Genomic DNA, 43,158 nt, shown 5'->3' on the forward strand with positions numbered 1-43,158 from the left:
GCTATTTCGGAGAAAAAATATTTGATAGGCTAGTAATAGCTAGTATTACAGCTAATGGACATTAAGCGGATATACAAATATTCAATGTAAAAATTGAAAGTACTGAAAAAAAAGATAAAAAATAATTGACTTATGTTGTTTACCTTACTTTTTTTTCTACTTTTACAACATAACAAATTCATAATGTTTACAAACGTTTATTACTGGAATAACTATTTCTTTTTCTTCGGGCAGTTGAAATCGGGACGGTGATTGTAATAAATACACTCAAAAATTCTTAAAGTCCTGATTTATCATCGGGACTTTTTTTTGTTTTAAAGAGGAGTTGTTTTAAAATGTGAATTGTTATTGTGTACATCAATTAAAATAAGATTTCTACGAAAGTGGAAGTGAAATAAAAGTCGAATGTGGGATGAGATTCCCGCCTTCGCGAGAATAAAATGAGTATAGCAATTCAAGGCGTAAAAGGATCATTTCATCATAAGGTGGCTCAAACATTTTTTGAGTCTAATGTGTCTGTACTAGAGTGTATGTCTTTTCCATTACTTGTAGATCAATTGGTATCAGGAAATGCTACAGCTGCTGTTATGGCTATAGAAAACTCTATAGCAGGAGCTATTTTACCTAATTATGCTCTAATAGATCAGTATAAGCTTACCATTGAAGGCGAGTTTTACTTAGATGTACAGCACAATCTGATGGCATTGTCAGGACAGGCAATAGAAGCTATTAAAGAAGTATGGTCACATCCTATGGCATTGATACAATGTCGTGCTTTTTTTGAAAAGTATCCATCTATAAAACTCGTAGAAGCTACAGATACTGCTGCTGTAGCACATCAAATTCAAAAAGAGCAACTCAAAGGAATTGCTGCTATTGCTAGTGAAACAGCATCTCAGATTTATAAGTTGGATATCATAGCACCTCAAATACAAACGATAAAGCATAATGAAACTCGTTTTTTCATTTTAAACACAAAAGAAAAACAAATCAATACAGATTGTAATAAGGCGTCTATTTGTTTTAGAACAGATCATAAAAGAGGAAGTTTAGCAACCATTCTTAATGTAATGAGTGATTGCAAGCTTAATCTTACCAAGATACAGTCTATGCCAGTTATCGAAATGCCATGGCAATATGCTTTTTTTGTAGATGTGACTTTTGAAGCTTATAGCGATTATGAAAAAGCAAAAAAGGTATTGGAAATTATGTCTACAGATTTTAAAGTATTGGGCGAATATAAAAATCAAAAAAGATGATACAGCCAGCAAATAGATTACTAGAGACCAAGGAGTATTACTTTTCGCGAAAGCTTAAAGAGGTACGTACATTAGAGGCTGCAGGTCATCCTATCATAAATATGGGAATTGGAAGTCCTGATGTGGCTGCACCAGATACTGTCGTAACGGCATTGAATACAGCTTTAGAAAATTCAAAAGTGCATCAATATCAGAGTTATACGGGAATCCCTGAGTTGAGAGAAGCTATGGCAGCTTTTTATAAAAGACATTATCAAGTGCAGGTAGATCCAACTACAGAGGTATTGCCATTAATGGGGTCTAAAGAAGGGATTATGCATATTAGTATGGCATTCTTAAATCCTGGTGATAAGGTGTTAATTCCTAACCCTGGGTATCCAACCTATAGCGCCGTGACAAAATTAGTTGAAGCAGTTCCTGTGTTTTATGATCTGGATGCAACACAACATTGGTTACCTGATTTAGATGCTATACAGAAACAAGACCTTAGTGAAGTGAAGATTATGTGGGTGAATTACCCACATATGCCTACAGGAGCAACTGCAAAAGATGGTTTTTTTGAAAAATTAATTGCTTTTGCAAAAACAAATAATATCCTTATCGTAAATGACAATCCGTATAGCTTTATTCTTAATGAGCATCCTAGCTCTATTCTCAATGTTGAAGGTGCAAAAGAGATTGCCTTAGAGCTTAATTCTTTAAGTAAGAGCTTTAATATGGCGGGTTGGCGTGTAGGAATGGTTATGGGGAGTCAGACACATATAAATCATATTCTGAAAGTGAAATCAAATATGGATAGTGGTATGTTTTATGGCATTCAGCAAGGTGCTATTGCTGCATTACAACTTGATGCCTCTTGGTTTGAGTCTATCAATACACTATATACAAAACGTCGAGATCTTGTCTATACACTTGTAGAAAAATTGGGGTGTACATATGAGAAAAATGGAGTGGGTCTTTTTGTGTGGGCAAAGCTTCCTGAAGGAATAGATGCTGAGGTTTTTATAGATGAAGTGCTTCTTGATAAACACATATTTATAACACCGGGAACAATATTTGGAAGTCAGGGAGAGGGGTATATACGTTTTAGTTTATGTGTTACAGAAGATCAAATTAGAAAAGCTATAGAACGATTTTAAGTACGCTTTCGCGAAATCGAACTTATGAGACCTGCCTGCTTGCAGACAGGTTTACGACCACAGGGAGAGAGAAACGATAAAGCAAATAAAGAAAAACAACAGTTGGAAAAAATTTACATCATAGGAATAGGGTTGATCGGAGGTTCTTTTGCAAGAGATCTTAGAAAAATATATCCAAAAGCTACATTTTTTGGAATAGATACAACACCGCTACATATTACGGAAGCAGTGCGAATAGGGTTAATTGATGAAGAAGCGACAATTTCGACGATAGAAGATGCAGATATGGTCGTGCTTTCTATTCCTGTAGATATTGCCTTAGAAGTGCTTCCCAAAGTGTTAGATCAAATAAATGATCAAACATTAGTCATAGACATGGGCTCTACTAAGGCGTCTATATGTGAAGTGGTGGCTACTCATGAAAGAAGAAGAAATTTTTTAGCCTGTCATCCTATTGCAGGTACTGAATTTTCAGGGCCAATGGCTGCTATAGAAGGGCTTTATAAGGGAAAGACAAATATTATTTGCGAGGTGGAAAAAACAAGTTTTAAACTCCAAGAAAAGGCTTTGCAATTATTTACGTCTATAGGGATGCGTATTCGATATATGGATCCTGTTTCTCATGATAAACATATTGCATATGTATCACATTTGTCACATATAAGTGCTTTTATGTTAGGGAAAACAGTGATTGATAAAGAAAAAAATGAACGAGATATTTTTGATATGGCGGGAAGTGGTTTTGCATCTACAGTAAGGCTGGCAAAAAGTAATCCTACTACCTGGACATCCATATTTAAACAGAATAAAGACAACATTTTGGAAACATTAGACGAGTATATGTATAATCTAGCACATTTTAAGAAATTGATGCAAGAAGATAATTTTACTGGAGTATTTGAAGAAATGGAGAATACCAATCATATTAAAGAAATATTAAAAGGAATTGAATAAGCCTGAAGAGGTATAAAATTAGAATACTATGGAGAATAAGAAAGAACTTAGAAATTGGTTAGACGCTTTTGGTTTAGATCATCCACTTGTAATTGCAGGACCATGTAGCGCCGAAACAGAAGAACAGTTATTAAAAATTGCGCATCAGCTTAAGGAGACAGATGCTACTGTATTGAGAGCTGGAATATGGAAACCTCGTACACGACCTGGTAACTTTGAAGGGGTTGGTGCATTAGGGCTAAAATGGTTGCAAAAAGCAAAACAAGAAACAGGAATGCTTACCACCACAGAAGTGGCAAATCCAAACCATGTCGAACTTGCTTTAAAACATGATGTAGATATATTATGGATTGGGGCACGTACTACAGTATCTCCTTTTATTGTACAAGATATTGCCGATGCACTTAAAGGAACTGATAAAACAGTATTGATTAAAAATCCTGTGAATCCAGATTTAGCTTTATGGTTAGGAGCTGTAGAACGTTTTCATACAGCAGATATTAAAAATTTAGGAGTGATACATAGAGGGTTTTCTACGTATGAAAAAACACGTTATAGAAATAATCCAGAATGGCAAATAGCCATTGATCTTCAAAATCGTTTTCCAGATCTTCCATTAATTTTAGATCCTTCTCATATTGCAGGACGTCGTGATATTATTCATGATCTGAGCCAGACTGCATTAGATCTGAACTATGATGGTTTAATGGTAGAGACACATTATGACCCTGATAATGCATGGAGTGATGCTGCACAACAAATTACTCCAGATACATTAATCCAAATGATGATTGATCTTAAAATTAGAAAAGTAGAAGGAAGTGAAGTAGAGTATAATAATAAAATTAATACACTACGTACACAGATAGATGTGGTAGATCATCAACTTATAGAGTCTTTAGGGAAGCGTATGAAAATTGCAGATCAGATAGGGCATCTTAAAAAAGATAATAATGTAGCCATATTACAGACAAAACGTTGGAACGAAATTTTAGGAAAGATGATTCTTGAAGGAGAGCAAAATAATCTAAGTGAAGAATTTATTCTAAGAGTATTTAAAGCAGTACATCAAGAATCTATTAATCACCAACAGAAAATTGCACTTTCAAAATAAGAGATCTTATGTGTAGGCACGCCCAAAAGGTTTAATACTTTGAGATTTATCTCAAGGTAGTTTTAAATAATTATAAGGCTATATAATGCCCAATGAATGTATGGAACATTCATTGGGCATTATTGTTTTATAGTAAAATTGATAAGAATAATAGGGATAATTAGAAAGGTGATTTTTGTAAGTATTTTCTTTTTTTTAAGAAAATAACAGTTTTTAAGTCGATAAAAAACACAAAAAGTATGATAAAGTGCGTAAATAATCCTAAATTAGTAGCTTAAATCTATAACGCTTAATATTTTTTATTTTCCCTAAATGATAAAAAAGAAAAAATGTGTGTTATTTATTGACGATGATAAAGCTACAAACTTCTTCAATGAACGTGTTGCTAATAACTATGGTTTTTTTAAAAAAATAATCACAGTTCAAAGTGGCATAGAAGGATTAGACTACCTTATGTCTTGTCATTCTAATAACAATCCAAAACCTGATTTAATTTTTCTGGATATAAATATGCCAGCGATGAATGGTTGGGAATTTTTGGATAGATTTAATGCACTCTCAGAAGAATATATTAGGGGAATAAAAATAGTAATACTAACAACATCTTCTGAACCCAGTGATATAGATAAGTTTAATAAGAATAATAGTTTACTTGATTATGTAAACAAGCCAATCAATCTAGATGTATTAACTAATGTTATGCAAAAAATTTTAAACGTCACATAATCTAATTTAGGTTTCGAATGAAAAATAGAATATATAAAATCCTACTAGTAGATGATAATAAGGCAACCAATTTCTTTAATAAACAAATTTTAAAGAAATATGGTTTTGAAGGAGAAATTGTTGTGAAAACAAATGGTTTAGAAGCTATAGAGGAAATAGAAAGCTCGGATATGGCTGATATTATATTTTTAGATATCAATATGCCTATTATGAATGGTCTTGAATTTTTAGAAGAAGTACAAGATATAGAGTCTTATAAACTATATACTCCATTGATAGTGATTATGATGGGAGTACCATTACATCCTGAAGATTTAGAAAAAGTAAAAAAAATAAATAATGTACAATTAATGCATAAAAAAATGTTGTCTAATGATGCTGTAACTAAAGTGCTTTCATACTTGCCAGAAGGTATTGCACTATAGTTTTATTTAATTAAATGATTTATTTTAAATAGAATGCTTAAGAAACTATCCCTAACTGTTTTTCTTTCCTTTCTTTTTGTAAGTATCGGATATGCTCAAAATACCGTGAAGGTTTTTGGTAATATATCTGATCAATTTGGAAACCTTCCAGGTGCTCGTGTTTTTATAGAAGGAGAAAACTCCTCTACATCAACAGATATAGATGGTAATTATACCATGCAAATGCTTCCTGGAGATTATATCATCACTGCTTCTTTTACGTTATATAAGACAGTTTCTAAAACAATTACTGTAGTTGAAGGCGTAGCACTAAAAGTTGATTTCTTGCTTGAAACGGGTTTCCCTGTAAATCAATCAGTAAGTATTGATTCTAAATCTATAAATTCATCTCTTTTTAATGCAAGTTCTCCTATAGAGGTAGTAACAGCTCAAGATATAGCAAATTCTTCGCAATATGATTTAAGTCAAGTACTGCAATATTTAGTGCCTTCATTTCATTCTGCAAGACAAACAATAGCTGATGGTACAGATCATGTAGATCCTGCTGCTTTACGAGGTTTAGGACCTGACCAGATCTTAGTTTTGATTAATGGAAAAAGGCGTCATAATAGTGCTTTGCTAAATGTAAATGGGACTGTTGGGAGAGGAACTGCAGGAATAGATTTTAATGCTATTCCCGTAACTGCAATAGATAAAATAGAGATATTAAGAGATGGCGGAACAGCTCAGTATGGATCTGACGCTATTGCAGGGGTCATAAATATTATTCTTAAAGAAGATATTAATGAAACTGTAGTGTTTGCAAAAAATAGAATAAATACAGAAGGCGACGGGTACATTTATGTGTTAGGTGCTAACTCAGGATTTAAAATTGGAAAAAAAGGATTTGCAAATCTTACGGGAGAGTATAGAAATAGTGAAGCGACAAATAGAGCTGGTAATTATACAGGAACTGTATATACAAATGATGTTGAATTAGATAATCAACTCATAGAAGAAAATGACTTTTTTGGACAAACAGGATTTTCTGATAGAAGAATTATTGAAGCAGGAAATGCAGCAACAGAGAATCTTTCTATTGCTCTCAATAGTGAAATTGAAGTTTCAGATAACACTACTTTCTATCTATATGGATTAAGAAATAGTAGGATAGGAAAATCTAGAGGTTTTTATCGTTTGCCAAAAGATCAATTACGAGTAGTGACAGAATTATACCCAAATGGTTTTTCTCCTCAGATAGTCACTAATATTATTGACAATTCGCTTTATGCTGGATTTAAAAAAGAACGTAATGGTTGGAATGTAGATTTTAGCCATGGAATAGGCGTAAATCGTATTGATTTTAATATTTTTAATTCAAATAATGCATCCCTTGGAGTAGATTCTCCGCGCAATTTTTTTGCAGGGACTTATAGGTATACACAACACGCTACAAACCTAGATATAAGCAAAGAAGTTAATTGGCTAAATGGAGTGACAATTTCTTTTGGAGGGGAGCTTAGAAGAGAAAATTATACGATTTTAGCAGGTGAAGAGGCTTCTTATATAAATGGTGGAGCAACTTATATTAACAATGAGGGAGAAGAAGTGCCACGTATAGCAGGATCTCAGGTATTTCCAGGTATATCTCCTGATAATGCCATTAGTCGCTCTAGAACCTTAAATTCTATTTTTTATCAAGTAGATGCTAAAGTAACAGATAAATGGTTTGTTAAGGCAGCTGGACGATCTATGTCTGGACGAAATGTTTTTGATGGCTTGATATGGAAATTATCTTCTAGGTATAATTTTAATGAAAATTTTGGATTGAGAGTAGGATATAATACAGGTCGTAGACCTCCTTCATTACATCAATTGTTCTTTCAAAATATAGGTACACAGTTTGTGTCTACAGGGCCTGCGCAAATAGGAACTTTTAATTCAGAAAGTGAAGTAGCAAGAGCTTTTGGAACACATAATATTAAACCAGAATCTTCTACATATTTTAGCGCTGGTTTTAATGGAAAGATTGCTGACAAGCTTACCTTTTCATTTAATTATTATGATATAAGGATTAAAGATAGAATTGTTCTTTCAGGAAGAGTTTCAGAAGGTTTTGAAGATATTTTAGATCCATTGCAGGTAGATATCGCTCAATTATTTACAAACGCTTTAGATTCTCGTACAAATGGCTTTGATGCTACTTTTGGATACCAAGCTTCTATTGGTAGAGGAAGACTTAGTACAACACTTACAGGTAATATAACAGAAACAAAAATAAGAGGGGATATCAATGTGCCAGAGCCTTTTGTAGAAGTTGGTCTTGAAGATATATTCTTTAGCAGGGAAGAGATTGCTCGTGTTGTTTCTTCTCAACCAAGAAGTAAGTTTATCTCAACATTTACATATGATATAAACAAATTTAGATTCTTAGCAAGAAATACATATTTCGGAACAGTACTCTTTATTTTTCCGTTAGACGTGACTCCTGAGGATTTTGTTATTAATGATTTTACAGGATTACCACAATCAAGAGATCAGAAGTTTTCTTCAAAAATTTTAACAGATCTATCAGTGTCTTATAAGTTAAATAATAGTATTGATTTTACGATAGGAGGAAATAATATTTTTGACGTTTATCCAGATAAAATTAATCATTCAGCGTTAACGAGAGAAGGTCAATTTATATATAGCAGAAGAGTACAACAGTTTAATGTTAATGGAGCTAATTATTTTATTGGTTTTCAAGCAAAATTTTAATCATTTTGAATATAGTATTAGGTCATATAATTAGGAGGTGCATCATTTGGTGTATGTTACTTTTTTGTACTGTACATATAATGCATTCTCAAAGTACAACAGATGAGGTAGAACGGCAACAACGTGCCATCTTCATTTTTAATTTTGCACAACAAATTATCTGGCCTTCAGAAAGTCAAAAAAATGCATTCACTATTGGTGTAATGGGTGCAGATCCAACGATTGTGAATGTGAGCCAGATAGCTCAAAAAAGATTTGTTTATGGAAAACCTATTCAAGTAAAACGTATTAATAGAATTAGTGAGATAGATGATGTACATATTGTGTATGTACATAAAAAATACAACTTTAATGTTGGTTCTATTTTAAAAGCAATAAGAGGTAAAAGGATTTTGTTAATTTCAGAAGGGTATGACTATAACGCTTCTATGATTAATATGATTAGAGCGGAAGGAACTTATAAATATGAGATTAATAAAAAACTAATATCTAGAGCAAACTTAAGAATGACTTCTTCATTAGAAGAATTTGCAATAAGTTCTATTGATAAATGGCAAGAACTATATAGAAATGCTGAAGAAAAACTTTCTGCTGTTACTGAAGAAAATCAGCAACAAAAAGAAATTATAGAGCAACAGCAAGAAGAAATAGGAAATCAACAAGAAGCAATTGTCACACAATTAAAAGAGTTAGAAACAAAAGAAGAGGTGATTCTTGAAAAAGATTATTCAATTCAAAATTTATCGCTAGACAGTGAGCTTAAAAATATAGCCTTAAAAGAAAAAATAGCACTAGAAAAAGAGTTAGAGCAAAACATACAAAAACAAATTAAGCAACTCAAAGCACAAGATGAAAAAATCAAGCAAAGTGACGAACAAATAAAGCAACAACAGGAGTTTTTAGAATATCAGAATGCAGACATCTTAGAAAAAGAAGCTATTTTAAAAAAGAATACAACAACAATTCTCAACCAAAAAAGAGCAAATTTATTCCTGATACTTCTTTCAGTTTTTCTAGTGCTAGCTAGTTTATGGATATTTCTTAGTAGAAGAAAGAGTAAAAAACTTAATAGATTGCTTAAGAAGCAGCACACCGCTATAGAAAAACAATCAGAACAACTAGCTTCAAAAAACAAAGAGCTTGAACAATTTGCATATATCGCAAGTCATGATTTACAGGAGCCTCTTAATACGGTATCAAGCTTTATAGAACTTCTTGAAGTTGAGTATAAAGAAACGTTTGATAGTGATGGAAAGGAAATTCTAAACTTCATAAAAGAAGGGAGTGTTAGAATGAAAAAGCTTATTAATGCACTATTAGAATATTCGAGACTTGGTCGTGATTCAAATTTTAAGGAGGTAGACTGCACTATTATTTTACAGGAACTTAAAGCAGATTTGAAAACTGTAATAGAGGAAAATGGTGTGTTAATAGAAACTAAAAATCTTCCTTTAGTAAAGGGTAACGAAATTGAGTTAAGACTATTATTTCAAAACCTCATAAGTAATGGGATTAAATTTAGATTACCAGAGACTAACCCCCACATTTCTATTAACTGTAAACCATTAGAAAAAGTGGTGAATGATGAGGTTCAAAAATATTGGCAATTTTCTGTAAAAGACAATGGGATTGGAATACCAAAAAAATACCAAGATCGCATTTTTGGAATCTTTCAAAGACTACATACTAGAGAAGAATATAAAGGATCAGGAATTGGACTTGCTCATTGTGAGAAAATTGTAAAATCACATGGGGGGACTATATGGTTAGAGTCTCAAGAAGGACAAGGAACAACTTTTTATTTTACAATAGAAGCATAAAAAAACTTCCGATACCATAGGTATTAGAAGTTTTTGTAATAAGTTGTATGTATTAAAAATTTATTGCTTTACTCTTTTAAAGATATATCGAGTAATAAAGATACCGTTATTATCGCCTTTACCTCCTGCACTTTCGACAGCACTAGCTACAAAAGCTAAATCCCATCCTTGTGCTAACATATCGTTAATCTTTGATTCGATAAGAGCGTCGTTTGAAGCAATGTTCTGAAAACGAATACCTCCAAGGTTGAAGAAGTTTAAAAGTTTTGTTTCATCAAATCCTTTTACTCTGATTTCCTTTCTTTTTGATTTATTACGTGTATTATCTTCTTCTGTTTGTGTAGAAGTATATTCTTTATAATCTCTAGTGTCATTTGCAGAGACAATACGACTACGACCTAATCCACTAGGAACAATAGATTCTACAGAAGTGATAACTTTTACTTCATACTGCTGTGCCTGAATGTCTAGTGATAATAAAGAAACAAAAGCGAGTGCTAGTAAGATTTTTTTCATAATGCGTTGTTGTTAAATGGTTTTTACAATCACAAATTAAATGAATTCGTATGTAAAAAGTAACTATTTTTGCTATAATTAATAAGTATGACAGGAATTGTATATAAATCTACTGGAAGTTGGTATACCGTAAAAACGGAAGACAACCAATGGTATGAGTGTAGGATTAAAGGAAAGTTTCGAATTAAAGGAATTAAAAGTACAAACCCTGTTGCTGTAGGAGATATTGTAGATTTTGATCTTGATACTAAGAGTGATGTAGCCACAGGCGTCATTACTCATATTCAAGAAAGAGAGAATTATATTATTAGAAAATCTGTAAACCTATCTAAGCAAACACATATTATTGCGTCAAATATCGACCAAGTTTTTTTACTTATTACATTAAATAATCCACCTACATTCACAGCTTTTATTGATCGTTTTCTAATTACCGCAGAGGCATATGGGATAAAAGCCATATTGCTTTTTAATAAAATAGATACGTATACGGAAGATGAACTTCTTGAGATTAAGTTTCTGGCAGCAATGTATCGAGAGATAGGATATGAATGTATGGGTATTTCAGCACTTAAGGACACAAATATAGATGCTGTAAAGCAAAAAATGGAAGGTAATGTCAATATGTTTACAGGCCATAGTGGTGTTGGTAAATCTACATTGGTAAATGCCATAGAGCCTAATTTGAATCTTAAAACAAAAGCAATTAGTGAACAACATATGCAAGGACAACATACCACCACCTTTGCAGAAATGTATGACCTTAGTTTTGATGCAAAAATAATAGATACTCCTGGTATTAAAGGTTTTGGGATTGTAGATATGGAGCGAGAAGAAATCGGAAATTATTTCCCAGAATTTTTTGAATTAAAAAGCGAGTGTAAATTTAATAATTGTCTTCATTTGGAAGAACCAAAATGTGCCGTAAAAGAAGCATTAGAGAATGATGAATTACACTGGTCTCGTTATAAAAGCTACGTTCAAATTCTGGATGGAGATGAAGAACAATACCGTAAAGATCAATACGCAAATTAATAAGGTATGAAAGTTATTATTCAACGCGTATCTGAGGCATCTGTTACCATAGATAATACGATAAAGTCTAGCATTAGAAAAGGATTTCTAATATTGTTAGGAATTACCCATGATGATACACAAGAAGATATTGATTGGCTCGCTAATAAAATTGTTGGACTACGTATTTTTGGTGATGAAGATGGGGCTATGAATCTTTCTGTAAAAGATATTGACGGTGATCTATTAGTTATTAGTCAGTTTACATTATTTGCAAGTACAAAAAAAGGAAATCGCCCTTCGTTTTTGGAAGCAGCTCGACCAGAAGTAGCGATTCCGCTTTATGAGAGTTTTATAAATACGCTTTCGCGAAAGCATACCAAGAAAATTCATACTGGAGAGTTTGGAGCCGATATGAAAGTAAAGTTACTAAATGACGGTCCCGTTACTATTACTATAGATTCAAAAAATAGACAATAAATTTTTGCTATCTCTGTAACTAGCTTTATATTACCCCCAAAAAAAAGGGGGATGCGTTTATTACTTTTGTGTTGCATATTACTGCAATCCACATTTCTTGTTGCTCAAAGCGAATTTGACTTACAATCTATTATATTACCGTCTGATCTCAAAGAGAATTCAGATAGTATCATAAGAGATGAGCAAATCGTAGTGAATATTCCAGATCAACGTACATTAGAATATAATATCTACAGAGTTATAACGGTACTTAATAAAAGAGGGATGAGCGATATAGATGCCATCGCTTATTATGATAAAAATTCGAGAGTTAAGAAACTAGAAGCGACTATTTATGATAAGCTAGGAGCAGAGATTAAAAAAGTCAAGAAAAGTGAATTTAAAGATGTAAGTGCTGTAGATGGAGGGACTCTTTTTTCTGATTCAAGAGTTAAATACTTAGATTATACGCCAGTTTCCTATCCGTTTACAGTAGTTTTTAGCGCATCTACGGTTAGTAACGATACTGCTTTTATCCCTTACTGGTATCCTAATGGTACGTATGAAAGTAGTACTGCTAAAAGTAGCTATACAATAACGTATTCATCAGATCTTCAATTGAAACACAAGGTGTTAAATCCTAACGATCAGATAGTAATTAATGAATCTCCAGGTAAAATAGAAGTTTCAGTAAAAAATTATAAAGCATTCATTCCAGAATCTTATAGTTTAGGCTTTAAACAGTTAGTGCCTAAGGTGATTTTTGCATTAGATAAGTTTCATCTTTCTGGGGTTGATGGTACAGCAAAAGATTGGGCGAGTTATGGAAAATGGATGAACGATTATCTTTTAAATGGAACAAGAGAATTGCCTGATGAAACCAAAGCCGAAATAATAAACTTAGTAGCAGGAGAAACCGATAACATTGAGAAAGCACGTAAGATTTATGAATATGTGCAAGAAAAAACACGTTACATTAGTGTGCAAATAGGTATAGGTGGATGGAAACCTATGTTAGCCTCAGAAGTGGATGCCCTAGGGTATGGAGATTGTAAAGCACTTACTAATTATACAAAATCATTATTGGAAGTTGCAGATATTCCTTCTTATTATACGGTTTTATATGCAGGAGATGATAAAAGAGATATACAACCAGATTTTGTCTCTATGCAAGGGAATCACGCTATTTTGAGTATCCCCAACGGAGATGATTATGTGTGGTTAGAATGTACAAGCCAAGAAATTCCTTTTGGATTTATTGGTGATTTTACAGATGATAGAGACGTGGTTATTATTACTCCAGAAGGAGGCAAGATTGTGCATACAAATATTTATGATCACTCAAAAAACACACAAATTGTAAAAGGAACGTGTACAATTACTTCAAAGGGAGCTATAGAGGCTCAAGTAAGTATACAATCTAAAGGCATACAATATAATGATCGTTATCGTTTAGAAAATCAAACGAATAGTGATCAAAAGAAACATTATTATAATTTCTGGAAACATATCAATAATTTAAAAATAGATACTATTGATATAGAAAATGATAAGAGAGCTATTGTAATGAATGAAAAGATCGCTTTTTCTGCAGATAATTATGCCAGTTTTGCAGGTGAAGAAATACTTGTTTCTCTCAATGCAGTTAATAGATATACGAGTGTTCCTAAAAGGTATAAGAAAAGAAACCTTGATGTATATATAGATAGAGGATTTGTAGACGAAGATGAAATAATAGTAACGATTCCAGAAACGTATAAATTACCGGATGCTTTTGAAGATATTCATTTAGAAAGTGAATTTGGAAGCTATGATCTAGCCTTTGAACGTATAGATGATACTAAAATAAAATACACTAGAAAATTTTCCATGTATGATGGCACTTTTTCAAAAGAAAAATATAAAGACTTTAGATCATTTGTAAGAAAGGTTGTTCGTTATGATGGTCAAAAAATTGTACTTACTAAAATTTAAATAAACTATGATGAGAAAATACGTATTAGCACTTATAAGCTTTATCGTGTTAGGGCAATTAGCTACTGCTCAAAATTATAAATTTGGAAAAGTTTCTAAAGAAGAACTTGCAGAAACTTCTCATAAATCTGACCCAGAAGCAGATGCTGCCGTACTGTATAGAAAAACTAATACAAAGTTTAATTATAGTCAAGATGCTGGTTTTGTCGTAGTAACAGAATTTCAAGAACGAATAAAAATATATAACAAAGAAGGATACGATCTAGCTAATCAGCAAATTGGTATGTATCAAGGTACGAGTGATGAAGAATTAGTCACATCACTAAAAGCGGTGACGTATAACCTAATAGATGGCAAAATCAAAGAAAGTAAACTACAGAATAACGGCATATTTGAAGAAGAAAGAAGTAAAACATTAAAAGTCAAAAAGTTTACAATGCCAGATATTCAGGATGGCTGTATTATTGAGTTTAAATATGTATTCACATCTCCTTTCTATTCTACGATAGATGAATTTCGTTTTCAGGAAGATATTCCAGTTGATAAAGTTGAAATGCGATTTTTTGCCCCAGAATATTTAGTGTACAGAACACACGGGAAGGGAGGGATTCCTCTAGGACTAAGAAAAGAAAAAAAGTCACGTACTATAAGATATAGATATGAAGATAAGAGCCTACCTCAAGCAGGACAAGTAAACACCTTAGCTAGAGGGTCACAGGCACAAAAAAGAACTACTGCCGAAGTAGAATTTACTGAAAATGGATATTTAGTAGATCTTGAAAATATACCAGCTCTTAAAGAAGAGCCTTTTGCAGGAAATCTAGATAATTATACGTCAGCTTTACAATTGGAATTAGCTTATACAAAATTTCCTAATTCTCAAGTACGTAACTATGCAACAACTTGGGAAGATGTAGCAGAAAAAATATATAAATCAGATAATTTTGGAAAAGAATTGGGAATTACAAAGTTCTATAAGAAAGATGTAGATGCATTGTTGTCTGGAGTAGCAGATCCGAAAGAAAAAATGATGAAAGTATATGATTTTGTAAAATCAAAAATGACTTGGAATGATTACTATGGAGTATATAAAGATAAAGGTGTTAAAAAAGCATACGCTGAAGGAACAGGAAATGTAGCAGATATTAACCTAATGTTAGTATCTATGCTTAACTATGCAGGAATAGAAACAAACCCAATTCTAATAAGTACGAAAGCTAATGGGATCCCTTTTTTTCCTACAAGAACAGGGTTTAATTATGTGATAGCTGGAGCAGTTCTTGACAATCGATTATTTCTTCTTGATGGAGTTGATAAAACAGGAGCTCCTAGTATTTTAAGAACAAACCTTTTAAATTGGAAAGGAAGAATGGTTAGGAAAGATGGTAGCTCATTATTAGTAGACCTACTTCCACCTAAACCAGCAACACATATAAGTCTTATGAATCTTGAAATAAGTGAAGATCTAGTAATCACAGGGAATTCAAAAAATCGATTTACAGGACATTATGCTAAAGGTCAAAGGGCTAGATATAGAAATTTAAATGAAGATGAGCAATCTGAAAAGATGGAAGAAAATTTTGAATCTCTAGAAGTGATGGATCATTCATTTGAAAGTATGAAGGAAAATGATAAACCTTTAACATTAGAGTATAATTTTGAAAATGAGGAAGCTGTTGAGGTTATTGGTAATAAAATGTATGTGTCACCACTTCTTCATTTAGCAACCAAAGAAAATTACTTCAAAGCAGAAACCAGAACATATCCTATAGATTTTATACACCCATGGACAGATAAGTATAATGTATCTATAGAAATTCCAGAGGGATACACTGTAGAGTCTTTGCCAGATCCATTATCTATTAATCTGTCTAATAATATGGGATCATTTAGATATGGGGTTTCTCAAAATGGAGGGAAGATAATAGTGACCTTTCAAAACGCCATCAAAACATCAGTTATAGGAGCTGAATACTATCAAGATCTTCAGCAGTATTATAAAATGATTTTAGAGAAAGAAGCAGAAAAAATAGTTCTTATAAAATCATAAAATCATATATGTCAAACACAATACGGTATTTACTTCAATTAGGTCTATACAGCTTTATTTTTTTTCATAACATTTATGGTTTTGGGCAAAAAAAGGTATCGTTTGGTAACGTGACATTAGAAGATTTTAATAACAGTCATGAAGAGGTCTTTCCTGATGCAAATGCTATTGTTTTATATAGGTATGTAGAAGATGAAATAGGAGACTATATATTGGTACATGAGCGTGTTAAAATTGTAAACGAAAAAGGATATGATGTCGCTAATGTTAAGATACCTTATGGAAATGTAATTAAATTAGAAGGAGCTACATACAATATAATAGAGGGAGAAATTCAGCGCACCAAGCTTAGTAAGTTTTTACAAGGCAGCGACAGCAAAATTAAGATTGCAAATGCACGTAAATTTACAATGCCTAATGTACAAGTTGGTAGTGTAATAGAGTATAGGTATAAAGCAACGAGAGGTACCCATTGGGATATACCCATGCAATATAATATCCCAATAAGAAAGCTGAATATTACATTAGGAAATGCTACAGGGTATAATTTTAAGTTTTTACAAAACCCCAGAGCCTTATTAGATATAAATACTAAGAGTTATTCAAGTACAACAGTCATTGTTGCAAATGATATAGAACCTTTAGAGGAAGAAGTGTATGTCTCTGACATCGAATCCTACAGATCTAAAATCGAAATAGAAAATATAGGTCCAATGAGAAGACAGTCACTTAGGTCTTTTGATGACTTAGTAGAAGTATTACTTGATACAGATGATTTTACTCGTGGATATTTGCCTAGAAATAGTTACAAAAAAGAACTTGAGAGTATTATTGGTGAAGAGAAAAATGCATATAAAATAGCAGCATTATTGTATAAGTATGTGAAGAAGAATTTCACATGGAATGAATACTATGGTATTTTTCCAGACAATGAATCTTCTAGAGTAGCTTTTAACACAAAGAAAGGAGATATCGCAGATATTAATTTGCTATATGTATCTATGTTGAGGACCATGGGTATAGATTCAGATCCGATACTTGCCTCTACAAAGTGGAATGGATTTCCTGTTACTGCTAGTTGGGAATCATTTAATTATGTGTTGGCCGGAGCAAAGATTAATGGAAAGCAATATGTTTTTGATGTCGCCAATACTAAATCTAATTTTAAAATGATTCCAGAAGAAATTCTTAACTGGAAAGGGTTAATGATTCATGATAATAAAACATATTCATGGGTGGATCTGAAGAATGAATCAATATCTGGAATTAATAGAATTATTAACCTTTCAATAGATGATTCATTAGTAATAGAAGGCGATGTTAAAGAACAAGCTTCAGGCTATTATGCAATGAATTTTGAACAATATCAAAAAGAAGATGGGCGAGAGAGTTTCGATAATGCAAAAGAAGTGATAGGCTATGAAAAAGATAATTATCAAATCTCAGATTTTAAACTTCAGACATTAGATAGTATTAATGATAAAGTTTTTTGGACCTATACCTTTGAAAATGAAGAAGGGGTTGAAGAAATAGGCGATAAAGTGTATTTCTCACCACTAATTTTCCTTGCACTGACAGAATCTCCTTTTAAAAAAGAAGAAAGAAGATATCCTATAAGTTTTGGCTTTCCAAAACAGATAAAAAATATCATCACTATTCAATTTTCAGAACTATATAAAGTAGCATATCTACCTTCTCCCGTTAGAATAAATTTGCCCGATAATACAGGCTCTTTTGTATATAATCTTAATGCATCTGGTAATTCAATTACATTAACGACAAGTTTTATTGTTGGAGAAGGAGAGATCCCATCAGAAAAATACCTAGAAATAAAAGAGTTTTTTAAGTTACGGGTCGAAAAAGAAAAAGAAAAAGTAGCTTTGATAAAAAAGTAATCATTGAACACACATTGACTTTTTTGTTTGGAACCAAGAATAAATGCTTTTTTGTGATAATGTATTGATTTTTAATTCTATAGTGTAGCTGTGGAAGTTGGAATTTTCAAATAAAAGTTAAGATACGTTTATAATATATATAATTATGCTTTCGCGAAAGCAATAAAAGAACCATTTAAATAATGCGATATAGCATTTTTATTTTGATACTATTTCTTTTTATCGCTCCTGTAAATGCTCAGGAATTTAAAGCAGGTAAGATCAATAAAGAATATTTTGATATTCCTTTAAATAAGGAGGAAAAAGCTGCGCCTGCTGTTTTCTTAAATAAATATAGAAGGACGCATTTTGAATATCGCGACGAACTTGATGGTTGGCTTTCCTATACAATTGTACACGAGGTAGTAAAGATTAATAGTATCTCAGGATTTTCTTATGGTACAAAGAAAATACAACTCTATAATGAAGTAAGAGAGTCTGAGGTTGTAAAAAAAGTAGAAGCGTATACCTATAATATAGAAGATGATAAAGTGGTTAAAGTTAAAACCCCTAAAGAACGTATTATAAAGAGTGCTATTAATGATAACTTAGATGAGGTTACTATAACAATGCCAGCCATTAAACAAGGTGCTATTATTGAGTATAAATATATTGTAGAGTCTTCTTATTATGAGATAGACGATGTTATTTTTCAAGAAGATATTCCAGTTAAAAATGTATTTGCAATTATTGAAACACCTCAGTTTTTTGATTATAATAAATTTGTTAAAGGATATAGAGACATTGTTTCTAAAGATTATGTAAGGCTACGCCGAGAGAATGCCAGTTTTGAACTGAGAACCCCTTTTGGCGGGAGGACTAATAAAACACTTGTCAATAGAATAAAATACAATGATATTGTTTCAGAATATCATCTACAGGATATTCCAGCACTAAAAGAAGAGCCTTTTGTAAATAATATGGAAAATTATAGAATTGCTGTTGTTTATGAATTAGCTACCGTAGAATTTAAAAAAGGAATTAAAGAAAAAAGAGCCAAAAGTTGGGATGAAGTAGCAGCATATTTAAATAATCCCGCTCGTGTTGCTGGACAAATTGATAGGGCTAGTTTTTTAAATGATATAAGTGATACTTTAAAGTCAAAATCAGTAGCAACCTTAGATAGGATGCATCTTGCCTATCGGTATATACAAGATAGAATGGTATGGGATAAAGAAGGGAATAAATTTAGATCACAAGATTTAAAGAAAGCGTATTACCAAAAGAAAGGCACAGCCTATGAGATTAATGCATTATTGGTATCTCTTTTAAAAAGAATGGGATTGCAAGCAGCGCCAGTAATGGCAAGCACCAAAAATAGTGGAATTCCTATATTTCCAACAGTAGATGGCTTTGACTACGCTATAGCAGCTGTTTATTATGATAATAAATGGATATTAATGGATGCTTCTGGTAAAAATCTATATCCAGGATTATTGCCAGAACGTGTTATGAATTGGGAAGGTAGACTCTTAAAAGAAAATGGAACATCTCTAGCTATTCCGTTGTTTTCAAATCAACATTCTGATGATAAATCTTCCGTTATAGTCTCTATAGATAATAAAGGAAAGATCTCAGGTAAATGCCGTAAAAAATACACAAACAATGAAGCGCTTTATATTAGAAATATCCTTAAAGGAGAAGATCAAGATTATAAAGAAGATGTTGTCAAAGAAATTATAAATGAAAATAATGTCTATGATGTTGTTTTTGAATTAGACAAACTATCTGAACCAGCAATTATTTCCTATAGTTTTGAAACTTCAAATTATACAGAATTAGTAGATAATAAAATCTATCTCTCTCCTCATTTATTTCTAGAGAAACCAGAAAACCCATTTAAAGCTTCAACAAGAGAACTTCCAATAGATTTTATATACCCAAGAATTGTTGAAAATACAATTACCTACAAACTTCCTAAAGGATATGCGGTGCATAGTATGCCAGAATCATTAGTGCTAAAGCTTTCAAGCGGATTAGGATCCTATAAAATAGCCTTTAAACAAGTAAATGGTCAAAGTATACAAGTCATAAGTTCTTTTAAAAATAATAGTACATTAGTAAAAGCAGATGCGTACCAAGAAATTAAAAATTTCTACGAACAAATTGTTACTAAAGAAAAAGAAAAAGTAGTTTTGATAAAAAAATAATCATGAATATTTCAAATGCACAACAAGCTGTAGACGATTGGATCAAAAATCATGGAGTTCGTTATTTTAATGAACTTACAAATATGGCACAGCTCACAGAAGAAGTAGGGGAGGTTGCGCGTATCATTGCAAGACGATATGGAGAACAGAGCGAAAAAGAAAGTGATAAAGATAAAGATCTTGGAGAAGAATTAGCAGATGTGATGTTTGTAGTGCTTTGTTTAGCAAATCAAACGGGTGTTAACTTACAAGAAGCTTTTGATAAAAAACTAGATATCAAAACAAAGCGCGATCATGATAGACATCATAATAATGAGAAGCTTAAATAAATAATAACGATGCTTCTTAAAGTACAAAATACACAAACCCAACTCACAGGAACTGTTAAAATAACAGGTTCTAAAAGTGAAACCAATCGTTTATTGCTATTACAAGCATTGTTTAAAGGGATAACTATAAAAAACCTCTCCAATAGTGATGACGGTAAGTTAATGCAAAAAGCATTGCTAAGCGATTCAGAAACAATAGATATTCATCATGCAGGAACAGCTATGCGTTTTCTTACGGCTTATTTTGCAATTCAGAAAGGCCGTAAAACTATATTAACGGGAAGTTCGCGTATGCAAGAACGCCCTATTGGAATTCTTGTAGATGCATTACGCTCATTAGGAGCTGAGATTACGTATCAAAAAAATGAAGGCTACCCACCACTTTCTATTCAAGGAACTACTTTAGTAAAAAGTGAAGTAACACTTAAAGCAAATGTAAGTAGTCAATACATCTCTGCATTAATGCTTATTGGCGCCACATTACCAGAAGGACTTACGATAGTACTCGAAGGTAAAATAACTTCTGTGCCATATATAAATATGACTTTGCAATTGCTGCATCAATTAGGAATAGAAGCAAGTTTTAAAGACCAATCTATCAAAATTTCACCGACTCAATTGGATGACTTTAAGAAAACCATCACCGTAGAGTCAGATTGGAGTAGTGCTTCCTATTATTATAGTATAGTGGCGATGATGCACAAGTCTGATGATAATAACCCTACACAAATTACAATTTCTAGTTACAAGCAGGATAGTTTACAAGGCGATGCTGTGCTTGCAGAAATATATACAAAACTTGGAGTGATCTCTCGATTTGATGGGCATCAATTGAATTTGCAATTAGATACCTCAAAAAAACTACCGGAAGTATTAGAATTGGATTTGAGTAATAGTCCTGATATTGCGCAAACCATTGCTGTAAGTTGTTTCGGACTCGGAATCGCTTGTGATTTGACAGGATTACATACACTTAAAATCAAAGAAACTGATAGGTTAGAAGCGCTTAAAGCAGAAATCACAAAATTAGGAGGGACTATTGAAGTGACTGATAAAGCGCTGCATCTTAAAAAAAGAAACACTCCTATAAAGGAAAATTGTACTATTGCAACCTATCATGATCATAGGATGGCTATGGCATTTGCACCATTAGGGCTATGTGTGCCTATTTGTATAGAAGATGCTGGTGTTGTGTCAAAATCATACCCTGATTTTTGGGAAGATTTGAAAACTTTTGGGTTTAAACAAGAGATAATTGGTTAATTACTTGACAACCCCTATCTCGAGATTGTATATTTGCCATCTTGTAAAAACGATTGTGTTGCAATATACGCTTTCGCGAAAGCAAATAAAGACCATACATACATAACTAAAAACATTGCCAACGGATGAAATTATCACATTTCAACTTTAACTTACCAGAAGAACTTCTTGCAGAACGTCCAGCAGAAAACCGTGACGAATCAAAATTAATGGTTCTTAATAGAAAAGATCAAACTATAGAACATAAAACGTTCAAAGATTTGATTGATTATTTTGATCCAGAAGATGTAATGGTTCTTAATAATACAAAAGTGTTTCCTGCACGTTTATACGGAAACAAAGAAAAAACGGGAGCACGTATTGAAGTTTTCTTACTTAGAGAATTAAATTCAGAAACACGCCTTTGGGATGTTTTAGTAGATCCAGCTCGTAAGATTAGAATTGGTAATAAATTATATTTTGGCGATGATGAGAGCCTTGTCGCAGAAGTAATTGATAATACAACCTCTAGAGGACGTACGTTACGTTTCTTATATGATGGTTCTTATGAAGAGTTTAGAAGAAAACTAACTGACTTAGGGCAAACGCCACTTCCTAAATATATCAAGAGAGATGTAGAGCCAGAAGATCAAGAGCGTTACCAAACTATATATGCAAAAGAAGAAGGGGCTGTAGCAGCACCTACTGCAGGGTTACACTTTTCAAGACATTTATTAAAACGTCTAGAGATAAAAGGAGTTAATTTTGCAGAAGTAACATTGCATGTTGGTTTAGGTACTTTTAGCCCAGTAGAGGTAGAAGATTTATCAAAACACAAAATGGATAGTGAAGAGGCATATATCCGTGAGCCAGCTACACGTGTTATTAATAATGCAATCTCGGAAAAACGCAGAATATGTGCAGTAGGTACAACTGTAATGAGAGCACTTGAAAGCGCAGTATCTAGTGGAAATACACTTAATGAGTTTGAAGGATGGACCAATAAATTTATATTTCCTCCATATGATTTTAGTATCGCAAACTGTATGATTACAAACTTCCATACACCAAAATCTACGTTGTTAATGATGGTATCTGCATTTGCAGGGCATGATTTAGTGAAGAAAGCATACGACGAAGCTATAAAAGAAGGATATAAATTTTATTCATATGGGGATGCCATGTTAATCATCTAATTTCCGAGAAGGCAGAAATCTATCGCGAAGGCGAAAATAGTATACAAAAAACTCAAGCTAATGTGCTTGAGTTTTTTTATATCCAACTATTCCTTGTGAAAACCCTAAATTTGCATTGTGACGATACAGAAAAAAGACATACGAAAATTATCTAAAGAAGAACTTCGAGATTTTTTTGTCTCAGAAGGAGATAAAGCATTTAGAGGAAATCAGGTATATGAATGGTTATGGCAGAAAGGAGCTCATAACTTTGATGATATGACAAATATATCAAAGGCAACACGAGAGCTTTTGGATACCTATTTTGTGATTAATCATATTAGAGTAGATCAAATGCAGCGCAGCAGTGATGGTACTATTAAAAATGCGGTGCAATTACATGATGGACTTGTTGTAGAGTCTGTATTAATTCCAACACATACAAGAACTACAGCATGTGTGTCTTCCCAAGTAGGATGTAGTCTTAATTGTAAATTCTGCGCCACGGCACGTTTAAAGCGTATGCGTAACTTAAACCCTGATGAGATTGTAGATCAGGTGATGGTGATAGATCGTCAAAGTAAATTATACCATGATAGACCGTTGTCTAATATTGTGTTTATGGGCATGGGAGAACCATTAATGAACTACAATAATGTACTAAAAGCTATAGATAAAATTACCTCACCAGAAGGGCTGGGAATGTCTCCAAAACGTATTACGGTATCTACCTCAGGAGTTCCTAAAATCATTAAGAAAATGGCAGATGAGCAAGTAAAATTCAATCTTGCAGTATCCTTACATTCTGCGCTAGATGATGTACGTACAGAAATTATGCCTTTTAATGAACAAATGCCATTGCAAGAACTAAAAGAAGCTTTGCAATATTGGTATGTAAAAACAAAAAAACGTATTACTTATGAATACGTAGTTTGGGACGGGATTAATGATCGTAAAATAGATATACAAGCATTATTATCTTTTTGTAAAGCCGTACCAAGTAAAGTCAATCTTATAGAATATAATCCTATAGACGATGGGCAGTTTCAACAAGCAGCTCCAGAAGCAATAGATAATTATGTAAATACATTAGAAGCAAATGGAGTTACAGTAACCGTAAGACGTTCTAGAGGAAAAGATATAGATGCTGCATGCGGACAATTAGCAAATAAACAATAAAGAGCATACACAGAAGAAACATGCATTTCCTTATCTTTGATGCTCTATGAAAGTTGTAGCGCAAATCAAAGAACCTATTTCCTATGAGATGGAACTTTTTGAAGAAAAGTTTGCACTCTCTATGCGCTCAAAAGTAGCATTGCTTAACCGTATCACACATTACATTGTGAATAGAAAAGGGAAGCAAATGCGCCCTATGTTTGTCTTTCTCGTTGCTAAAATGTTGGGTAAAGGACAAGTAAATGATCGTACCTATCGAGGAGCTTCCGTTATTGAACTAATTCATACAGCAAGTCTTGTACATGACGATGTGGTAGATGATAGTAATACACGAAGAGGTTTCTTTTCTTTGAATGCGCTTTGGAAAAATAAAATAGCTGTATTAGTTGGTGATTTTTTATTCTCAAAAGGATTACTACTTTCTATAGATAATGGTGATTTTGATTTACTACAAATTATATCTGTAGCGGTTAGAGAAATTAGTGAAGGAGAACTATTACAATTAGAAAAGTCAAGGAAGCTAGATATCACAGAAGATGTCTATTATGAAATCATAAGACAGAAAACGGCAACCCTTATAGCTGCCTGCTGTGCACTTGGTGCTTGTGCCGTGCATGCCTCAAAAGAAGAAGTGGAAAAAATGAGATACTTTGGAGAGCTTATAGGAATTGCTTTTCAAATAAAAGATGATCTTTTTGATTATGGGGATGATAAAATAGGAAAACCTACTGGAATTGATATCAAAGAACAGAAGATGACCTTGCCACTTATTTATGTGTTAAATAATGTGACTGTTAAAGAAAAAAACTGGCTTATTAATAGTATTAAAAACCATAATACTAGTAAAAAAAGAGTTAAAGAAGTGATTACCTTTGTAAAGGATCAAGGAGGCCTTGAGTATGCAACTTCTCAAATGAAAAAAAGACAACAACAAGCCTTAGATGTACTATATACCTATCCAAAATCTCAATATCGAGATTCTTTAGAACTTATGGTCAATTATGTGATCAATAGGAAAAAGTAAATGCATACTTATTCCGTTTTCGAGAACTTGTTTACGGTAGGCAGGAGTACATAATAGAACACTATAATCTACAATATTAGTAATGGAATCCTATTTAAAGAAAGCAATACAGGCAGCAATTCATGCAGGAAAAGCTATTATGGAAGTATATGCAACAGACTTTGATGTCATTATTAAAGAAGACGCATCTCCATTAACCATAGCAGATAAAAATGCAAATACAATCATTCTTGAGTATTTAGAGACTACAGCTATTCCGATAATAAGCGAAGAAAATAAACAGGTATCCTATGCGCAAAGAAAAGATTGGGAACGTTGCTGGATTGTAGATCCTTTGGATGGAACAAAAGAGTTTGTAAAACGTAATGGTGAGTTTACAGTAAATATAGCACTGATACATCATGGAACTCCTTTATTAGGGGTGATTTATATTCCAGTATCTAGGACATTATATTTTACAGCTCAAGATGCTAAAAAATCTTATAAATATGTAGTTGCTATTGATGAAGAAATTTCTGTAGAAGAAATAATGACTAAGGCTATAGCGATTGCTCCTTCAGAGGAGAAAGATCCTATTAAAATATTAGGAAGCCGTTCTCATCTTAATGAAGCAACTAAAAATTTTATTTCAGAAGTAGAAAGGAAGCATACAGTAGCGATCGTTTCTAGAGGGAGTTCATTGAAGTTTTGTGTAATCGCAGAAGGAGCAGCACATATATATCCTCGTTTTGCACCTACAATGGAGTGGGATACGGCAGCAGGTCATGCTATCTGTAAGGCAGTAGGTGTTGAGGTGATTGATCAAGAAACACAACAACCTTTACGATATAATCGAGAAAATCTATTAAATCCCTATTTTTTAGTAAATTCATTAAAGGAAGGCTTATAAATAATTTTTTAAAGGCCTCTTTATTAATAATAGTAGGTTGTATATTTAAAGAAGTATAGGGTACGATGCAGGAACATATAATTCCACATAATTTTAGTTTAGATCTTGAGCAGCTTAAAGCAATAAAGAAACATAATTCTTTTCTATTATGGTTTACAGGATTGTCTGGTTCTGGAAAATCTACCATTGCAGATGCTGTTAATCAATCTTTGATAGAAAAAAAAATACATACTTGTATTCTTGATGGAGATAGCGTGCGAAAAGGATTGAGTAGTGATTTAACGTTTTCACCAGACGATCGTAGAGAAAACATTCGCCGTATTGCAGAAATCGCAAACCTGATGATTAATCATGCGGGTTTAGTTGTACTAGGAGCATTTATTTCACCTTATGAAAGAGATAGAAAACGTATCAAAGAGATTGTAGGAGAAAATAAGTATATAGAAGTATATGTCAGTACACCACTAGAGGTTTGCGAAAGACAAGATGTAAAAGGATTGTATAAAAAGGCAAGAGCTGGAGAAATAAAAGATTTTACGGGAATTGATGCTCCTTATGAAGTGCCTTCAACACCAGATATAGAAATTGATGCAACTACCTGTACCATTACAGAAGCAGCAGCTGTTGTATTGAAGTATGTTGAAAATAAACTCACAAGTAATGGGTAAGTATTATTTAAATTATTTAGATGAATTAGAGTCTGAGGCTATTTATATTTTGAGAGAAGTAGCTGCACAATTTGAAAAACCTGTCATTCTTTTTTCAGGAGGAAAAGACTCCATTCTTGTTACATACCTTGCTAAGAAAGCGTTTTATCCAGCTGCGATTCCGTTTCCATTAGTGCATATTGATACTGGACATAACTTTCCTGAAGCCCTACAGTTCAGAGATCAATTAGTAAAAGAACTAGGGGTGCAATTAATTGTAGGATCTGTTCAGGAATCTATTAATCAAGGAAGGGTTGTCGAAGAAAAAGGTAAGAATGCTACCAGAAATGCATTGCAAACTATTACCTTATTAGATACTATTGAAACGCATTGTATAGATTGTGCTATAGGAGGAGGGAGACGTGATGAAGAAAAAGCAAGAGCAAAAGAACGCTTCTTTTCGCATCGAGATGATTTTGGATCTTGGGACCCAAAAAACCAACGTCCAGAATTGTGGAATATCCTGAATGGAAAACATTTTGAAGGAGAACATTTTAGAGCTTTTCCGATAAGTAACTGGACAGAAATGGATGTGTGGAATTATATCCTCAGAGAAAATATAAAGGTGCCATCCCTGTATTTTTCACATCAGAGAGATGTGGTGTGGAGAAACGAATCTTGGATTCCAGTATCTGATTATTTGATTAAAAGAGAAGGGGAGGTAGTGCACTCTAAAAAAGTGCGTTTTAGAACACTAGGAGATATTACTATTACTGGCGGTTTAGAAAGTGATGCCGATACGCTTGATAAAATTGTAGCAGAAGTCGCTGTGATGAAACAAACCGAAAGAGGTAATCGAGCAGATGATAAACGTAGCGAATCTGCTATGGAAGACCGAAAGAAAGAAGGGTATTTTTAATTCAAATAATACAATAGATTTACGTCTGATATCTTGTAGGTATACGCTTTCGCGAAAGCGTATAATGAAGGTGTAACAATACTATATTTCTAACGATTATACGATCATACCAGCTGCAACAGTTTCATGCGTACTATCGTCTACTAAAACAAAACTTCCTGTAATACGGTTATCTCTATACTCATCTATTAATAGAGGGCGTGTTGTTCTTACTTTGATACGAGCAATATCATTCATTGTTAATTCTTTGTTTTCTACTTCTCGTTGATAGGTGTTAATATCAATTTTATAGACCACTTCTTTAATCATTGCTTTCTGCTCATTAGAAGTGTGAAGTATAGTATATTTTGTTCTTGGACGTGCAGTCTGAGTATGTAACCAACAGATCATTGCATCAAACTCTTGCGTTTGTGTAGGCGTATTATTTATTTTAACGATCATATCACCACGACTCACATCAATATCATCTTCTAAGGTAATAGCAACAGACATGGGAGTGTAAGCTTCTTGTAACGAGCCTTCACTAGTGTCTATTGTTTTGATGGTAGAGGTAAATCCAGATGGAAGTATGATTACATTGTCATTAGGTCTAAAGATGCCACTAGCGATACGCCCGGCATATCCTCTATAATCTAGAAAACCTTCGCGCTGTGGTCTCAATATTGTTTGAACAGGAAAACGTGCATCTATTTTATTTAAATCACTACTAACATGCATGTGTTCTAATGTATACAGTAGTGGTGCTTCTTGAAACCAAGGCATATGTTGCGATCTATTCACAACATTATCACCATGTAAGGCACTCATAGGAATAAATCGAATATCTTTTATATGTAGTTTTGAAGCAAATTCTTCAAATTGAGAACGAATATTTTCATATACTTCTTCAGCATAGTTTACAAGGTCCATTTTATTGATACATACAATAATATGTGGGATTTGTAATAAAGAAGCAATAAATGCGTGCCTTTTGGTTTGTTCTATAATTCCGTGACGTGCGTCTATCAAGATAAGAGCAACATTTGCAGTAGAAGCCCCTGTCACCATATTACGTGTATATTGAATATGCCCAGGTGTATCTGCAATAATAAACTTACGTTTGGGAGTGGTAAAATAACGATACGCAACATCTATCGTAATACCCTGCGCTCTTTCGTCACGAAGTCCATCTGTAAATAGAGCTAAATCTATATGATCATGACCTTTGTTCTTACTGATGGAGGTGATAGATGCCAATTGGTCTTCAAAAATAGCTTTAGCATCATATAATAATCTACCTATGAGTGTACTTTTGCCATCATCTACACTTCCAGCTGTGGTAAAACGTAGTAATTGATTCGTATCTAAATTCATGCATTAAAATTACAAAATGAATATACTAAATAAGATTCAGGCATTTGAGATTGGAGCAAAAAAAAGCGACCCTAAGGTCGCTTTTAAATTTTTATAACGATTCAAATTATCTTTTGATAATTTTGAAAGTCTCTGTAGAGTTTCCAATAGCTACTTGAGCAATGTAAATACCATTAGACATTGTAGAAAGGTTTACAGCTTCTTCTGTGTTAGAAAGATTTCTGTTTACCACTTCTTGTCCTAATGTATTAAATACTTTTACATTTTGCATAGGTACAGAAGCACTTAAACGTAACTCATTACTAGCTACATTGTAGAATTGAGAAAAGTTTGTAGTGTTAAATTCATCTGCAGATAATGTTCCGTCTACAAGAAAATCATCCATTTGTAATATAAAAGAATCATCTCCTACATAGTGTATAGCAAGATAGATGTCTTGTCCGTCATATGCTGATAAGTCATAAGAGAATTCTGCATATTCATTCCCTACATCTCCATCACCAGGAGCTGGAGCAGTAATAATACCACCACTAAGGTTCTCTGTAAAATCAGTAATATCTGTTCCTGTTGTAGACAGAAGAACTTCAAATTGTTCAAGACCAAAATCATCAGTAATAGATTTTGCCCAGAAAGAAAAAGTAGCATCTGTAAATCCTGCAAGTGATACTTGAGGAGTAATTGCATAATCATCATTTGGTGCGGTAGTAGCAGCGAAAAACCAAAGACCTTTTTCTCCTGTTCTTACTTGGAAGTTAGGATCACTTGAAGCTGGCATTCCGTCAGCATCAACGGTTGCAGTGGTGTGGTTAAAAACAATAGCAGAACCAGTATATTGTTCATTACCGAATGTAACAGCATTTGAACCAAAAGTTCCAAAACCATCGACATCAATTAATGTCCAATCTCCGATATTTTCAAAATCGAAGTCGTCATAAGTCTCGAAACTATCTTCAAAGATCTGTGCGTTAATAGAAAATGCTGCAAATAAAAATGCAACCAGTAAAGTAATTTTTTTCATAATTGTATGTAGTTTAAAATTTAATGTATAAAAGTAAGGATTATATTTTAGTTTAATGATTGTTTAACATTCGATTAATATATATAGGCTATAGACTTACATTTGTTAAACAAGTATAGTATGTACTTTTTTTGATAAATAGGTTGTTATAAATAAGAAAAGGACTGCATTTTAGCAGTCCTTTTCTTATTGTTATAGATATTTTTTTCTAATCTGAACGAATTAAGCCCGTACAGCTCTATTTAATATCAGGTCTAAGTATAAATTTATTTTATTTTTTAGCTCTTGACGAGGTGTGATAAAATCTAAAAAACCATGTTCTTGAAGGAATTCAGACGTTTGAAAACCTTCTGGTAATTCTTTACCAGTAGTATCACGTACAACACGAGGTCCAGCAAACCCGATCAATGCACCGGGCTCAGAAATATTAATATCTCCTAGCATGGCAAAAGAAGCTGTTGTTCCTCCTGTAGTAGGATCTGTACATAAAGAGATGTATGGAATACCTGCATCTGCAAGTTGTGCTAATTTAGCCGAGGTTTTTGCAAGTTGCATTAATGATAATGCTGCTTCCATCATACGAGCTCCTCCTGATTTAGAAATAATCATAAAAGGGATGTTGTTTTTCAAAGAATAATCTGCAGCGCGTGCAATTTTTTCTCCTACAACACTTCCCATAGAACCACCTATAAATCTAAAATCCATACAGGCAATGACGAGGTCTTCTCCTTTAGACTTTCCTACAGCTGTTCGAACAGCATCTTTAAGACCCGTTTTTTCTTGTGCCTCCTTAAGTCTATCAGTATATTTCTTTTTATCCTCAAATTTTAAAGGATCTTTAGAAGATAAGTTTTTATCCAACTCTTTGAATGTATTGTCATCAAAAAGTATTTCGAAATATTCTTTACTTCCGATACGTACATGATATCCATCTTCAGGACTGATATAGAAGTTTTTTTCTAATTCTTCTGTATCTACAATTTTACCCGTAGGAGACTTATACCAAAGTCCTCTGGGAGTATCTTTCTTTTCTTCTGTAGGAGTTTGAATTCCTTTATCTTTTCTCTTAAACCAAGCCATAGTGAGGGAGTATTTATGAGTTTGTGTTTATCGTTAAACGTTACTTTGATATGTTTAGCATATCATTTCGCGAAAGCGGACTATAATGTATTCACATTATTTAAATCTTCAAAAGCTTTTTCTAATCGTGTACGCATTGTACCTTCTGCTTTACGCAACCATACACGAGGATCATAATATTTCTTGTTAGGCGAATCATCTCCTGTAGGGTTTCCGATTTGTGACTTTAAGTACTCGGCATTTTCGCTGAAGTAATCACGTATACCTTCTGCAGTTGCATATTGAAGGTCTGTGTCTATATTCATTTTAATAACACCGTAGCTTATACCTTCTCGTATTTCTTCTACAGTAGAGCCACTTCCGCCATGAAAAACAAAATCAATATGATTGTGTTCTACACCATATTTTTGTGTGATATGCTCCTGAGAGTTTTTAAGAATTTTAGGAGTAAGTTTTACGTTGCCAGGTTTGTATACACCGTGTACATTTCCAAAAGCAGCAGCAATCGTAAATTGATCACTTACTTTAGAAAGTTCTTCATAAGCATAGGCAACCTCTTCTGGCTGTGTGTATAATTTAGAATCATCTACATCCGTATTATCTACACCATCTTCTTCTCCTCCTGTGATTCCTAATTCTATCTCTAACGTCATGTCCATTTTCTCCATGCGTTCAAGATATTTTTTACAGATCTCAATATTTTCTTCGATAGGCTCTTCACTTAGATCGATCATATGCGAACTAAATAAAGAGTGTCCGTGTTCTTTATAATAAGCTTCACTCGCATCTAACATACCATCTATCCACGGTAATAATTTTTTAGCACAGTGATCTGTATGAAGTATGACAGTAGCTCCGTATGCTTTTGCAAGTTCGTGCACATGTTTTGCACCAGCAACAGCCCCAGCAACAGCAGCTCTTTGATTATCATTGTTTAAACCTTTTCCAGCATTAAATTGAGCTCCTCCATTACTAAACTGTATAATTACAGGAGCATTAAGTGCTGCAGCGGTTTCTAATACTGTATTGATACTGTTTGATCCAATAACATTTACAGCTGGAAGTGCAAAACCTTTTTCTTTTGCATAATTAAAAATCTTCTGCACTTGGTAACCGGTAGCTACTCCCGGCGTGATAGAATGAGCCATATTTTTGATTTATGTTTAAGTTGGTAAAAATAAGAAATTAAATAGTAAAATAAACAGAAACAAAATCGAATTACGATAACGTTTGAATGCGCTACAATCCCTTTTAGAATGGGTAATTAATACCGATGTTATAGACGGCATTTGCAAAATTATATTCTCTAAACCATCTATTTCCAGTTTCAAAAGCAGGATCATATGTTTTAAAACCAATATCAAATCTTGCTAAGAAGAAATCAAAATCTAATCGTAATCCAAAACCAGATCCCAACGCTAGATCACTTAAACTTGAAAAGCCTCTAAATTGCGAGTTTGGATCTTCTACATTGTCAAAAATATTCCAAATGTTTCCTGCATCTACAAAGAATGCGCCCTCAAAAGGGCCTAGTAAATTAAAACGATGCTCTACATTAAAAGCAAGTTTCATATTTGCTTCATTAAACTCATTAGGAGCGCCACTACTACCAGGACCTAATTCATATGCACGCCAAGCACGATTGTCATTAGAACCTCCAGCAAAAAAACTTCGTGTAAAAGGAATACTATTAGCATTACCATATGGAATGGCTAAGCCTCCAAAAGCTCTTACAGCGAGAATATTATCATGACCTAAATCCCAATGTTTCGTATAGTCAATTTCTGTTTTTGCATATTGGGAAAATACAACACCTAATATGCGGGAATTATTAGCTGCATTTTTGGGAGCATTGACTAATCTTGAGGCAAGTGAAAGTGCATTTCCAGCTAACTCTATACGGGTTCTTAATCTAGAGAAAGCATCATCGTATAAGTTTTCCCTATTGTTATATGTATAAGTGAAATTAAGCGCAAAAATAAGGTTGTCTTCTGTAAGTCTATTTTGACGTTCTCGTATAGCATTTATTTCAGATACTTGCGCATCATTAAAACCAGCAACCAAACCATTTTCTACATCATTTATAAAGCTATCTGCTCCATTTGGTATTATAAGTGTAGGTGAGTTTGTGTTTTCTTCAAAGTAATCAGGATTGATATTAGTACTATTAGACGCTGCTAGTGTGTTTAAATCATCAAAACTATTTCTGTAAATATTAAAATAGTTATTTGCGTTTAAGTTCCGTACGTATTGTATATCTAGTAGATCAAAAGTAAAAGTGTTTGTTGCAGAAGGTGTCCAATTATAAGATAATCCACCTGCAAAACTTTGCTTATCTAATCCTATGTTCTGTTGTACACTTACTCCTAAATTAAATTGCGTATTAGGTTGCCATTCTGCAGGAATAAGTTTTGAAGTGTTAACAGGAAAGAATATTCTAGGGAAAACAAGATTAGCATTAATTCCTATTTCTGATATATTAAAAAAGCTATCATCATCATTTGCGGCATCATCAGAAGCACCGATGTTTCCTCTTGCAGAAATTTCCAAAGTCTCGGCACCTCTAAAAATATTACGTATTAATAAGGAGCCAAATCCTGCAATACCTATATCTTGAATATTTGAAGTAGAAACATCAAAATCAGCTCGGAACTTATACTTGTCTAATGGTGTCAGTCTAATATTAGCAATTAAATCAGTACCTGTACTATCAGCAGGATCTACTTGATATGAAATACTTGGATATTTGAAAGTATTTAGTCTACTCAAACGGGTGAGTGTTTGTGTCTTATCTATATCTCTATAAATAGCTCCAGGTTTTAAAGGAATAATATCAGTAATGGCATTTGTTCTATAATTTAGCTCGTCATATACATAAAAATTATAACCGTCAGCACTTATGGAATCTGCATAGGGTTTATCTTTATTTGCAAAGCTATAGTCTGTATTGATATTAATTTTGCTAACCTTATGTACCTTAAAAGGAAAATCTAGAATGCTATCATCTACCGTTTCTTTTCGATTATCTATGATGATTTCAAGATTTGTCTTGTTTCCTGTATTTACAGTATCTCCAATAGCTCTGATACGATCAGATTCAAAATGATATAGCCCATTATTTCTATAAAGCTTTTCAATTCGTAATCTTTCAGCGTCAAACTTTATTTTTTGATAGGGCTCTCCTTTTTTAAGAAACGATTCGTTTTTATGCGCTTCATAAATAGAATCAGCTACAGGAGAAGCAATAATAGTAACAATAGAATCTAATAAGTAAGGTTTGTAGCGTACTACATTATAATCTACGGTGGCTCTTTGATTGCTGTCTTTTTTTATGGTGTAATCTACTTCTGTATTAAAATACCCATTATTGATATAGAATCTAGCGAGTCTATTTGCCGATTTTTTTGTAAGAATTTCATTGACAATAGTAGGCGCTTCTCCTGTTTTTTTTACTCCTGAGTTAAAATCTTTTTTAAATTTTCTAAATGCCTCTACTTGCTTTCGCGAAAGCAAACGAGTCCAAAAATTACGCTTCACATCATTTTTTGCGCGTTGTGCATTCAATATAGAATCTATATTAGGGCGTGCCCAATTGTAGATGTATAACCTAAAAGGAGATCCAGCTAATTGTGTATTGGGTTGTTGGTATAAGAAATTATACAAACGTTGATCAGTAATCTTTTCACCATCTACAGTAATTGTATTATCTGTAAGTAAGAAATCTTCCTTCGGAACTCGTTTTGTTGCATTACAACTAACAAGGACTATCGCTAGAAGAATAAATAATGATATTTTTGTAAATGTATACTTCAAGTGGGTTATGATAATAAATCAAAAGTACATTTTATATAGTGTTAAGCAAAAGTAATAGTAAACGAATAACGGGATTACTTCAAAAAAAGTACCGACAACGGGAAGGTCTCTTTGTAGCAGAAGGGATAAAAGTAATAAATGAACTTCTTAATTCTTCATTTGAAGTAGCTGCAATTTATGGTCTAGATCGTACTTCTTTAGAAATTCCTGTAACACATAAAGATGTTTTTCAAGTGGTTACTGCGGCAGAGCTAAAGAAAGTTAGTTTTCTAAAAACACCACAAACTGCACTTGCATTGTTTAAGATTCCTGCACAAATAAAAACAACACGACAAGGAATTACGGTTGTGCTTGATGATGTGAGAGATCCTGGAAATCTAGGCACTATTATTAGATTATGTGATTGGTTTGGTGTGCCTAACCTTATATGTTCTTCCCAAACTGTAGATTGTTATAATCCTAAAGTAGTACAGGCGACGATGGGATCATTGTCTAGAATAGCTGTTTCATATACAAATATAGCAGCCTATTTAAAAGAAGAACAACGACCTATTTATGGAACCTTTATGGATGGAGCAACAATTTATAAAGCGACACTTCCAGAAGAAGCTGTTATTGTAATGGGAAATGAAGCCAATGGAATATCTGATGTCATAGAACAATTGGTTACTCATAAAATAGCAATTCCTCGTTTTGGGCAATTACAAAAAACAGAAAGCCTTAACGTAGCGACTGCAACAGCTATTTGTTTAAGCGAATTTAAAAGAGGGACTTCTATTGAAAGGTGAAATTTAAGAATACACCTCTAGAGGACAGTTTACTAATATTTCCAGTCCAAGGACTATTGGCAATATTATCTCTAACCAACTCATCAGATGTAGCAAATACCCCACGTATACTAGGTGTAAACTTGAAGAACGGAAGATATAGGTCAATTCCAAAACCTACTTCATAAAAGAATGGATTTGTAGTTGTCCTAAATTGACCTGCAAAGTTGTCATCAGGATTTTTTTCATTACTAGATAAATTTACCGTAGTAGAAACTCCTACAGTCACAAAAGGTCTTACGTTGTTAAGACGTTTTGTATTAAACTTTAAAAGTAATGGGAGGTATATATACGTAGCAGGTACTTCTCTTATTAAGTCATCTTCACTATCAAAACCTGCGGCTGGAGCATATGTTAAATCACGTCGTGTAAAACTTAACCCTGGCTCTGTGCGTAAATCTACATATTCTGATAATCGTAAATTACCTATAAGTCCCACATTAAAACCTATAGATCGTGTTACTTGAATATCTTCTTGTTCAGCGATGTAATCAAAGTTATAGTCAAATGAGTTGAATCCGAGATAGTATCCCCAAGAAATAGGGTTTTTGTCAAAGTTCTGATTATTTTGAACACGAGGTCTCGTAAGCCATTGCGCTTGCGTTATCTGTGTAAAAGTTAAGAAAAATACGATGGCAATAAATACTCTCATGAATTTATTTTGAAGCGGTATAAATGGTGGCTACACCAAATGTTTGTGGATTATCTTTCACGTTGGTAAACCCAATTTTACGTAAAATATTGTTCAAGGCTTCTCCAAAAGGAAAAACAGATGCACTTTTACTTAAATATGTATACGCTTCTTTATCCTTTGAAAACAATCTTCCCACAGTGGGTAAGATAACATTTGAATGAAATTTATATCCCTGTTTAAAAGGTGTTTTTGTAGGAACAGATGTTTCTAAAATTACAAAAATGCCATTAGGCTTTAGTACTCGGTAAATTTCTGCCAATCCTTTTTCTAGCGTTTCAAAATTACGTACACCAAAGGCTACTGTAATCGCATCAAAACTATTGTCTTCAAAAGGCATGGCTTCACTATCTGCTTGAATCATTTCTATACGATTATCAAGCCCACCTGCTTTTATCTTTTTTCGGCCTACAGATAGCATCCCTTCTGAAATATCGAGGCCTACTAATTTTGTAGCGCCACTTTTAGCAAGGTTTATAATGAGATCTCCAGTACCTGTAGCAATATCAAGAATGCTATCTGGCTTAGTGTCGGTGACAAGTTGTACTACTTTTTTACGCCATTTAACATCAATTCCAAAAGAAATGACTCTGTTTAGACCATCATATTTACCGGAAATAGTGTCAAACATTTGCTCGACTTGCTCTTTCTTAGATTGATCAGAAGAATTATATGGCGTTACCTTTTTGGACATGGCATATTTTTTGACAAATATACGGTATCAATAACGAAGATGATAACGACTTACTTAAAAAGGAAGTACAGTTTTTAGATTTTTCAATAGGGATATGAATAGGTGTTGTATTGATTTGATTACAAGCTGTTTTTGCTTTCGCGAAAGCGTATAATGTATAATTATCTACGGGATTGTATCGTAGTATCTTATCAATCGTGTATCTTTGTATCACTTTTCAGTTCATTATATTATATGAAAATTATTATTGCAGGAGCTGGCGAGGTGGGCTTCCACTTAGCTAAACTGCTATCATACGAGTCTCAGGACATTACACTTATAGACACCGACAAAGAAAGCCTGGCGTATGCAGATACGCATTTGGATATTCGGACTATTAAAGGCGATGCTACTTCTATTGCAATATTGCAAGATTCTAGAGTAGAGAATGTAGATTTAGTGATTGCCGTTACTGCGAGTGAAACTACAAATATTACCGTTTGTGTACTCGCAAAACAATTAGGAGCAGCACGTACCATTGCCAGAATTTCTAATACAGAATTTATAGAACACAAGGAGCTTGCAGGGTTTTCTAAATTTGGTATCGATGAGTTGATATCTCCAGAAAGCTTAGCAGCATCAGAAATCGAATTATTACTAAATCAAAGTGGATTTAGTGATAGTTATGAGTTTGAAGAAGGTGCGCTTACTATGGTAGGTACTACCTTATCTCGTTCGGCATCTTTTGTAGGAAAGAGTGTAAAAGAAGCAGCAACTATTTTTCCAGAATTACATTTTATGCCTATAGCCATACAACGCGTAGGTACGCAATATACCTTAATACCACGTGGAGATACCGTCTTTAAAGAAGGTGATCAGGTGTATTTTATGACGATTCAAGGAGGTGTGGAAGAACTGTATAAACTTACAGGTAAAGTGCGTCAAGATATTAAAAATGTCATGATCTTAGGGGGTAGTAATATAGGATTTAAAACTTGTAGAGATTTATGTTCCCATAAGTTTAATGTAAAGCTTGTAGAACGAGATAGAGATAAAGCTGTAGATCTAGCTGATATACTTCCCAAAGCATTAGTGATCAATGGAGATGGGCGTAATGTAGAATTGCTGGAAGAAGAAAATATTCAAGATATGGATGCATTTATCTCTGTCACTGGAGATAGCGAAACCAATATTATGTCTTGCCTTGTTGCAAAATCAAGAGGGGTTAAGAAAACAATTGCATTGGTAGAAAATATGGATTACTTCCAATTGTCTCAGAGCATAGGTATTGATACTCTGATCAATAAAAAATTACTTGCGGCTAATAATATCTTCAGATACATACGTAAAGGAGAAGTAGTAGCCATGACAAAGCTCAATAATATGAATGCTGAGTTATTGGAGTTTGTTGTAAAACCTACCTCTGAAGCTGAGGGTAAAAAAATAAAAGATATTGACTTTCCTAGATCTGCTACTATAGCAGGTGTTGTGCGTAATGGAGTAGGTGTAATTGCACTAGGTGATTTTAAAGTTACTGCTGGAGATCGCGTAGTGGTATGTTGTTTACCACGATCTATTAAGCAAGTAGAAAAAATGTTTGTTTAAACAGTTACATAAATGCCAAAACTTAATTACAAGATCATTTTTCATTTAATGGGGCTACTATTACTTTTTAATGGTGGTTTTATGATGATTTCTGCGCTTGTGAGTTTTATAACTAAGGATGGTGTTGCATTACAAATCACAGCCTCTGGGTTATTAGCATTATTTGCAGGGATGCTGTTAATGTTTGTAACTCGAGATCATAAAAAAGAAATCAAAAAGCGAGAAGGGTATATTGTAGTAACTTTTGGTTGGTTATTTATGTCACTTAGTGGAATGCTTCCTTATTTGGTTACAGATACGATTCCATCGGTAACGAATGCTTTTTTTGAAACGATAAGTGGGTATACCACCACAGGAGCGACCATACTTACAGATATAGAATCACTACCCAAGGGTATTCTTTTCTGGAGAAGTACGACCCATTGGATAGGAGGTATGGGTATTATTGTTTTAGCGATAGCAATACTTCCGCTACTAGGTATTGGAGGGATGCAATTATTTGCAGCAGAAGCCCCTGGGCCTAGTGCAGATAAACTACACCCAAGAATTACTGATACCGCAAAACGATTATGGCTTATCTATTTTGGGTTTACTGCTGCAGAAACGATAGCGTTAAAACTAGCAGGAATGTCGTTTTTTGATGCAATTAATCATGCTATGAGTACCTTGTCTACAGGAGGATTTTCTACAAAGAATGCAAGTGTAGCTTATTGGAATGATACGCCGCTCATACAGTATATTATTATCTTTTTTATGCTACTTGCAGGAATGAACTTTGTACTGAGTTATTTTGCTTTTAAAGGGAAAGTTCAGAAGATTATAAAAGATGATGAGTTTCGATTGTATATGACTTTTGTATTTGGGTTTGCGATCATTACCGCATTTGTCGTTTATTTTAAAGCTGATGTAAGTCTCTCTACCATAGATCACCCTATGGTGTTAGGGGCAGGAGAAAGTGCTTTTAGGCATGGGCTATTTCAAGTGTTGGCAGTTATTACTACTACGGGTTTTGTAACTGCAGACTTTACCATGTGGACTCCATTCTTGACTGTTATCTTTTTCGGTCTGATGTTTTTAGGAGGTTCGGCAGGATCTACATCTGGGGGAATAAAAGTAGTGAGACATCTATTAACAATTCGTAATGCATTAACAGAGTTTAAACGTACACTACATCCTAATGCAATTCTTCCTGTACGCTACAATACACGTTCTGTAGATCGAACAATTATCTTTAATATACTAGCATTTTTTATTTTGTATATGCTTTCTTGGATCATCGGAGCAAGTGTTTTAGGAGCTATGGGATTAGATTTTAAGACTGCCTTAGGAGGAGCCGCATCTGCATTAGGTAATGTTGGGCCTGCTTTTGGAGACTTAAGCCCTGTAGATAGTTATAATGGCTTACCGAGTGCTGGTAAATGGTGGTTAGCATTTTTAATGCTTATCGGTCGTTTAGAATTATTTACGGTATTAATTTTACTAACGCCTTTCTTCTGGCGTAATAGATAACTATGCAATTATTAGAAAAATATGACCTTGTCATTATAGGGGGAGGACCTATAGGACTCACTTGTGGTATTGAAGCTCAAAAAAAAGGACTTTCTTATATAATCATAGAGAAAGGAGTTCTGGTAAATTCCTTATACAATTTTCCAGAACAAATGACTTTTTTTAGCACGTCTAAATTATTAGAAATAGGAGAAGTACCGTTTATATCTCATACCGATAAACCTACTCGTAAAGAAGCGTTAGAATATTATAGAAGAGTTCAAGAAAGTTGGAGTTTAAACTTAAAACTTTATACAGAGGTATCTTCTATGATTCCAGAAAATAATGGATATCGTATTGTTACAAATAAAGGAAATACATTCGCAACACATATCGTAGTATGTACAGGTTTTTATGATACTCCAAGAACCTTAAATATTCCAGGCGAAAACCTATCTAAAGTAACTCATTTTTATAATAGTCCGCATCCTTATGTAGGTCAGAAAATAGTAGTGATTGGAGCTGCAAATTCTGCTTGTGATGTCGCATTAGAAACTTATTATAAAGGAGCTGAGGTAACCATGGTTATTCGTAAATCAGAAATCTATCCTAAGACAAAATATTGGATCAAACCTAATATAGAAAACCGAATAAAAGAAGGGGCAATAAAAGCCTACTTTGAAAGTAAAGTAATTGAAATTAAGGAAACTACTGTTGTTATTGAAACACCAGAAGGAATTGTAGAAGTAGTGAATGATTTTGTGTTAGCTATGGTAGGGTATAAGCCTAACTATTCTTTGTTTGAAAAGTTGAGATTGCCTATCTCTGATGATAGTAGTAAAAAACCTATTCATAATCCAAATACCTTAGAAACTCCTCTTAAAAATGTATATGTAGCAGGTGTTATAAATGCGGGTCTTCAAACGAGTAAATTATTTATAGAAAATACACGTGAACATGCGGCAATAATCTTGGAAGATATCGATAGTAAATTGTAGCTTTACAACTTTATTATATCTTTTAAAAAATGAAACAAACTACAGATACAATTTTAATGATTCGTCCTGTACATTTTAGGATGAATGAACAAACTGCGGTCAATAACTATTATCAAAAAGTAGTGGATAATATAACCCCAGAAAAGCTTTTGCAAAACGCACAACAAGAGTTTGATAATTTTGTAAATAAATTAGAAGCTGTAGGGATTAATGTTGTGGTGGTAGATGATTCAGAAGAAACAGATACCCCTGATGCACATTTTCCAAATAATTGGATAAGCTTTCACCAAAGTGGGAAGATAGCCATGTATCCTATGTTTGCAGAAAATAGACGCACCGAAAGACGTGAAGATGTTTTTGATACGTTAGAGTCAAAAGGATTTGCTATTACAGATATTATAGATTACTCATCTGCCGAAAAAGAAAATTTATTTCTAGAAGGAACAGGAAGTCTAATTTTAGATCGAGTGAATCGCAAAGCATATTGTGCTCTTTCGCCTAGAGCTGATGAAGAAGTCCTTATAGAATTTTGTGAAGACTTTGAATATACACCTGTTATTTTTACTGCAAATCAGACGGTGAATGGAGAGCGATTACCGATTTATCATACCAATGTGATGATGTGTATTGGAGAACATATAGCGGTGATATGTTTAGACTCTATAGATGATAAGAAGGAACGAAAAAATGTAACAAAACATCTTAAGGAAGATGGCAAAGAAATCATTACTATTACAGAAGAACAAGTAGTTCATTTTGCAGGAAATATGCTAGAACTTAAAGGAACAGGTAATGCTCCTTACCTTGTTATGAGTAATGCAGCACATCAAAGTCTTACTAAAAAGCAAATTGATCAAATAGAAAAGCATGCAACTATACTATCAAGTTCTTTAGATATCATTGAAGCTTGCGGAGGAGGTAGTGCACGTTGTATGATGGCAGAAGTATTTCTTCCGAAAAAATAACGTATTTTGTCATATGCTTTCACGAAAAACAAAATATGGCTTAAAGGCGCTGACGTATATTGCACGTCAAGAAGAAAACGCAATGGTACTTATTCAGGATATTTCTGAAGCTGAAGATATATCTAGAAAATTTTTAGAAAGTATATTGCTCTCCTTGAGAAAGGCTGGTTTTTTAGGAAGTAAAAAAGGAAAAGGAGGAGGGTATTATCTTATCAAAGAACCCAAAGAAATAAAAATGGCAGCAGTTATAAGAGTTTTGGAAGGACCTATTGCAATGTTGCCTTGTGTGAGCTTAAATTTCTACGAAAAATGTGATGATTGCCCTGATGAAGGCAAATGTACAGTACACGGATTGATGGAAGAAGTACGTGATGGTACCTTGCATGTGCTTGAAAATAAGACGCTTGCTGATATTTTATTATAAAAAATTAAATTCCTAGTAATTATGTAGGAAATTGTATATATTAGCTTATAATTAAGCACAATGATATTGTCTTAGAAAGATGTCTTTTTTTAACTGTGTTTGTAGTTTTCATAGTTATTACTTAACTCATAAACTTTGAGTTGACATTTAGGTTATATTTTTTTAGTAGGATTTAAAAAGCAACCACATATCTTTCTTCAATAGTAATTGTGCTTTTTCTTTTTTTATAAACTACGTATCAAAAAATGTATAAAATTACACTTCTGTACAGGTATCAAGTAGTATTCATATAGCTTAATTATTATATTTGCTTTTGCGAAACTATACTCGGGATGTGGCGCAGTCCGGTTAGCGTACACGGCTGGGGGCCGTGTGGTCGCAGGTTCAAATCCTGTCATCCCGACCAAGCAGAAAAGTGACATGCTTTTGCATGTTACTTTTTTATTTCTAAGAGTGTTCAAAGCATAGCTTTGAGAAGCGTTTAGAAATAAAAAAGTAAAAAGCGTAGCTTCACTTTTGTATTTGCAACAAAGGGTTTTTAAGGAT

At 33.4% G+C, this 43,158-nt stretch carries 37 protein-coding genes and 1 tRNA gene; 29 read left to right on the plus strand and 9 right to left on the minus strand.

The genetic code is table 11. From position 1 onward, the window contains the following. Positions 1–440 precede the first annotated feature (440 nt). From Q1A01_RS21605 to Q1A01_RS21640, 8 genes are all read left to right on the plus strand, one after another. Complete coding sequence (locus Q1A01_RS21605) at positions 441–1,259, plus strand: prephenate dehydratase (protein WP_299685040.1); 819 nt, start codon at positions 441–443, stop codon at positions 1,257–1,259. Beyond that, the gene (locus Q1A01_RS21610) at positions 1,256–2,398 is read left to right on the plus strand and encodes an aminotransferase class I/II-fold pyridoxal phosphate-dependent enzyme (RefSeq protein ID WP_299685042.1); all 1,143 of its coding nucleotides are present in this window, start codon (positions 1,256–1,258) and stop codon (positions 2,396–2,398) included. The genes Q1A01_RS21605 and Q1A01_RS21610 overlap by 4 nt, the downstream gene beginning before the upstream one ends. A gap of 102 nt (positions 2,399–2,500) precedes the next feature. Further along, positions 2,501–3,352: a prephenate dehydrogenase gene (locus Q1A01_RS21615; protein ID WP_299685112.1), complete on the plus strand. Its 852-nt coding sequence runs from the start codon at positions 2,501–2,503 to the stop codon at positions 3,350–3,352. A gap of 28 nt (positions 3,353–3,380) precedes the next feature. Further along, positions 3,381–4,466 carry a bifunctional 3-deoxy-7-phosphoheptulonate synthase/chorismate mutase type II gene (locus Q1A01_RS21620; RefSeq protein WP_299685044.1) on the plus strand — a complete coding sequence of 362 codons (1,086 nt, stop codon included), beginning with the start codon at positions 3,381–3,383 and terminating at the stop codon, positions 4,464–4,466. A gap of 312 nt (positions 4,467–4,778) precedes the next feature. Then, positions 4,779–5,192: a response regulator gene (locus Q1A01_RS21625; RefSeq protein ID WP_299685046.1), complete on the plus strand. Its 414-nt coding sequence runs from the start codon at positions 4,779–4,781 to the stop codon at positions 5,190–5,192. A gap of 17 nt (positions 5,193–5,209) precedes the next feature. Beyond that, positions 5,210–5,617 (plus strand): response regulator, encoded by a 408-nt coding sequence (locus tag Q1A01_RS21630; RefSeq protein ID WP_299685048.1) that lies wholly within the window; start codon positions 5,210–5,212, stop codon positions 5,615–5,617. A 33-nt stretch (positions 5,618–5,650) separates the two neighbouring features. Further along, entirely contained in the window at positions 5,651–8,356 is a 2,706-nt protein-coding gene (locus Q1A01_RS21635) for a TonB-dependent receptor (RefSeq protein ID WP_299685050.1), read from the plus strand. 80 nt (positions 8,357–8,436) lie between these two features. After that, entirely contained in the window at positions 8,437–10,176 is a 1,740-nt protein-coding gene (locus tag Q1A01_RS21640; RefSeq protein WP_299685052.1) for a YfiR/HmsC family protein, read from the plus strand. Between the two features lie 60 nt (positions 10,177–10,236). On the opposite strand, the gene Q1A01_RS21645 is transcribed toward Q1A01_RS21640, so the two are convergent. Beyond that, a complete protein-coding gene (locus Q1A01_RS21645; protein WP_299685054.1) occupies positions 10,237–10,692 on the minus strand; it encodes a hypothetical protein in 456 nt (151 codons plus the stop codon). 87 nt (positions 10,693–10,779) lie between these two features. Between Q1A01_RS21645 and rsgA the strand changes: the two genes are divergently transcribed. From rsgA to cysD, 14 genes are all read left to right on the plus strand, one after another. Further along, on the plus strand, positions 10,780–11,727 hold the full coding sequence (rsgA, locus tag Q1A01_RS21650) for a ribosome small subunit-dependent GTPase A (RefSeq protein ID WP_299685056.1): 948 nt from the start codon (positions 10,780–10,782) through the stop codon (positions 11,725–11,727). 6 nt (positions 11,728–11,733) lie between these two features. Then, a complete protein-coding gene (dtd, locus tag Q1A01_RS21655) occupies positions 11,734–12,186 on the plus strand; it encodes a D-aminoacyl-tRNA deacylase (protein ID WP_299685058.1) in 453 nt (150 codons plus the stop codon). A 51-nt stretch (positions 12,187–12,237) separates the two neighbouring features. Further along, positions 12,238–14,139 (plus strand): DUF3857 domain-containing transglutaminase family protein, encoded by a 1,902-nt coding sequence (locus Q1A01_RS21660; RefSeq protein WP_299685060.1) that lies wholly within the window; start codon positions 12,238–12,240, stop codon positions 14,137–14,139. 7 nt (positions 14,140–14,146) lie between these two features. Continuing rightward, positions 14,147–16,189, plus strand: coding sequence for a DUF3857 domain-containing protein (locus Q1A01_RS21665; RefSeq protein WP_299685062.1), 2,043 nt, complete (start codon positions 14,147–14,149; stop codon positions 16,187–16,189). Positions 16,190–16,197: 8 nt separating this feature from the next. Continuing rightward, positions 16,198–18,084, plus strand: coding sequence for a transglutaminase domain-containing protein (locus Q1A01_RS21670; protein WP_299685064.1), 1,887 nt, complete (start codon positions 16,198–16,200; stop codon positions 18,082–18,084). Between the two features lie 203 nt (positions 18,085–18,287). Continuing rightward, positions 18,288–20,273, plus strand: a complete 1,986-nt coding sequence (locus Q1A01_RS21675; protein WP_299685066.1) for a DUF3857 domain-containing protein — start codon at positions 18,288–18,290, stop codon at positions 20,271–20,273. Positions 20,274–20,275: 2 nt separating this feature from the next. Continuing rightward, a complete protein-coding gene (locus Q1A01_RS21680) occupies positions 20,276–20,602 on the plus strand; it encodes a nucleotide pyrophosphohydrolase (protein ID WP_299685068.1) in 327 nt (108 codons plus the stop codon). 9 nt (positions 20,603–20,611) lie between these two features. Next, positions 20,612–21,865, plus strand: coding sequence for a 3-phosphoshikimate 1-carboxyvinyltransferase (locus Q1A01_RS21685; RefSeq protein ID WP_299685070.1), 1,254 nt, complete (start codon positions 20,612–20,614; stop codon positions 21,863–21,865). Between the two features lie 125 nt (positions 21,866–21,990). Beyond that, positions 21,991–23,040, plus strand: a complete 1,050-nt coding sequence (gene queA, locus Q1A01_RS21690; protein WP_299685072.1) for a tRNA preQ1(34) S-adenosylmethionine ribosyltransferase-isomerase QueA — start codon at positions 21,991–21,993, stop codon at positions 23,038–23,040. Positions 23,041–23,157: 117 nt separating this feature from the next. Further along, positions 23,158–24,198, plus strand: a complete 1,041-nt coding sequence (rlmN, locus tag Q1A01_RS21695; RefSeq protein WP_299685074.1) for a 23S rRNA (adenine(2503)-C(2))-methyltransferase RlmN — start codon at positions 23,158–23,160, stop codon at positions 24,196–24,198. Between the two features lie 46 nt (positions 24,199–24,244). Next, on the plus strand, positions 24,245–25,222 hold the full coding sequence (locus Q1A01_RS21700; RefSeq protein WP_299685076.1) for a polyprenyl synthetase family protein: 978 nt from the start codon (positions 24,245–24,247) through the stop codon (positions 25,220–25,222). 82 nt (positions 25,223–25,304) lie between these two features. After that, positions 25,305–26,111 (plus strand): 3'(2'),5'-bisphosphate nucleotidase CysQ, encoded by an 807-nt coding sequence (gene cysQ / locus Q1A01_RS21705; protein ID WP_299685078.1) that lies wholly within the window; start codon positions 25,305–25,307, stop codon positions 26,109–26,111. Between the two features lie 65 nt (positions 26,112–26,176). Further along, positions 26,177–26,779, plus strand: coding sequence for an adenylyl-sulfate kinase (gene cysC / locus Q1A01_RS21710; protein ID WP_299685080.1), 603 nt, complete (start codon positions 26,177–26,179; stop codon positions 26,777–26,779). Then, positions 26,772–27,677, plus strand: coding sequence for a sulfate adenylyltransferase subunit CysD (cysD, locus tag Q1A01_RS21715; protein WP_299685082.1), 906 nt, complete (start codon positions 26,772–26,774; stop codon positions 27,675–27,677). Before cysC ends, cysD begins: the two co-directional genes overlap by 8 nt. Positions 27,678–27,773: 96 nt before the next feature. On the opposite strand, the gene Q1A01_RS21720 is transcribed toward cysD, so the two are convergent. The 5 genes from Q1A01_RS21720 to Q1A01_RS21740 form a co-directional block, all read right to left on the minus strand. Continuing rightward, positions 27,774–29,030 carry a GTP-binding protein gene (locus tag Q1A01_RS21720; protein WP_299685084.1) on the minus strand — a complete coding sequence of 419 codons (1,257 nt, stop codon included), beginning with the start codon at positions 29,028–29,030 and terminating at the stop codon, positions 27,774–27,776. A gap of 106 nt (positions 29,031–29,136) precedes the next feature. Then, positions 29,137–30,048: a choice-of-anchor J domain-containing protein gene (locus Q1A01_RS21725; protein ID WP_299685086.1), complete on the minus strand. Its 912-nt coding sequence runs from the start codon at positions 30,046–30,048 to the stop codon at positions 29,137–29,139. A 222-nt stretch (positions 30,049–30,270) separates the two neighbouring features. Beyond that, on the minus strand, positions 30,271–31,128 hold the full coding sequence (accD, locus tag Q1A01_RS21730) for an acetyl-CoA carboxylase, carboxyltransferase subunit beta (protein ID WP_299685088.1): 858 nt from the start codon (positions 31,126–31,128) through the stop codon (positions 30,271–30,273). Positions 31,129–31,208: 80 nt separating this feature from the next. After that, entirely contained in the window at positions 31,209–32,276 is a 1,068-nt protein-coding gene (gene fbaA, locus Q1A01_RS21735; RefSeq protein ID WP_299685090.1) for a class II fructose-bisphosphate aldolase, read from the minus strand. A gap of 103 nt (positions 32,277–32,379) precedes the next feature. Next, on the minus strand, positions 32,380–34,941 hold the full coding sequence (locus Q1A01_RS21740) for a BamA/TamA family outer membrane protein (protein WP_299685092.1): 2,562 nt from the start codon (positions 34,939–34,941) through the stop codon (positions 32,380–32,382). 38 nt (positions 34,942–34,979) lie between these two features. On the opposite strand from Q1A01_RS21740, the gene Q1A01_RS21745 reads away from it, so the two are divergent. After that, a complete protein-coding gene (locus Q1A01_RS21745) occupies positions 34,980–35,729 on the plus strand; it encodes an RNA methyltransferase (RefSeq protein WP_299685094.1) in 750 nt (249 codons plus the stop codon). On the opposite strand, the gene Q1A01_RS21750 is transcribed toward Q1A01_RS21745, so the two are convergent. The 3 genes from Q1A01_RS21750 to Q1A01_RS21760 are packed head-to-tail and all read right to left on the minus strand — an operon-like array spanning position 35,716 to position 37,367. Then, complete coding sequence (locus Q1A01_RS21750) at positions 35,716–36,420, minus strand: porin family protein (RefSeq protein WP_299685096.1); 705 nt, start codon at positions 36,418–36,420, stop codon at positions 35,716–35,718. The genes Q1A01_RS21745 and Q1A01_RS21750 overlap by 14 nt on opposite strands. Before the next feature lie 4 nt (positions 36,421–36,424). Beyond that, on the minus strand, positions 36,425–37,153 hold the full coding sequence (gene ubiE / locus Q1A01_RS21755) for a bifunctional demethylmenaquinone methyltransferase/2-methoxy-6-polyprenyl-1,4-benzoquinol methylase UbiE (RefSeq protein WP_299685098.1): 729 nt from the start codon (positions 37,151–37,153) through the stop codon (positions 36,425–36,427). Next, positions 37,128–37,367 carry a hypothetical protein gene (locus Q1A01_RS21760; RefSeq protein ID WP_299685100.1) on the minus strand — a complete coding sequence of 80 codons (240 nt, stop codon included), beginning with the start codon at positions 37,365–37,367 and terminating at the stop codon, positions 37,128–37,130. The genes ubiE and Q1A01_RS21760 overlap by 26 nt, the downstream gene beginning before the upstream one ends. A gap of 20 nt (positions 37,368–37,387) precedes the next feature. Between Q1A01_RS21760 and trkA the strand changes: the two genes are divergently transcribed. The 6 genes from trkA (at position 37,388) to Q1A01_RS21790 (ending at position 43,018) form a co-directional block, all read left to right on the plus strand. Next, the gene (gene trkA, locus Q1A01_RS21765; RefSeq protein ID WP_299685102.1) at positions 37,388–38,737 is read left to right on the plus strand and encodes a Trk system potassium transporter TrkA; all 1,350 of its coding nucleotides are present in this window, start codon (positions 37,388–37,390) and stop codon (positions 38,735–38,737) included. A 12-nt stretch (positions 38,738–38,749) separates the two neighbouring features. Further along, positions 38,750–40,246 (plus strand): potassium transporter TrkG, encoded by a 1,497-nt coding sequence (locus Q1A01_RS21770; RefSeq protein ID WP_299685104.1) that lies wholly within the window; start codon positions 38,750–38,752, stop codon positions 40,244–40,246. A 2-nt stretch (positions 40,247–40,248) separates the two neighbouring features. Beyond that, positions 40,249–41,223 (plus strand): YpdA family putative bacillithiol disulfide reductase, encoded by a 975-nt coding sequence (locus tag Q1A01_RS21775; RefSeq protein WP_299685106.1) that lies wholly within the window; start codon positions 40,249–40,251, stop codon positions 41,221–41,223. A 29-nt stretch (positions 41,224–41,252) separates the two neighbouring features. Then, on the plus strand, positions 41,253–42,188 hold the full coding sequence (gene ctlX / locus Q1A01_RS21780) for a citrulline utilization hydrolase CtlX (RefSeq protein ID WP_299685108.1): 936 nt from the start codon (positions 41,253–41,255) through the stop codon (positions 42,186–42,188). A gap of 13 nt (positions 42,189–42,201) precedes the next feature. Next, the gene (locus Q1A01_RS21785; RefSeq protein ID WP_299685110.1) at positions 42,202–42,612 is read left to right on the plus strand and encodes an Rrf2 family transcriptional regulator; all 411 of its coding nucleotides are present in this window, start codon (positions 42,202–42,204) and stop codon (positions 42,610–42,612) included. A 328-nt stretch (positions 42,613–42,940) separates the two neighbouring features. Continuing rightward, positions 42,941–43,018 (plus strand) — tRNA-Pro (locus Q1A01_RS21790). The last annotated feature ends 140 nt before the right edge of the window (positions 43,019–43,158 follow it).

The sequence above is a fragment of the uncultured Dokdonia sp. genome (assembly GCF_947492815.1).
GTDB lineage: Bacteria > Bacteroidota > Bacteroidia > Flavobacteriales > Flavobacteriaceae > Dokdonia.

Coding starts and splice junctions, on each gene's coding strand:
- Q1A01_RS21620 (WP_299685044.1), top strand. CDS start 3,381: ATGGAGAATAAGAAAGAACTTAGAAATTGGTTAGACGCTTTTGGTTTA.
- Q1A01_RS21660 (WP_299685060.1), top strand. CDS start 12,238: ATGCGTTTATTACTTTTGTGTTGCATATTACTGCAATCCACATTTCTT.
- Q1A01_RS21625 (WP_299685046.1), top strand. CDS start 4,779: ATGATAAAAAAGAAAAAATGTGTGTTATTTATTGACGATGATAAAGCT.
- dtd (WP_299685058.1), top strand. CDS start 11,734: ATGAAAGTTATTATTCAACGCGTATCTGAGGCATCTGTTACCATAGAT.
- Q1A01_RS21670 (WP_299685064.1), top strand. CDS start 16,198: ATGTCAAACACAATACGGTATTTACTTCAATTAGGTCTATACAGCTTT.
- trkA (WP_299685102.1), top strand. CDS start 37,388: ATGAAAATTATTATTGCAGGAGCTGGCGAGGTGGGCTTCCACTTAGCT.
- Q1A01_RS21700 (WP_299685076.1), top strand. CDS start 24,245: ATGAAAGTTGTAGCGCAAATCAAAGAACCTATTTCCTATGAGATGGAA.
- Q1A01_RS21785 (WP_299685110.1), top strand. CDS start 42,202: ATGCTTTCACGAAAAACAAAATATGGCTTAAAGGCGCTGACGTATATT.
- accD (WP_299685088.1), bottom strand. CDS start 31,128: ATGGCTTGGTTTAAGAGAAAAGATAAAGGAATTCAAACTCCTACAGAA.
- Q1A01_RS21725 (WP_299685086.1), bottom strand. CDS start 30,048: ATGAAAAAAATTACTTTACTGGTTGCATTTTTATTTGCAGCATTTTCT.
- Q1A01_RS21770 (WP_299685104.1), top strand. CDS start 38,750: ATGCCAAAACTTAATTACAAGATCATTTTTCATTTAATGGGGCTACTA.
- ctlX (WP_299685108.1), top strand. CDS start 41,253: ATGAAACAAACTACAGATACAATTTTAATGATTCGTCCTGTACATTTT.
- Q1A01_RS21605 (WP_299685040.1), top strand. CDS start 441: ATGAGTATAGCAATTCAAGGCGTAAAAGGATCATTTCATCATAAGGTG.
- Q1A01_RS21635 (WP_299685050.1), top strand. CDS start 5,651: ATGCTTAAGAAACTATCCCTAACTGTTTTTCTTTCCTTTCTTTTTGTA.
- queA (WP_299685072.1), top strand. CDS start 21,991: ATGAAATTATCACATTTCAACTTTAACTTACCAGAAGAACTTCTTGCA.
- fbaA (WP_299685090.1), bottom strand. CDS start 32,276: ATGGCTCATTCTATCACGCCGGGAGTAGCTACCGGTTACCAAGTGCAG.
- Q1A01_RS21750 (WP_299685096.1), bottom strand. CDS start 36,420: ATGAGAGTATTTATTGCCATCGTATTTTTCTTAACTTTTACACAGATA.
- Q1A01_RS21720 (WP_299685084.1), bottom strand. CDS start 29,030: ATGAATTTAGATACGAATCAATTACTACGTTTTACCACAGCTGGAAGT.
- cysC (WP_299685080.1), top strand. CDS start 26,177: ATGCAGGAACATATAATTCCACATAATTTTAGTTTAGATCTTGAGCAG.
- Q1A01_RS21775 (WP_299685106.1), top strand. CDS start 40,249: ATGCAATTATTAGAAAAATATGACCTTGTCATTATAGGGGGAGGACCT.
- Q1A01_RS21640 (WP_299685052.1), top strand. CDS start 8,437: ATGCATTCTCAAAGTACAACAGATGAGGTAGAACGGCAACAACGTGCC.
- Q1A01_RS21645 (WP_299685054.1), bottom strand. CDS start 10,692: ATGAAAAAAATCTTACTAGCACTCGCTTTTGTTTCTTTATTATCACTA.
- Q1A01_RS21610 (WP_299685042.1), top strand. CDS start 1,256: ATGATACAGCCAGCAAATAGATTACTAGAGACCAAGGAGTATTACTTT.
- Q1A01_RS21685 (WP_299685070.1), top strand. CDS start 20,612: ATGCTTCTTAAAGTACAAAATACACAAACCCAACTCACAGGAACTGTT.
- cysQ (WP_299685078.1), top strand. CDS start 25,305: ATGGAATCCTATTTAAAGAAAGCAATACAGGCAGCAATTCATGCAGGA.
- rsgA (WP_299685056.1), top strand. CDS start 10,780: ATGACAGGAATTGTATATAAATCTACTGGAAGTTGGTATACCGTAAAA.
- Q1A01_RS21680 (WP_299685068.1), top strand. CDS start 20,276: ATGAATATTTCAAATGCACAACAAGCTGTAGACGATTGGATCAAAAAT.
- Q1A01_RS21630 (WP_299685048.1), top strand. CDS start 5,210: ATGAAAAATAGAATATATAAAATCCTACTAGTAGATGATAATAAGGCA.
- cysD (WP_299685082.1), top strand. CDS start 26,772: ATGGGTAAGTATTATTTAAATTATTTAGATGAATTAGAGTCTGAGGCT.
- Q1A01_RS21665 (WP_299685062.1), top strand. CDS start 14,147: ATGATGAGAAAATACGTATTAGCACTTATAAGCTTTATCGTGTTAGGG.
- ubiE (WP_299685098.1), bottom strand. CDS start 37,153: ATGTCCAAAAAGGTAACGCCATATAATTCTTCTGATCAATCTAAGAAA.